This window comes from Flavobacterium sp. LHD-80 (assembly GCF_030929605.1).
Lineage (GTDB): Bacteria > Bacteroidota > Bacteroidia > Flavobacteriales > Flavobacteriaceae > Flavobacterium.
In genome coordinates, this window is sequence record NZ_JAVFVS010000005.1 from 115,343 (window position 1) to 173,013 (window position 57,671).

General features: G+C 34.3%; 60 protein-coding genes (2 of these 60 running past the window's edge). 51 read left to right on the top strand and 9 right to left on the bottom strand.

Going from position 1 to position 57,671, the window contains the following annotated elements; genetic code table 11:
• From RB619_RS08510 to RB619_RS08560, 11 genes are all read left to right on the top strand, one after another.
• Positions 1-1,004, top strand: the 3' portion of a protein-coding gene (locus RB619_RS08510) for an arylsulfatase (RefSeq protein ID WP_308096369.1). Its footprint begins 928 nt before the window's first position; only the last 1,004 of its 1,932 coding nucleotides appear in the window; the start codon falls outside the window, past its left edge; it ends in the stop codon at positions 1,002-1,004.
• Between the two features lie 345 nt (positions 1,005-1,349).
• Positions 1,350-2,408: a sterol desaturase family protein gene (locus tag RB619_RS08515; RefSeq protein WP_308096371.1), complete on the top strand. Its 1,059-nt coding sequence runs from the start codon at positions 1,350-1,352 to the stop codon at positions 2,406-2,408.
• Positions 2,409-2,423: 15 nt separating this feature from the next.
• On the top strand, positions 2,424-4,376 hold the full coding sequence (locus tag RB619_RS08520) for an alkyl sulfatase dimerization domain-containing protein (protein ID WP_308096373.1): 1,953 nt from the start codon (positions 2,424-2,426) through the stop codon (positions 4,374-4,376).
• 10 nt (positions 4,377-4,386) lie between these two features.
• Positions 4,387-5,103 (top strand): thioredoxin domain-containing protein, encoded by a 717-nt coding sequence (locus tag RB619_RS08525; protein ID WP_308096375.1) that lies wholly within the window; start codon positions 4,387-4,389, stop codon positions 5,101-5,103.
• Positions 5,104-5,296: 193 nt separating this feature from the next.
• Positions 5,297-6,916 (top strand): sulfatase-like hydrolase/transferase, encoded by a 1,620-nt coding sequence (locus tag RB619_RS08530; protein WP_308096377.1) that lies wholly within the window; start codon positions 5,297-5,299, stop codon positions 6,914-6,916.
• 110 nt (positions 6,917-7,026) lie between these two features.
• Positions 7,027-8,289: a putative sulfate exporter family transporter gene (locus RB619_RS08535; protein ID WP_308096379.1), complete on the top strand. Its 1,263-nt coding sequence runs from the start codon at positions 7,027-7,029 to the stop codon at positions 8,287-8,289.
• A 688-nt stretch (positions 8,290-8,977) separates the two neighbouring features.
• Complete coding sequence (locus RB619_RS08540; RefSeq protein ID WP_308096381.1) at positions 8,978-10,633, top strand: arylsulfatase; 1,656 nt, start codon at positions 8,978-8,980, stop codon at positions 10,631-10,633.
• A gap of 30 nt (positions 10,634-10,663) precedes the next feature.
• On the top strand, positions 10,664-11,485 hold the full coding sequence (gene epsC / locus RB619_RS08545) for a serine O-acetyltransferase EpsC (RefSeq protein ID WP_308096383.1): 822 nt from the start codon (positions 10,664-10,666) through the stop codon (positions 11,483-11,485).
• Positions 11,486-11,499: 14 nt separating this feature from the next.
• Positions 11,500-12,411 (top strand): cysteine synthase A, encoded by a 912-nt coding sequence (gene cysK, locus RB619_RS08550; protein WP_308096385.1) that lies wholly within the window; start codon positions 11,500-11,502, stop codon positions 12,409-12,411.
• 61 nt (positions 12,412-12,472) lie between these two features.
• Positions 12,473-13,393, top strand: coding sequence for a family 2A encapsulin nanocompartment shell protein (locus RB619_RS08555; RefSeq protein WP_142450899.1), 921 nt, complete (start codon positions 12,473-12,475; stop codon positions 13,391-13,393).
• On the top strand, positions 13,377-15,308 hold the full coding sequence (locus tag RB619_RS08560) for a family 2A encapsulin nanocompartment cargo protein cysteine desulfurase (RefSeq protein WP_308096389.1): 1,932 nt from the start codon (positions 13,377-13,379) through the stop codon (positions 15,306-15,308). The genes RB619_RS08555 and RB619_RS08560 overlap by 17 nt, the downstream gene beginning before the upstream one ends.
• 399 nt (positions 15,309-15,707) lie before the next feature.
• On the opposite strand, the gene RB619_RS08565 is transcribed toward RB619_RS08560, so the two are convergent.
• The gene (locus RB619_RS08565; RefSeq protein ID WP_308096391.1) at positions 15,708-16,163 is read right to left on the bottom strand and encodes a DUF1810 domain-containing protein; all 456 of its coding nucleotides are present in this window, start codon (positions 16,161-16,163) and stop codon (positions 15,708-15,710) included.
• Between the two features lie 184 nt (positions 16,164-16,347).
• Positions 16,348-17,601 (bottom strand): ornithine--oxo-acid transaminase, encoded by a 1,254-nt coding sequence (gene rocD / locus RB619_RS08570; RefSeq protein WP_308096393.1) that lies wholly within the window; start codon positions 17,599-17,601, stop codon positions 16,348-16,350.
• A gap of 401 nt (positions 17,602-18,002) precedes the next feature.
• Between rocD and RB619_RS08575 the strand changes: the two genes are divergently transcribed.
• The 6 genes from RB619_RS08575 to RB619_RS08600 all read left to right on the top strand — a co-directional run bounded on the left by RB619_RS08575 (position 18,003) and on the right by RB619_RS08600 (position 23,975).
• Positions 18,003-18,455 (top strand): Lrp/AsnC family transcriptional regulator, encoded by a 453-nt coding sequence (locus tag RB619_RS08575; RefSeq protein ID WP_308096396.1) that lies wholly within the window; start codon positions 18,003-18,005, stop codon positions 18,453-18,455.
• A gap of 87 nt (positions 18,456-18,542) precedes the next feature.
• Positions 18,543-18,713 carry a hypothetical protein gene (locus RB619_RS08580; RefSeq protein WP_308096397.1) on the top strand — a complete coding sequence of 57 codons (171 nt, stop codon included), beginning with the start codon at positions 18,543-18,545 and terminating at the stop codon, positions 18,711-18,713.
• Positions 18,714-18,715: 2 nt separating this feature from the next.
• Positions 18,716-20,914: a penicillin acylase family protein gene (locus tag RB619_RS08585; RefSeq protein ID WP_308096398.1), complete on the top strand. Its 2,199-nt coding sequence runs from the start codon at positions 18,716-18,718 to the stop codon at positions 20,912-20,914.
• A 101-nt stretch (positions 20,915-21,015) separates the two neighbouring features.
• Positions 21,016-21,789 carry a dienelactone hydrolase family protein gene (locus tag RB619_RS08590; protein WP_308096400.1) on the top strand — a complete coding sequence of 258 codons (774 nt, stop codon included), beginning with the start codon at positions 21,016-21,018 and terminating at the stop codon, positions 21,787-21,789.
• Positions 21,790-21,952: 163 nt separating this feature from the next.
• A complete protein-coding gene (locus RB619_RS08595; RefSeq protein ID WP_308096402.1) occupies positions 21,953-22,951 on the top strand; it encodes a DUF3667 domain-containing protein in 999 nt (332 codons plus the stop codon).
• A 7-nt stretch (positions 22,952-22,958) separates the two neighbouring features.
• Complete coding sequence (locus RB619_RS08600) at positions 22,959-23,975, top strand: M28 family peptidase (protein WP_308096404.1); 1,017 nt, start codon at positions 22,959-22,961, stop codon at positions 23,973-23,975.
• A gap of 163 nt (positions 23,976-24,138) precedes the next feature.
• On the opposite strand, the gene rho is transcribed toward RB619_RS08600, so the two are convergent.
• Entirely contained in the window at positions 24,139-25,944 is a 1,806-nt protein-coding gene (gene rho / locus RB619_RS08605; protein WP_308096406.1) for a transcription termination factor Rho, read from the bottom strand.
• A gap of 183 nt (positions 25,945-26,127) precedes the next feature.
• Between rho and RB619_RS08610 the strand changes: the two genes are divergently transcribed.
• The 3 genes from RB619_RS08610 (at position 26,128) to RB619_RS08620 (ending at position 28,311) form a co-directional block, all read left to right on the top strand.
• Entirely contained in the window at positions 26,128-26,544 is a 417-nt protein-coding gene (locus tag RB619_RS08610; RefSeq protein WP_308096408.1) for a DUF4293 domain-containing protein, read from the top strand.
• A 146-nt stretch (positions 26,545-26,690) separates the two neighbouring features.
• Entirely contained in the window at positions 26,691-27,359 is a 669-nt protein-coding gene (locus tag RB619_RS08615; RefSeq protein ID WP_308096410.1) for a response regulator transcription factor, read from the top strand.
• Positions 27,360-27,636: 277 nt separating this feature from the next.
• Positions 27,637-28,311 (top strand): ATP-binding protein, encoded by a 675-nt coding sequence (locus RB619_RS08620; RefSeq protein WP_308096412.1) that lies wholly within the window; start codon positions 27,637-27,639, stop codon positions 28,309-28,311.
• A gap of 5 nt (positions 28,312-28,316) precedes the next feature.
• Here the strand turns inward: RB619_RS08620 and RB619_RS08625 are convergent, their stop codons facing one another.
• Complete coding sequence (locus RB619_RS08625; RefSeq protein ID WP_308096414.1) at positions 28,317-28,811, bottom strand: metallophosphoesterase family protein; 495 nt, start codon at positions 28,809-28,811, stop codon at positions 28,317-28,319.
• 169 nt (positions 28,812-28,980) lie between these two features.
• Positions 28,981-30,885: an SPFH domain-containing protein gene (locus RB619_RS08630; RefSeq protein ID WP_308096416.1), complete on the bottom strand. Its 1,905-nt coding sequence runs from the start codon at positions 30,883-30,885 to the stop codon at positions 28,981-28,983.
• 447 nt (positions 30,886-31,332) lie between these two features.
• Between RB619_RS08630 and truA the strand changes: the two genes are divergently transcribed.
• The 13 genes from truA to RB619_RS08695 all read left to right on the top strand — a co-directional run bounded on the left by truA (position 31,333) and on the right by RB619_RS08695 (position 41,475).
• On the top strand, positions 31,333-32,067 hold the full coding sequence (truA, locus tag RB619_RS08635; RefSeq protein WP_308096418.1) for a tRNA pseudouridine(38-40) synthase TruA: 735 nt from the start codon (positions 31,333-31,335) through the stop codon (positions 32,065-32,067).
• A gap of 84 nt (positions 32,068-32,151) precedes the next feature.
• Positions 32,152-33,906, top strand: coding sequence for an ABC transporter ATP-binding protein (locus RB619_RS08640; protein WP_308096420.1), 1,755 nt, complete (start codon positions 32,152-32,154; stop codon positions 33,904-33,906).
• A gap of 144 nt (positions 33,907-34,050) precedes the next feature.
• Entirely contained in the window at positions 34,051-34,635 is a 585-nt protein-coding gene (locus tag RB619_RS08645; protein WP_155101820.1) for an NUMOD4 domain-containing protein, read from the top strand.
• Between the two features lie 347 nt (positions 34,636-34,982).
• Positions 34,983-36,371 carry a dihydrolipoyl dehydrogenase gene (gene lpdA, locus RB619_RS08650; protein WP_308096423.1) on the top strand — a complete coding sequence of 463 codons (1,389 nt, stop codon included), beginning with the start codon at positions 34,983-34,985 and terminating at the stop codon, positions 36,369-36,371.
• A gap of 105 nt (positions 36,372-36,476) precedes the next feature.
• On the top strand, positions 36,477-37,382 hold the full coding sequence (locus RB619_RS08655) for an arginase family protein (protein WP_308096425.1): 906 nt from the start codon (positions 36,477-36,479) through the stop codon (positions 37,380-37,382).
• A 127-nt stretch (positions 37,383-37,509) separates the two neighbouring features.
• Positions 37,510-37,884, top strand: a complete 375-nt coding sequence (locus RB619_RS08660) for a hypothetical protein (protein WP_308096427.1) — start codon at positions 37,510-37,512, stop codon at positions 37,882-37,884.
• A gap of 60 nt (positions 37,885-37,944) precedes the next feature.
• Positions 37,945-38,628, top strand: a complete 684-nt coding sequence (locus RB619_RS08665; RefSeq protein ID WP_308096429.1) for a DUF4919 domain-containing protein — start codon at positions 37,945-37,947, stop codon at positions 38,626-38,628.
• A gap of 21 nt (positions 38,629-38,649) precedes the next feature.
• Positions 38,650-39,081: a GNAT family N-acetyltransferase gene (locus tag RB619_RS08670; protein ID WP_308096431.1), complete on the top strand. Its 432-nt coding sequence runs from the start codon at positions 38,650-38,652 to the stop codon at positions 39,079-39,081.
• 15 nt (positions 39,082-39,096) lie between these two features.
• A complete protein-coding gene (locus RB619_RS08675; RefSeq protein ID WP_308096433.1) occupies positions 39,097-39,663 on the top strand; it encodes a DUF3592 domain-containing protein in 567 nt (188 codons plus the stop codon).
• 39 nt (positions 39,664-39,702) lie between these two features.
• Positions 39,703-40,092, top strand: coding sequence for a DUF1801 domain-containing protein (locus tag RB619_RS08680; RefSeq protein WP_308096435.1), 390 nt, complete (start codon positions 39,703-39,705; stop codon positions 40,090-40,092).
• A gap of 85 nt (positions 40,093-40,177) precedes the next feature.
• Positions 40,178-40,621 carry a hypothetical protein gene (locus tag RB619_RS08685; protein WP_308096437.1) on the top strand — a complete coding sequence of 148 codons (444 nt, stop codon included), beginning with the start codon at positions 40,178-40,180 and terminating at the stop codon, positions 40,619-40,621.
• Between the two features lie 23 nt (positions 40,622-40,644).
• The gene (locus RB619_RS08690) at positions 40,645-41,067 is read left to right on the top strand and encodes a hypothetical protein (protein ID WP_308096439.1); all 423 of its coding nucleotides are present in this window, start codon (positions 40,645-40,647) and stop codon (positions 41,065-41,067) included.
• Positions 41,068-41,475, top strand: coding sequence for a hypothetical protein (locus tag RB619_RS08695; RefSeq protein ID WP_308096441.1), 408 nt, complete (start codon positions 41,068-41,070; stop codon positions 41,473-41,475).
• Between the two features lie 70 nt (positions 41,476-41,545).
• On the opposite strand, the gene RB619_RS08700 is transcribed toward RB619_RS08695, so the two are convergent.
• Positions 41,546-41,770: a hypothetical protein gene (locus RB619_RS08700; protein ID WP_308096443.1), complete on the bottom strand. Its 225-nt coding sequence runs from the start codon at positions 41,768-41,770 to the stop codon at positions 41,546-41,548.
• A 103-nt stretch (positions 41,771-41,873) separates the two neighbouring features.
• On the opposite strand from RB619_RS08700, the gene RB619_RS08705 reads away from it, so the two are divergent.
• From RB619_RS08705 to RB619_RS08790, 18 genes are all read left to right on the top strand, one after another.
• Positions 41,874-42,470: an NAD(P)H-dependent oxidoreductase gene (locus RB619_RS08705; protein WP_308096445.1), complete on the top strand. Its 597-nt coding sequence runs from the start codon at positions 41,874-41,876 to the stop codon at positions 42,468-42,470.
• Positions 42,471-42,554: 84 nt separating this feature from the next.
• Entirely contained in the window at positions 42,555-42,992 is a 438-nt protein-coding gene (locus RB619_RS08710) for a hypothetical protein (protein WP_308096447.1), read from the top strand.
• A 104-nt stretch (positions 42,993-43,096) separates the two neighbouring features.
• Complete coding sequence (locus RB619_RS08715; RefSeq protein ID WP_308096449.1) at positions 43,097-43,582, top strand: SRPBCC domain-containing protein; 486 nt, start codon at positions 43,097-43,099, stop codon at positions 43,580-43,582.
• Between the two features lie 118 nt (positions 43,583-43,700).
• Positions 43,701-44,597: an NmrA family NAD(P)-binding protein gene (locus RB619_RS08720; protein ID WP_308096451.1), complete on the top strand. Its 897-nt coding sequence runs from the start codon at positions 43,701-43,703 to the stop codon at positions 44,595-44,597.
• 12 nt (positions 44,598-44,609) lie between these two features.
• On the top strand, positions 44,610-45,524 hold the full coding sequence (locus RB619_RS08725; RefSeq protein WP_308096453.1) for a helix-turn-helix transcriptional regulator: 915 nt from the start codon (positions 44,610-44,612) through the stop codon (positions 45,522-45,524).
• 62 nt (positions 45,525-45,586) lie between these two features.
• Positions 45,587-46,012, top strand: a complete 426-nt coding sequence (locus RB619_RS08730; protein ID WP_308096455.1) for a hypothetical protein — start codon at positions 45,587-45,589, stop codon at positions 46,010-46,012.
• A gap of 1 nt (position 46,013) precedes the next feature.
• Entirely contained in the window at positions 46,014-46,229 is a 216-nt protein-coding gene (locus RB619_RS08735) for an ArsR family transcriptional regulator (protein WP_308096458.1), read from the top strand.
• Between the two features lie 72 nt (positions 46,230-46,301).
• On the top strand, positions 46,302-46,670 hold the full coding sequence (locus RB619_RS08740) for a nuclear transport factor 2 family protein (protein ID WP_308096460.1): 369 nt from the start codon (positions 46,302-46,304) through the stop codon (positions 46,668-46,670).
• A 107-nt stretch (positions 46,671-46,777) separates the two neighbouring features.
• A complete protein-coding gene (locus RB619_RS08745) occupies positions 46,778-47,818 on the top strand; it encodes a serine hydrolase domain-containing protein (protein WP_308096462.1) in 1,041 nt (346 codons plus the stop codon).
• A gap of 12 nt (positions 47,819-47,830) precedes the next feature.
• Positions 47,831-48,253, top strand: a complete 423-nt coding sequence (locus RB619_RS08750) for a DUF1801 domain-containing protein (protein WP_308096464.1) — start codon at positions 47,831-47,833, stop codon at positions 48,251-48,253.
• A 6-nt stretch (positions 48,254-48,259) separates the two neighbouring features.
• Positions 48,260-49,357, top strand: coding sequence for an MBL fold metallo-hydrolase (locus RB619_RS08755; protein ID WP_308096466.1), 1,098 nt, complete (start codon positions 48,260-48,262; stop codon positions 49,355-49,357).
• 177 nt (positions 49,358-49,534) lie between these two features.
• Positions 49,535-50,059 (top strand): GNAT family N-acetyltransferase, encoded by a 525-nt coding sequence (locus RB619_RS08760; RefSeq protein ID WP_308096469.1) that lies wholly within the window; start codon positions 49,535-49,537, stop codon positions 50,057-50,059.
• Between the two features lie 152 nt (positions 50,060-50,211).
• On the top strand, positions 50,212-51,336 hold the full coding sequence (locus RB619_RS08765; protein ID WP_308096471.1) for a lactonase family protein: 1,125 nt from the start codon (positions 50,212-50,214) through the stop codon (positions 51,334-51,336).
• Between the two features lie 188 nt (positions 51,337-51,524).
• Positions 51,525-52,049 (top strand): GNAT family N-acetyltransferase, encoded by a 525-nt coding sequence (locus tag RB619_RS08770; RefSeq protein ID WP_308096473.1) that lies wholly within the window; start codon positions 51,525-51,527, stop codon positions 52,047-52,049.
• Between the two features lie 14 nt (positions 52,050-52,063).
• On the top strand, positions 52,064-52,645 hold the full coding sequence (locus tag RB619_RS08775; protein WP_308096476.1) for a TIGR00730 family Rossman fold protein: 582 nt from the start codon (positions 52,064-52,066) through the stop codon (positions 52,643-52,645).
• 104 nt (positions 52,646-52,749) lie between these two features.
• Positions 52,750-53,217 carry an SRPBCC family protein gene (locus RB619_RS08780; protein ID WP_308096478.1) on the top strand — a complete coding sequence of 156 codons (468 nt, stop codon included), beginning with the start codon at positions 52,750-52,752 and terminating at the stop codon, positions 53,215-53,217.
• A 168-nt stretch (positions 53,218-53,385) separates the two neighbouring features.
• Positions 53,386-53,754, top strand: coding sequence for a DUF1801 domain-containing protein (locus RB619_RS08785; protein ID WP_308096481.1), 369 nt, complete (start codon positions 53,386-53,388; stop codon positions 53,752-53,754).
• A 6-nt stretch (positions 53,755-53,760) separates the two neighbouring features.
• The gene (locus tag RB619_RS08790) at positions 53,761-54,444 is read left to right on the top strand and encodes a mutarotase (protein WP_308096482.1); all 684 of its coding nucleotides are present in this window, start codon (positions 53,761-53,763) and stop codon (positions 54,442-54,444) included.
• A gap of 97 nt (positions 54,445-54,541) precedes the next feature.
• Here the strand turns inward: RB619_RS08790 and RB619_RS08795 are convergent, their stop codons facing one another.
• The 3 genes in view from RB619_RS08795 to RB619_RS08805 are tightly spaced (at most 27 nt apart) and all read right to left on the bottom strand, a layout consistent with a single transcriptional unit that may run on beyond the window.
• Positions 54,542-54,904, bottom strand: a complete 363-nt coding sequence (locus tag RB619_RS08795) for a VOC family protein (RefSeq protein WP_308096484.1) — start codon at positions 54,902-54,904, stop codon at positions 54,542-54,544.
• Between the two features lie 20 nt (positions 54,905-54,924).
• Complete coding sequence (locus tag RB619_RS08800; RefSeq protein ID WP_308096486.1) at positions 54,925-55,671, bottom strand: DUF2625 domain-containing protein; 747 nt, start codon at positions 55,669-55,671, stop codon at positions 54,925-54,927.
• A 27-nt stretch (positions 55,672-55,698) separates the two neighbouring features.
• Positions 55,699-57,671, bottom strand: partial view of a cation:proton antiporter gene (locus RB619_RS08805; RefSeq protein WP_308096488.1) — the 3' portion only. It continues 175 nt past the right edge of the window; 1,973 of the gene's 2,148 nt are visible here — the last part of the coding sequence; its start codon lies off the right edge, out of view; the stop codon is at positions 55,699-55,701.

Below are 57,671 nucleotides of genomic sequence, written 5' to 3' on the forward strand. Positions count from 1 at the left end.
TTACAGATTGGAAAAAATTATCTCCAGATCAGAAAAAAGTATATGCTAGATTCATGGAAGTTTATGCAGGATTCTTGACTTATACTGATTATGAAGTGGGAAGAGTTGTAAATTATTTGAAAGAAAGCGGACAGCTTGACAACACTGTAATTTTCGTAGCAATTGGCGATAACGGAGCAAGTAAAGAAGGAACTACAGAAGGAACAATCAACCAAAGTTTATTTGCTCAAGGCGTAACTGACGAACAAAATTTAAAGACCAACTTAGCGAATATCGACGAAATTGGAACTGCAAAAGGTCTAAATACAAACTACCCTTTAGGATGGGCTCAGGCAACAAACGTTCCTTTCAAAAACTGGAAACAAGATGCGCAGTCTGAAGGAGGAACTCATAATCCGCTGATTGTTTTTTATCCTAACGGAATTAAAGACAAAGGTGGCATCAGAAATCAATACAGTCACGTAACCGATTTGCTTCCAACAACTTTAGATATTGTAGGTGTTAAAGCGCCGGAATATATCAAAGGTATCAAACAAGATATTATTCAGGGTTCGTCTTTATATGCTTCTTTAGATAACGCAAAAGCCGAATCATTACACAAAGTTCAGTACTACTACATCTTTGGAAACAGAGCGATTTACAAAGATGGATGGAAAGCTGGCGCGGCGCATGCGAATCCGTTTACTGCAGCAAAAACTGTCGGTACTCAGGCGCCTGCACCAAGTAATTTTGATACTGATGTTTGGGAATTATACAACTTGAACGAAGATTTTAACGAGCGAAACAATCTAGCAGCAAAGTATCCTGAAAAATTAGCCGAGCTTAAAAAACTGTTCGACGAGCAAGCGAAAGAAAACAACGTTTATCCGTTGATTGACTGGCAAGATGTAATCACAAGAAAAATACATAATACTGGTCCAGACAAAGGCAAAAGTCTTCAGGATTTAATTAAACAAGTTACTAAACCAGGAGAAGGTACAACTACTGCTGGAGGTAGCCATTAAGATATTAATTTTCAAAACCTGCAAGGTTTCTAAAACCTTGTAGGTTTCATTATAAGAAATAGAAATACATTTTGATTTAGAATTCACTAAAATCACAATAAATAACAAAAAAAGAACATTTTAAACACTACTAATTCTATAGAATTAAAAGTTTTTAATTTAAATTTACACTTTATAACTTTTTGATTTTCAACAACACGCAATATAAAATAAGAAATCATGAAACGAGTAGACTATGAAATTATAGGAAAAAAAATCATCGTGGGCGCGATTGTTTTTTTAGTTCCGCTAGTCATATTGGCGGGAGGTTTAGCACTAATTAATCAATTTTTAAAATAAGAAATCATGGCAATAGTACAAAGAGAAAAACTGACAAGAGACTTACTAATAAGCCTTTTTATATATTCTTTGCCTGTAGTGGCAATTTTCCTTTACTTCAAATTAAGCAATAATTTGGTAAGTGAATCACACATTTCATTACCTGCTTTTTTAGAATTTTCAAAACCCGCATTTGAACATATTAGAACTTGGGGATTAACCGTTTTCATGCTGGTTTTAGGCGTAATCGAATTTACCGCAGGTTTATATGATGACGAATGGACAGGACAAGAACGTAAAGTTGATATCATTTGTTTCTTAGCTCCAAAATTGCTTTTGCCACCCGTAATTGCTTTTTTCAGCTTGACAGCGTTGCCTTATTTAATTCCGGATTTAGCTAACACACTTTCTTGGGTTCCTTTTTGGGGAGGATTTTTCTTAATCGCAATTGCTGATGATTTGACGCAATATTGGTACCATAGATTGCACCACCAAGTTCCATTTTTATGGCGTTTTCATAGAACACACCACTCGGCTCCATATATGGGAATGGCGATGGCTTCTAGACAAAATTTTATTTACACAGTTTTCTTTTCTCAAATTTATTTGACTGCAACGCTAACATATTTAGGTTTAGGATTACCAGCTTTATTCGTTTTGGTAATTAAAAGTTTTATTACTCTTGGCGCGCACTCAAGCATTGCGTGGGACAAACCATTTTACAAATACAGAGTTTTACATCCAATTGCGTGGGTTTTAGAAAGATTGATTTCAACTCCTGCAACGCATCACGCGCATCACGCAGATACAAGCGGAGACGGCGTAGGGCACTTTAAAGGGAACTTCGGAAACATGTTTTTTATTTGGGATGTAATCTTCGGAACTGGATTAATCACACGCAAATTCCCAGAATCATACGGAACAAAATCATACAAACAAGAAGAATGGTACGCACAGTTTTTATGGCCAATTTTCAAATCTAAAAAAGAAGGAAGTCCACTTGCTGATGGCGTTTTATCACTTCCTTTAAAAGCAAAACCGGTAATAGAAACTACTGAACAAACTCCAGTTTTAGAGCAGGCGTAATCTTTTAAATTAATTATGAAGAAAAATAAAATAAGTGCTTTACTAATTGGATTTACATTTGTTGCAAACGCACAAGCTCCAAAACAGGCAACCACTTTTACCCAAAAATCAAATGAGGCAGTATATTCAAAATTAAATTTTGACGATACTGCCGATTTTACTGATGCAAAAAAAGGTTTTATCGCCACTTTACCTGACGGAAAAATTCTGTCAAAAAACGGAAATGTAGCCGTAAATCTAACCGATTTTGATTTCATAAAAGGAAAAGCGCCGGCAACGGTAAATCCGGCTTTATGGCGTCAGGCGCAATTGAACAACATCAACGGATTATTCAAAATTACCGATGGCGTTTATCAGGTTCGTTCTTTCGACGCCGCCAATATTTCTTTCATAGAAACCAAAAATGGCTACGTTGTAATTGATGCTTTAACGATTGAAGAAGCTTCCGCGAAAGCGTATGAATTTGTCAAAAAACACGTTGCTGACAAACCTATTTTGGCCGTAATTGTGACGCACAGTCACGGCGATCATTATGGCGGATTGCAAGGTTTGGTTTCGGCCGAAGACATAAAATCCGGAAAAGTAAAATTCATTACGCCAAAAGGTTTTTATGAAGAAGCCGTAAGTGAAAATGTGCTTCTCGGAAATGTTATGCGAAGAAGAGCCGGATATCAATTCGGATTAAATTTAGAAAGAAATGCCACTGGACAAATTGATGTTGGTTTAGGAAAACCATTTCTTGGTGGAGGAAGTTCATCGCTTTTGCCTCCAAATTTCGAAATTGAAAAAACCGGACAAACCGTTACTATTGATGGTTTGGATTTAGTTTTTCAGCTTACGCCGAATTCTGAAGCACCAGCCGAATTAACGGTCTTTGCTCCTTCTAAAAAAGTTTTTTTCTCTGCCGAAATAGCAAGTCATACCTATCATAATGTTTTAACACCGCGTGGCGCAAAAACCAGAGATGCAAAAGCTTGGGCAGGATATCTGGACGAAGCGATCGATTTATTTGGAGCCAAAACGGAAATTATTGTTCCGTCGCACACTTGGCCGGTTTACGGACATGATAAAGGAATTACTTTCCTGGAAAAACAGAGAGATTTATACAAATATGTTCACGATCAAACGGTTCATTTGGCCAATAAAGGTTTGAACAAAGATGAAATCGCCGAAGAAATAAAACTTCCAACTGAACTAGCAAAAGAATGGTACAACCGAGATTTTTACGGAACAGTAAAATATAATGCAAAAGCAACGTACCAATTTTATCTTGGCTGGTGGGACGGAAATCCTGCCGATTACGATAAACTGCCTCAAGTGGAGTCGGCTAAAAAATATGTGGAGTGGTTTGGTGGTGAAGAAACAGCTTTGAAAAAAGCCAATGAAAGCTTCCAAAAAGGTGAATACCGTTGGGTCGCTGAAGTTCTAAAACATGTGATTTTTGCCAATCCTGATAATGTTCAAGCAAAGAATTTACAAGCCGATGCTTTTGAGCAAATTGCGTATCAAAGCGAATCAGGAATTTGGAGAGATTTATATTTATCTGGCGCCAAAGAACTTCGCGAAGGCACAACTGTTCCAAAAAATCCTGTCAATCGCGCTGCCGGATTTTTAGCCAATTTAACTCCAGAAGCAATTTTCGATTATTTATCGGTTACAGTTGACGGAAATAAAGCAGCCGGAAAAGAAATTTCTTTGCGTTTCGTTTTTCCTGAACTAAACAAAAACATTCTGGTTTATCTTAAAAATGGCGTTTTGCATCAAAGCCAAACCCGTGTAGATGATAAAGCTCAGTTTACTTTAGCAATTTCAAAAGCCAAATTTGTAGAATTATTGACCAATCCAGAAAGTGCCAGAACAATTCTAACTTCTGAAGGTGTAATTTTCGAAGGCGATCCGTTTAAATTTAGAGAATTGGCGAGTGTTTTTGAACCTGCAAATCCATATTGGAATATTGTAACTCCTTAAACTTAAAATCATGAAAAATAAAATAGTTAAAAATAGCATTTCAGCATTTGTATTGCTTTTTACCATCGTTGGATTTTCACAAACTAAAAGCTCGAATACTGTTTCTTTAGATGTTTATTACAGTAAAATTCAGGCAGAGAAAAATCCACAGATAATTGATGCCAGAGGTCCTGAAGAATTTGCTTTAAACCATCTTTTAGGTGCAGTAAATTTTAATTTAGAATCTAAAGATTACGCTCAAAAAATAGCAAAATTAGATAAATCAAAACCCGTTTTTACTTATTCGATTGGAGCTGGAAGAAGTGTTTGGCTGGCAGACGATTTACTAAAAAAAGGTTTCAAAGAAGCCTACAGTCTGGAAGGCGGCATCGCGAACTGGATTGGAAGCGGAAAACCGTTTTTTGCCAATTCAAAAAGCAAATTAACTTTAGCAGAATACAACAAAATTATTTCTGACAATAAAACCGTTTTAGTTGATATTGGATCTGTTTATTGTGGTGCCTGCAAAAAAGTTAAACCAGTTCTGGAAACGATAAAAGCACAATACGGAAGTAATCTAAAAATAGTTGAAATCGATCTGGAAGACAACACACAAGTCATCGCTGATTTGAAAACAATAAAAGTCTTCCCAACTTTAATTCTTTATCAAAATGGAAAAATCATTCTTAAAAAAGAAGGTTTTGAAAATTTGAAAAATGAGGTTGATGTGGCTTTGGCTTCGAAATAGCTTTTTGATTTTTATTAGACTTAGACAACCACAAAATTGTCATTTCGACGGAGGAGAAATCTTCGCAAGAAGCTCTACAAAGATTGGATATTCGTTGCGGACTTACTCGTGAAGATTTCTCCTCCGTCGAAATGACAAACTTTACGCTCAATACTGAGCCAAAAACCATAAACTACAAACCAAAAACCAAAATATGGCAACCTATAAAAAAATAACCAAGATTGTTATACCCATTTTAATCATACTCTTTTTATTAGCAGTATTCCTTTTCTGGCCTATAAACACAGACGGAACTTTAATAAAACCAGATGAAAAACTACTCGAAGGAAAAACAGCATTTCTTTCACAAAAAGATACTGCGAAAACATCTCAAAAGAAACCAAACATCATCATTCTCCTTGCTGATGATTTAGGAAAATATGATATTTCATTATACGGAGGAAAGGCTGCACCAACTCCTCAAATTGATTCTTTGGCAGCTTCCGGAGTTACTTTTACCGATGGTTATGTATCGGCTTCGATTTGTTCGCCGTCGCGTGCTGGATTGCTTACAGGACGTTATCAAGAACGCTTTGGGCATGAATATCAGCCGGGCGATCGTTATCCAAAAAATAACTTGGAATATTACGCTTTCAAATATTTAATCAACACTAATAGCTGGAGGCTCAATGACAAAATAAATTATCCAAATGAAGCCTCTATAGCCACGCAAGGTTTGCCACAATCTGAAATTACTTTTGCTGATTTGGCTAAAAAACAAGGTTACAGCACGGCAATTATCGGGAAATGGCATTTGGGTCACAACAAAGGATTTTTTCCTTTAGACCGAGGTTTCGATTATCATTACGGATTTTATCAGGCATTTTCACTTTATACTCCCGAAGATGATAATCCGGATATTATCAATCATCATCACAAAGATTTTACCGATAAAATGATTTGGGGAAATGGCCGTGTCGGAATTGGACAAATTCGCCGCGACACTACCATTATTCATGATAAAGCCTATTTAACCGAAACATTTGCTGATGAAGCTGAAGCTTTTATCGATAAAAATAAAAACAAACCGTTTTTGCTTTATGTTCCGTTTAATGCGCCGCACACGCCGTTTCAAGTTCGTAAAAAATATTACGACCGTTTCCCGAATGTAAAAGACGAAAACAAACGTGTGTATTATGCGATGATCAGCGCACTTGATGATGCAATTGGAAGAATTCGAGCTAAAGTCAAAAAAGAAGGTTTAGAGGAAAATACCTTAATCATTTTTGCCAGCGACAACGGTGGTGCCGATTATACTTTTGCAACCACAAATGCACCTTTAAAAGGCGGTAAATTTTCGCATTTTGAAGGTGGCATAAATGTTCCGTTTGCACTTTCTTGGAAGGGAAAAATAAAACCGCATACTGTTTATAAAACTCCTGTAAGTTCTCTTGATATTTTTAGCACAATTGCTTCTGTTACGGGTTCTGGTTTGCCAAAAGACCGCGTGTATGATGGCGTTGATTTGATCGATGTGGTAAACAATAATAAAGATGCGCATAAAGATTTGTATTGGCGTTCTGGCGATGCAAAAGCAATAAGAAGCGGTAACTGGAAATTAATTGTAAGTGGAAAAACACACGAAACCTGGCTTTATGATTTGGCAAAAGACAAATCGGAAACAACAGATTTAGCCTCAAAAAATCCAGAAAAAGTAAAAGAACTGCAAACTGCTTTACAAAATTGGGAAAAAGGTTTAATCAAACCGCTTTGGCCTAATTTGACTTATTATGAGTTCGATTTTGGAAAGCAAAAATACTTTGTGGATTTGTAATCTTGATCGAAGTCCTGCAAGGTTTTCAAAACCTTGTAGGTCTCGTTTCTACCTTTTTAAATATTAATACCTACAAGGTTTTGAAAACCTTGCAGGAAATCAAAAAACAAATGTCAACTCAAACTAAACAATTTAATATTCACGAAGATTGGACGGTAGTAATTTTAGGGTTCATAATCATCGGAATTTCCCTTTTTATATTTCTTCCCGAAGTTCCAATTTTCAGTTGGTCAAACAGCACCAATTTAAAAACGAAAGTATTTGATTTTGCAAACTTAAAAATACTTCTCATCCAATTTTTATATCTGATTTTAATCGGAACTTTAGGCGCTTTTTTAATTGGAAAATCGGTTAAATATTTTTTGCTGACTTTCCCTATATTGTATATTTTAACTTTGATTGCTTTACTTCTGGCGGGAAATTCGGCTATAAAATCTATCAATTTAGAAGCGGTAATTTTCAGTTTGATAATTGGTTTAGCAATTGGGAATTTCTTCAAACTTCCTGAATGGTTTCATTCAGCACTTTCAACAGAAGTTTTCGTCAAAATCGGATTGGTTTTATTGGGAACCAGCGTGATTTTCTCTGATATTTTAAAGGCGGGTTCATTAGGCTTAATTCAGGCTTTGGTTGTTGTTTTGTCTGTCTGGTATTTTGCCTTTTGGCTTTGCCGAAAATTAAAAGTTGACGATGAATTAACGATGATGATTTCGAGTGCCGTATCTATCTGTGGTGTTTCTGCTGCGATTGCAACTTCGGGCGCTATAAAAGGCGATTCAAAAAAACTGTCTTATGTAATCTCCATCGTTTTGGTCACTGCCATTCCAATGATGATTTTCATGCCGATAATTGCCAAATATTTCAACTTTCCCGAAGAAGTCACTGGCGCATGGTTAGGCGGTAGTATTGACACTTCGGGAGCAGTTGTGGCTTCAGGAAGTTTGGTTGGTGAAACAGCTTTGAAAATCAGTACAATCGTAAAGTTTTCGCAAAATGTTTTATTAGGATTAGCTGCTTTTGCCATTTCTGTGTATTGGACTTACACGCACAACAAATCGGCGGAAGCTGTAGAATCAAAACCGACTTTAAGTGTGATTTGGGAACGTTTTCCAAAGTTTGTAATTGGCTTTATTCTGGCTTCTCTCCTATTTTCTTTTTTCATTACTTCAGAAGTTCGAGATTCGGTAAAAGACAGTTTGAAAAATTTGCAAGGGATTTGGTTTGCTTTGGCTTTTACAAGTATTGGTTTAGAAACTAATTTTAAAGATTTGCTTGCTAATAATAGTCGTAAACCTTTGTATGCTTTTTTAATTGCACAATTATTCAATGTGATTGTTACGTTGATTATTGCTTTTTTGTTGTTTGGAAGATGATTTAACCGCTAAGTTCGCAAGGTTTTACGCTAAGTTCGCTAAGTTTTTTTATAGATAAGCACCAATAATTCATCCAGTTTGTCATTTCGACGAAGGAGAAATCTCCACAAGTAGCTCCGTAACGAGAATCCAATCTTTGTCGAGCTACTTGCGGAGATTTCTCGTGCCTCGAAATGACAAAACTATAAATATTTTCTTTTTCATAAACAAAAAATTCAAAAAGCTAAAAATCAACTAATTACAACTTTAAATTATTCCTAATACCTTCTACTTCACTTCTTTTTTCAAAAAAAAATCAAGATTAATTTGGTTTTTACAATATTAAATATAACTTTGTCTATAGAATTAGTAGAGTTTAATATTTAAAACTTACATTTTGAAAACAATAGCACACAGAACGTCTTTCATTCTTCCTAAAAATTATGCCTATAACACTTTTTGTTATATGTGTAGCTGTTGTTAATTCTCAAATTTGTTTGTCATGATTTTGCTTCATTTAAAATCGGAACAAACCCCACTTTTTTACCCCAATTTCATTTACAATATAATATGCAATTCGCCTCAAACGAAGATGCACAACAATGTTATATAATCAAGAATAAAGGAATTTCTGCGGCAACGGAAACCATCAATTAAAGAACATTTATCACTTACAAAACAAAAAACAACAAACAAAAAGCATTTTAAAATGAACAATAAAATTACCTCAATATTATTTTCTGCCTTAATAACCGGAGCTTTCAGTTTTACAAAAGCAACTGCTCAGAATACATCAAAACCAAACATCATTCTGATTATGGTCGATGATATGGGTTACTCTGATTTAGGAAATTATGGTTCGGAAATTAAAACACCAAATCTTGATAAATTGGCGAGTGAAGGTTTACGTTTGCGCGAATTTTACAATAACTCGATTTGTGCGCCAACTCGCGCTTCACTCCTAACTGGTCAATATCAGCATAAAGCGGGCGTTGGTTTTTTTGATGTGAATTTAGGACTGCCAGCTTATCAAGGATATTTGAACAAAGAATCTCTGACTTTGGGAGAAGTTTTCCGTTCTGGAGGATATAGCACGATTTTATCCGGAAAATGGCACGTAGGTTCTGAAGATCAGGCGCAATGGCCAAACCAAAGAGGTTTTGATAAATTTTATGGCATCTTAAAAGGCGCATCCAATTATTTTGATACCAAACCTTTGCCTTTCGGAAAAACTCCATATCCGGTAAAACTGATTCGTAATAATGAAGAACTACATCCAAAAAATGATTCGTATTATTTTACAGATGAAATTGGAAATAATGCCGTGACTTTCTTAGACGAACAAAACAAAGAAAACAAGCCTTTTTTTCTGTATTTAGCTTTTACCGCACCACATTGGCCTTTGCAGGCAAAACCAGTTGACATTGCCAAATACAGAGGAAAATTTGATGAAGGCTGGGATGTTTTGAGAGAAAAAAGAATCGAAAAATTAAAAGCAAACGGCATTTTACCAGCCAATCAGACTATTTCGCCAAGAGATCCAGAAGTTCCGGAATGGAGCAAATTATCTTACGACGAAAAACAATTCTGGAAAGCTAAAATGGAAGTTTACGCCGCAATGGTCGACAACATGGATCAGAATGTCGGGAAAGTTTTGGATAAACTAAAAGCGCTTAAAAAAGATAAAAACACATTGATTATCTTTATTTCAGATAATGGCGCTCAAGGCGGATTCAATACTTATAATCCGTTAGGACGAGGCTTGGTTCGAAATGACGGTCCCGTTGGAACTTCAGGATCATTTGATTATCAGGAACAAAACTGGGCATATTTATCGAATACGCCGCTTCAGCAATATAAAAATAATATGCATGAAGGTGGTTTCAGTTCGCCGTTTATTGCTTGGTTTCCATCAAAAATAAAAGCCGGAAGAATTGATAAAGGAACCGGACATATTATCGACCTCGCTCCAACTTTCTACGAATTGGCAGGAATTGAATATCCTAAAAATTATAATAATGTAAATACGAATCCGCTTCCGGGGAAAAGTTTGCTTCCCGTTTTATTTGATAATGTTTCAGAAGTGAACCGAGGCGAACCCCTTTTCTGGGAAAGAGCAGGAAACAGAGCGGTGCGTGACGGAAAATGGAAATTGGTTTCGATTTATCCTTCTTACGAATGGGAACTTTACAACCTTGAAACCGACAGAGGTGAAACCACAAATGTGGCACAACAAAATCCGGGAATTGTAAACAAACTTTCGGCATCTTATTTTGAATGGGCAGACCGCACTGGCGTTGTAGAATACAGCAAATTCAAACTAAAACCAGAAGTAATGCCGGGTGGTGCCTCTCTAAAGAAATAAAAATCTTTTTCTAACCATAAAATAATCATTATGAGTTCATTTTATCAAGAAATAGCAAAACAGCATCATGACTTAGTGATTCTGCCGGAGAAAAAATTAATCCATCAGTTTATAGATGATTTGTTTGTCATTTTATTTTCGAATACCTCAAAATCATTAGAGTCTGAGGCGACAATCAAATACAAATTCAATCAGCTGGAAAAGCAATTTGATGAATTGGTTCTGGATTTTTCACCAAAAAGTGACCAAAAACAGCAGACCAAAAACTTTTTTGAAGCGATTCCGAAACTGCACAAAAAAGCACTAAACGACGCTGTAACAATATTTACAAAAGATCCTGCGGCCAAATCTCTGGAAGAAGTATTATACTCGTATCCTGGTTTTTTCGCTATTGCCGTTTACCGATTTTCTCATCAGCTTTGGGAGCAGGATTTAAAATTATTAGCCAGAACAATTTCAGAATATGCTCATATTAAAACGAGTATTGAAATTCATCCCGGCGCACAAATTGGAAAAGATTTCGCTATCGATCACGGAACAGGAATCGTGATTGGAGAAACAACAATTATTGGCAATAATGTGCAAATTTACCAAGGCGTTACACTTGGCGCTTTGAGTGTAAAAAAAGACGAAGCATTTGTAAAAAGACACCCAACCATTGAAGATAATGTCATTATATATGCTAACAGCACTATTCTTGGCGGTCAAACTACAGTTGGAAAAGATTCTATAATTGGCGGAAACGTCTGGCTGACATATACAATTCCTTCCAATTCTGTGGTTTATCATAAAAACGAAATTAAAATCAGGGACAATAACCCTTTCCCTGCACCCATTTTTTATTCTATTTAAAAATATCAAAACCAATGAAATATCAAAACATTTTAGAAACCATAGGAAACACTCCTCACATTCGATTAAACAAACTTTTTAAATCACATGAAGTGTGGATTAAATTGGAAAAATCAAATCCAGGATCCAGTATTAAAGACCGAATCGCTCTCGCAATGATTGAAGATGCCGAACAAAAAGGACTTATAAATCAGGATACCGTAATTATTGAACCAACTTCAGGAAATACTGGAATTGGACTTTCACTTGTCGCCGCAGTAAAAGGTTATAAAGTTATTGTGGTAATGCCAGAATCGATGAGTGTTGAACGCAGGAGAATTTTGAATGCCTATGGTGCCGAATATGTTTTGACACCGAGAGAAAAAGGAACTTCGGGAGCAGTTGAAAGAGCGAAGGAACTGGCTTCGACAATTAAAAACTCTTTTCTTCCTTCACAGTTTACCAACAAAGCAAATGTTGAAATTCACGAAAAAACAACGGCTCTAGAAATTGTAGCCGATTTTCCAGATGGAATTGATTATCTGATTACTGGAGTTGGAACTGGAGGTCATATTACTGGAGTTTCAAAAATTTTGAAACAACATTTCCCAAATCTTCAAACTTATGCAGTTGAGCCGGCTTTGTCGCCAGTTTTGAGCGGTGGATTGCCTTCTCCACATCCGTTTCAGGGAATTGGAGCAGGTTTTATTCCAGAAGTTTTTAATCGCGAATATGTCGATCAGATTTTAACGGTTGATAAAAACGAATCGTACAATTTCACTAAAAAAATAGCAAAAGAAGAAGGAATATTTGCCGGAATATCGACTGGAGCAGCACTTGCGGCACTTTCCAGAAAACTCAAAGATATTCCTGAAGATGCTGTAATCCTGACGTTTAATTATGACACTGGAGAAAGATATTTATCTGTAGATGAGTTATTTGATTAAAATTATGAATAACTTTAAGCAAGCAAAAAATAATTTACAAACCTATTAAAATACCAGAAAAATGGCAGAATCAAAACAACAACAGACCGCATTAGGCGATGTTGCAGCAAGACAGCTCGCAATTGCAACACGTACCGTACCCCAAATTGGAACAACTTCTCCACGCTGGCTGACACATCTTTTGCATTGGACACCAGTAGAATCGGGAGTATTTCGTTTGAACAAAGTTAAAAATGCAAACCACATCGAAGTCGATTGTTCTGCACGCGACGAAAGGGTTTTACCAAACACTTTTGTTGATTATGTTGAAAACCCGAGAGAATATAATCTTGCTGCCGTTCAGACCATTGTAGAAGTTCATACACGTGTTTCTGACTTATATAGCAAGCCGTACAATCAAATTTCGGAACAGCTTCGTTTGGCAATAGAAACGATTAAAGAACGTCAAGAAAGCGAATTAATCAATAATAAAGATTACGGATTATTAAGCAATGTGGCACCTTCGCAAATTATAAAAACTCGTACAGGAGCACCAACTCCAGATGATTTAGACGAATTACTGACTAAAGTTTGGAAAGAGCCAGGTTTCTTTTTGTTGCATCCGCTGGCAATTGCCGCTTTTGGACGCGAATGTACACGCCGTGGTGTTCCGCCTCCGACAATATCTCTATTTGGGTCTCAATTTTTAACTTGGAGAGGCATTCCGCTTATTCCATCTGATAAATTGCCGATCGTAAAAGGAAAATCAAAAATCATTTTATTGCGTACTGGTGAAAGTCGTCAAGGTGTTATTGGATTGATTCAGCCTGGATTACAAGGCGAGCAATCTCCTGGATTATCAGTTCGTTTTATGGGAATTAATGAAAAAGCGATTGCTTCATACTTGGTTTCGCTTTATTGTTCTTTAGCTATTTTGGTTGATGATGCCATCGCTGTTTTAGAAGATGTCGAAATAGGAAAGTATCATGAGTACAAATACTAACCCAGACGGATTACCAAACATTGACGATTTGCAGTTTCTGGCAAACGAGCTGTTCAGTGCACTACCCAATGAATTTCCGAAAGAAATTTCACTGAGTCCAGACAAAGCTGAACATCCTCGTGCGACAAAAATTGCAGAAACACTTTTGCATGCTGGCGGTGCCAATATTTTAACGCCGTTTCCAACGCAAAGTCCGTTAAATGTTAATCTGGCACCACCTTCGTTCAGCGGTTTTGGAGGTTCTCCAGCAAGTGCTTCTCAAAGTTCGAGTGCCTCGGCTTTGTATCCAAATGCTGGTGCAGGTTTTGATCCTAAATATGGCATCCCTTCTTCTGGAATTCCTGAAGATAACGGACTAAATATTAATAATCCGCAGACTGGTTTTTATGATATCAATTTAAAAAACAGCGGTTCGCCACAGCTTAATGAAGAATCACTTTTTTCATCGCTGTTTTTAAATGATCAATATTTGCCTTTTCAAAGCGAAAATTCTTCGTTTGAAAATGAACTAAAAATAGCTTTAGAAACAGTTGATACTTTTTTTAGAAAGCGAAATGATTTTCCGTCAAGCGGAAGTGATCTTCAAAACTCGTATTATTTTTTAGATCAGAATCCGTTTGCTTTTGATCCAAAAAGTACAAATGCGATTGTTGGAAGTTCTTTCGGAACAAATCCATTAAGCGGCAGTACAAATTCACATTTTAATGCCGAATTGATCAAAAAAGATTTTCCCATTTTGAGTGAAACCGTAAACGGAAAGCCTTTGATATGGTTTGATAATGCTGCAACGACTCAAAAACCAAAATCGGTTATTGATCGAATTGCGTATTTCTACGAGCATGAAAATTCGAACATTCACCGTGCAGCACATGAATTGGCTGCACGTGCATCTGACGCTTATGAAGCTGCACGGGAAAAAGTAAAAACGTTCTTAAATGCTTCTTCAGTAAACGAAATTGTATTTGTCCGTGGTGCTACCGAAGGAATCAATTTAGTGGCTTCAACTTGGGGCGATCAAAATTTAAATTCGGGAGATGAGATTATTGTCAGCAATTTGGAGCATCATGCGAATATAGTTCCGTGGAAAAGATTGGCCGATAAAAAAGGTTTGAAATTAAGAGTAATTCCTGTTGATGATGACGGTCAAATTCTGCTTGATGAATATGCAAAATTGCTGAATTCAAAAACTCGTTTAGTGGCTTTTACACAAGTTTCAAATGCATTGGGAACCGTAACACCAGCCAAAAAAATAACCGAAATGGCACACGCAGCAGGTGCAAAAGTCTTAATTGACGGCGCACAATCTGTTTCGCACATGAAAGTTGATGTTCAGGATTTAAATCCGGATTGGTTGGTTTTTTCTGGACATAAATTATTTGGTCCAACAGGAATTGGAGCTTTATACGGAAAAGAAGATTTGCTGAACGAAATGCAACCGTATCAATCTGGCGGAAACATGATTCAGGATGTGACTTTTGAGGAAATAAAATACCACAAAGCACCCAATCGTTTCGAAGCCGGAACAGGAAACATTGCCGATGCGATTGGCCTTGGCGCTGCAATTGATTATGTTACGAAACTCGGAATTGAGCAAATTGGACAATATGAGCATTATTTATTAGAATATGCAACAAGGCTTTTAAAAGAAATTCCGGGCGTACGTTTAATAGGAACAGCGAAGGACAAAGCAAGTGTATTATCTTTTAATTTACAAGGATATACAAACGATCAAGTTGGTCAGGCATTAAATAAAGAAGGTGTTGCGGTAAGAACGGGACATCATTGTGCACAACCTATTTTGAGGAGAATGGGAGTCGAAACTACGGTTCGCCCATCCTTGGCATTTTACAATACAACTCAAGATGTTGATACTTTTATCAAAACTTTGTGGGAACTGAAAAAAGCCAAATTTTAAAAATATTGAGATTAAATTCTCTAAATGAATAATTACTTTTTTTGATATTTTGAGTAATTATACCCAAAAGCGATTGTTTTCCTGAACAGTCGCTTTTTTTTGTTTCAATCTTAAAAAATCTAAGTTTTTTCTACAAAAATCAAAAAGTAACTACTAAAAAACCTTCAATTGATATTAGCCAAAATGGCAACGGCTCTTATATTCTTCAATACGATTCAAACAGATTGGTCTTCCCTATTCCATTAATGGACATCAAAAAAAAATCACACAAATCCTGGATACGGAAGTTAAATGGAAACCTGTATAAAAACAAAAACCATTCGTTTTAAGCGAATGGTTTTTTGTCCCAAAAAAAATATATAAATAAAATACAAAGATAAATTCAGTTTTAAAATCACATTATGCTTCGGCTGGTACTTTTTTCTTTAATTCTTGCGCAAGAGTCAGCGTAATTGGATCTAAATGACCCGAGTAAAAAGTATCTAATAATTCCTGAAATATTGGATTTGCATTTACAACCTGAACAAAAAGACTCAAAGAAGAACGCAATTTACGAGCGTCTAATTCACCCAGAATCGCTTCAATAGATTTGGTTTTATAGTTTAACAAAAGTCGCGCAATTTCAACTAAATGCTTGGCTAAAACGGGATGATTTAAATACGCTTCCGCTTCTTCCAGATCGGCAATGGCATAATAATTTGCTATATTGCTTTTTCCTAAACCTTTTATCTGCGGAAAAATAAACCACATCCAGTGCGTTTCTTTTTTCCCTTTTTTCAATTCCGAATAAGCCGTTAAATACAGCTTGTTTTGTGCATCTAGAAAACGTGTCAAATCATTAGAATTATAAGCCATAGGAAATAAAATTTAGTAAAGATTCTGCAAATAGCTGCTGTTATAAATTATACTCCAAAACTACTCATGAAGTCATTTTTTAAGTTATATAATTTTTTATACTACGTTATATAATTCCAATTTCTGCAAAAAAAAACAGCTGTAAAAATTTACAGCTGTTTTTTAATATAACGTCTATTTATGCTTATAACTTAAATTCATTAAGTGACTTTTCAATAATTTCAAGACATTCCTGAATTTGAGCTTCTGTCATTACTAATGGCGGTGCCAATCTAATTTTGTTGCCGTGAGTTGGTTTTGCCAATAATCCGTTGTCTCTGAATTTTAGGCAAATTTCCCAAGCTAAATCAGAATCTTCATTTGTATTAATTACGATCGCATTCAAAAGCCCTTTTCCGCGAACAAGCGTAATCAAATTATTCTTTTCAGCGATTTTGTTTAATCCTTCTCTTAAAATAATTCCCAAACGTTCTGCATTTTCGGCCAGTTTTTCATCTTTAATTACTTCTAATGCTGCAATCGCAACCGCTGCTGCAACAGGATTTCCACCAAAAGTAGAACCGTGCTGCCCTGGTTTGATGACATTCATAATCTCATTATTTGCCAAAACCGCAGAAACTGGATAAACTCCACCAGAAATTGCTTTTCCTAAAATTAAAATGTCTGGCTGTACATTTTCATGATGAACAGCTAATAATTTTCCTGTACGCGCAATTCCTGTCTGAACTTCATCGGCAATAAATAAAACATTATGTTTCTCGCACAACGCTTTTGCTTTTGCCAAATATCCTTCGGACGGAACATAAACTCCAGCTTCTCCCTGAATTGGTTCAACCAAAAATCCAGCAATATTTTTTGAAGAATCTAACGCTTTTTCAAGTGCTTCCAGATTATCATACTCAATTTTTATAAATCCGTCTGTAAACGGACCAAAGTTTTTGCGAGCCGTTTCATCATTAGAAAATGAAATAATGGTAGTCGTTCTTCCATGAAAATTATTCTCACACACAATCACTTGCGCTTGATTTTCTGGAATTCCTTTTACCTCATATGCCCATTTTCTGCATATTTTTAGTGCTGTTTCAACTGCTTCAGCACCTGTGTTCATTGGCAATACTTTATCAAAACCAAAATAATTGGTTATATATTCTTCGTAATTACCCAATTTATCATTGTAAAAAGCACGCGAAGTCAAAGTCAGTTTTTGCGCCTGATCCACCATTGCTTGTACAATTTTTGGATGACAATGCCCTTGATTTACTGCTGAATAAGCGGATAAAAAATCATAATATTTTTTTCCATCTACATCCCAAACATATACTCCTTCTCCTTTTTCTAAAACCACAGGAAGCGGATGATAATTATGAGCTCCGTATTTATTCTCTTTTTCAATCAAAATTTCAGATTTCGATGAAAGTATATTTTCTGTATGTATCATAATATATTATTTTTCAAACACAAAAGTATCAAAAAACACAAAATAGACAATAAAAAAACATAAATTAAATAAATTAATCACTAAAAAAAGTCAAATTTAATTTTAAAAGCAAATAAAAAACAAATATCATCAGAGCATGTACATGATTTTATTCCCTTTTGTTGAAAAAAATAATTACTTTTATAAATCAAAAAACAATAACGATTGTGCAGTCTCTACGAGACAAATTGTTTTTTGCTTTTTTTTTATGCTACCAATATTTGATCTCTCCGAGATATTATTATTGTAAATAAAAAATGAATACTCCGTACGAGTTAAATATTGGTAGAAATAATAAAAATGTATTCGATAAGATGTCCCATAGGGACTATATTTACAACAAAAAAGCAACATTTAAAAGAATGGATATACTAGACGAATTCGATATTAATATACTGAAGGAATTAGAAAAAGACGGAAGAATGGCATTTTCTGCCATAGCGACCAACTTAAAAATTTCAAACACTATGGTACATCAACGTGTTAACAGAATGATCGAACAAGGTGTTATAGGAGGCATAAAACCTATTATACAGGAAAAAAATATTGGTTATGACTGGGCTTCTTTTACCGGAATCACACTGAACAAAGATTCTGATTCTGATCGAATTATCGAAGAAATGAAAAAAATTCCTGAGATTACAGAATGTTATTATGTTACTGGTTCTTTCACACTTTACATTAAAATTATTGCAAAAAACCATGAACACATGCGTAAAATTCTTTACGATAAAATAGACAGCATTCCTGGTATCGCAAAAACAGATTCGATCATTGAATTAGGTTGTGCTTTTAAAAGAAATATTTCACTATAATCTCTTAAATTAAGAAGCGAGCTATTTTTCGTCGCTAATTCTTCGCTTTAAATTTTTAGAAAATCAGCATATTTAACGACCAAAACTATGAAAAACCAGTTTCTTTCTAAATTTTCATTTCAAAAACTGATTCTGACTTTATTGCTATTGACTGGCTGTTTGCTTAAAGCACAAAAATCAAATAAAAACAATCTCATTACAATTGAAAATTTGCAAATGAGTATTTATACAGCCGGTCAAAAATTTAATATTAAATAGTCATGCATTCTTATTCTAAAATCCTAAAATCGTTATTTTTCATTTGTCTGAGTCTTCAAATTTCGGCACAAAAAATCAGCATAAATGAAATTGAACGTTTAGAAAAATCAGCCAAACAAGTCACTATCATTCGTGATAATTGGGGAATCCCGCACGTTTATGGAAAAACAGATGCCGATGCCGTTTTTGGATTATTATATGCACAATGCGAGGATGATTTTAAAAGAATCGAAATGAATTATATTGAAAAACTGGGCCGTCTTTCTGAAATAAAAGGACAATCTGTTTTATATAATGATCTAGAAATTAAACTTTTAATTGATACTAACGAAGCAAAAGCAGATTACGCAAAAGCGCCAGAATGGCTAAAGAAACTACTAAACAGTTATGCCGATGCTATCAACTTTTATTTATACAAACACCCAGAAGTAAAACCAGCTTTGTTAACACATTTCGAACCGTGGTTTCCTTTGCTTTGGACTGATGGAAGTATTGGCGCAATCAGTACCGCAGATCTCTCAATAGCCGAATTAAAAGCGTTTTACTCCGGAAACAATGATAAAGTGGCGTATGTTGAAAGAGAAAAATATGTTCAGACTGGCTCAAACGGTTTTGCATTTGCTCCTTCAAAAACCGCTGATGGAAATGCTATTTTATACATTAATCCGCATACAACTTTTTACTTCAGACCCGAAGTTCAAATTACGAGTGAAGAAGGCTTGAATGTTTACGGCGCTGTAACTTGGGGACAATTTTTTATTTATCAAGGTTTTAACGAAAACTGTGGCTGGATGCATACCTCATCAAACGTAGATGTTGCTGATATGTATGCCGAGAAAATCACTAATAAAAACGGAAAATTATTCTACGAATTCGACAACAAGCTTTTGCCTGTAATTGAAAAAGAAATTACGATCAATTATACCGAAAATGGAAAATTGATTCCAAAGAAATTCAAAACCTATTTTACTAATAACGGGCCAATTATGGCTAAACGAGACGGAAAATGGATTAGTTTAAAATCAAATAATCGTTCAATGACCAGTTTGATTCAGAGCTGGATTAGAACAAAATCTAAAAACTTTGACGATTATAAAAAAGCAATGGATTTAAAAGCTAATACGTCAAACAATACCGTTTATGCTGATAGCAAAGGAAATATAGCATATTGGCACGGAAATTTTATTCCTATTCGAGATAAAAGTTTGAATTGGTCAAAAGTAGTTGACGGCTCAATTTCTTCAACACAATGGAAAGGTTTACATGAAGTTGACGAAACGGTTCATGTTTACAATCCAATAAATGGCTGGCTTCAAAACTGCAACTCTACCCCTTTCTCGGTTGCGGGAGAAAACAGTCCAAAAAAGGAAAATTACATTCCGTATATGGCGCCAGATGGTGAAAATTTTAGAGGAATTAATGCCGTTCGAATTTTCAGCAAAGGCAACAAATACACTTTAGACAAAGTGATCGCCGATGGTTATGATTCTAAATTGTCTATTTTCGAAATATTAATTCCGAGTTTAGTAAATGTTTTCGAAAAAAACATAGACGTGCAATCACCAGAATATGCGACATTAAAAGAGCCAATTTCAATTCTGAAATATTGGGATTATTATGCAAAAGAAAATTCGGTGGCAACGACACTAGCTGTAGAGTGGGCTTATAAATTAGACCCAATTATTCTAAAAGCATATGTTGGCGAAGGCGAACTAGACCAAGTTGAAAACACAAAGAAATTTGCAAAAAATGCTACAGTCGCACAAATGATACCGCAATTGCAGGCAGTATTGCAAGATTTAGTGTCAAAATTTGGAAGATGGCAAGTAGCTTGGGGCGAAATTAATCGTTTTCAACGTGCAAGCGGAGCGATTGATTTAAAATACGACGATTCAAAACCTAGCTTGCCAATTGGTTATGGTCCAGGTTCTTGGGGAAGTCTTCCTTCTTTTAAAAGCAGTTACCAAAATGGCTCCAAAAAACGTTACGGCTATAACGGGAATAGTTTTATTTGTGCAGTAGAATTTGGTCCAAAAATAAAAGCAAAATCATTATTAGCCGGTGGAAACAGCGGTGATGAAAACTCAAAACATTTTACAGATCAAGCCGAAATGTATCGAAAAGGCCAATTTAAAGACGTTTTATTCTATAAAGAAGATGTCCTAAAAAATGCCGAAAAAACCTATCATCCCGGCGAATAATTTTGATCAGAAAAACCATTACAAACAAACCTTGGAAGAACTTTCTTTCGAGGTTTTTTTATAAGATAATATTTCTGATATTTGTTTAAAATTGTAAATCGATGAAAAATTCAGCCCTTCTTATTTTTGCTACCATATTGTTTTCTAACACTATAAGTGCACAATTAACACCCGTAAAATATGCCGACGGAAATCAGGCATTAAATGGCTTATCTATAAAACCAGCTAAAAAAAGCAGTCAGAATCCTGGTATTTTATTACTTCCGGCATGGCTTGGAATTGATAATGCCTCAAAAGGAATTGCACAAGATTTGTCAAAATTAGGTTATCATGTTTTTATTGCTGATATATATGGAGAAGGAAATTATCCTAAAAACACTTCGGAAGCAGGAAAACAAGCGGGTTTCTATAAAACCAATTATGAAGCTTACCAAAAAAGAATCAACCTTGCATTGCAGGAATTAATCAAATCTGGAGCAAATGCTGACAATATAGTCGTTATTGGTTATTGCTTTGGTGGAACCGGAGTTCTTGAAGCCGCGCGCGGGCATTTGAACGTAAAAGGAGTTGCTTCTTTTCATGGCGGTTTAGGAAAAGATGCTTCAAGACCTGCAACTCCGATTACTGCTAAAGTTTTGATTTGCCACGGAGCCGATGATCCTTTTGTGTCTAAAGATGAAGTTGCAGCTTTCCAACAAGAAATGCGTGATTCTAAAGCCGATTGGCAAATGATTTATTATGCTGATTCAGTTCACTCTTTTACAAATCCAGATGCAGGAAGCGACAATTCTAAAGGCGCGGCTTACAATCCGGTTGCTGCAAAAAGAGCTTTTGAGCATTTGAAATTGTTTCTTAACGAAGTTCTAAAAAAATAATCTCGCGGATGGCACGCGGATGATACTGATTTAAAAGGGTTTACACAGATTTCCTTCTCAAAAAATCAATTTAAAAGAAACCAGTGCAAACCCTTTTAAATTCGTAACATCCGTGGCTCAAAAAAAATTAACTAAAACCAAATCAAACCCAACAAATTAACCAATGTCACATAGTCCTATTAGAAAAGATAAAACCTGTTTGAACTGCAGGCATGTTGTAGAACAGAAATTTTGTCCAAACTGCGGTCAAGAAAATACAGATACCCGAAAAACGTTTCATCATTTGTTTATTCACTTTTTTGAAGATTTAACCCATTATGAAAATGCTTTTTGGAAAACTATAAAAAACTTGCTTTTAAAGCCAGCGACTTTAACTAAAGAATATCTTTCAGGAAAAAGATTGTCTTATCTAGCACCTGTTCGTCTTTACATTTTTATAAGTTTTGTTACTTTTCTTATGATTGCATTGTTTCCAAATCATGTTAGCGAAAATTTGACTAAGGGTGAAAAGGAAATCACGTCCAATTTCGAAAATGCAAATAAAAAAGAAAAAGACTGGAAAGAAAAGTCATATTTAAAGTCGAAAACATTAGATAAATCCTATTTTCAGTTGCGAACAATGAAAGAAACCGACTCTATCCAAAAATATGGAAAAGAAAGCGAAAAACTTTCTGATTTTCAATATTGGATTTATGAAAAAGCGGTACATGTAACTGAAAAAAATACAAAGAAAGAAATTATAGAAAAATTCATTGAATCTTTTATTCATAACATTCCGAAAATTCTATTTATCATAATGCCGTTTTTTGCTTTTTTCTTATGGCTTTTTCATGGCAAAAAAAGATGGTATTATTTTGATCACGGGATTTTTACATTGCATTATTTCTCCTTTCTGCTTCTGATTTTTCTCGTCTTATTTATTATTAATAAAATAGGCGGATTATTTGAAGGAAACGGTATTGCAAGTTTAATTGTAATTATAGCAAACTTTGCAGGAATCACCTGGATGTGTTATTATTTTTATCCGGCGCATCACCGTTTTTATGGAGAAACGAGATTCGTTTCATTTGTTAAAAGTGTAGCATTATTTTTTATAAACTTCTTTTTTATCCTATTTTTACTGACATTCTATATGTTATACATATTCATTAATTTACACTAACACAAAAATGAAAAAAATTGTACTTCTTTTATTAATTGCTTCGGCGTTTTCATGTAAAAACACGCAGTCTGTTGCTTCAAAAGATAATTCAGACCCAACCAAATACATGAATTCAATCACGGCAAAAGACTTGAAAAAAATGCTTTATGTTGTTGCTTCCGATGAAATGGAAGGCCGTGAAACTGGTTCGAAAGGACAGAAAAAAGCCGGACTTTACATGATCGAGCAATACAAAAAAAATAAAATTTCGTTCCCTAAAGGCGCAACTGATTATTATCAGCATATCCCAGCGTCATTTTTAAATGCAAGACGTAATGAAAATTTACAAGATTCAGAAAATATCTGGGCATATATCGAAGGTTCTGAAAAACCAGATGAAGTTTTGGTAATTTCTGCGCATTACGATCACGTTGGAATTAAAAACGGCGAAGTTTACAATGGAGCCGATGATGATGGATCAGGAACTGTAGCAGTTATGGAAATCGCTAAAGCATTTGCAAAAGCTAAAAAAGAAGGACACGGACCAAAACGTTCAATTTTATTCCTTCATGTTACTGGTGAAGAGCATGGTTTGCACGGATCTCGTTTCTACTCTGAAAATCCATTATTCCCAATTGCAAATACAATTACTGATATCAATATTGATATGATTGGCCGTCGTGATGTTGAGCATACAAACACAAATAATTATGTATATGTAATTGGAGCTGACAGATTATCTAGTGAATTACACAATGCAGTTGTAGCTCAAAATGATAAATACATCAAAATGGACTTGGATTTTAAATTTAATGACCCAAAAGATCCGAATCATTTCTACGAACGTTCTGACCACTATAACTTTGCTAAACACGGTATTCCGTCAATCTTTTTCTTCAATGGAGTTCACGCAGACTACCACGGAAAAGACGATACCCCTGAAAAAATAGAATACGACGCTTTAACAAAAAGAGCACAGCTTGCTTTTGTACTTGCGTGGGATTTAGCTAACAGAGAAAACAGACCGGTAGTTGATAAGAAATAATCTAAGATACTAAGGTTCTAAGATGCTAAGATTCTAAGTTTTTTTTAGATTCTAAGATAAAATAAAAGGGATGAGTTTTAAAAAACTCATCCCTTTTTTATATTGTAAACTAAAGTCAAAGAAAAACTTAGAATCTTAGCATCTTAGAACCTCAGCAACTTTTTTAGTCATTCATCGAAATCAAAAACTCTTCGTTGTTTCTTGTTTTCTTGAAACGGTCGTTTACAAAATCCATAGATTCTACAGGATTCATATCTGACAGATATTTACGCATAATCCACATTCTTTGTAATGTTTTTTCGTCTAATAACAAATCGTCACGACGTGTACTTGACGAAGTAAGATCGATTGCAGGGAAAATACGTTTGTTGGCAATTTTACGATCCAATTGAAGTTCCATGTTTCCGGTTCCTTTAAATTCTTCAAAGATAACCTCATCCATTTTAGAACCAGTCTCAGTCAATGCAGTTGCAATGATACTTAACGAACCACCGTTCTCTACATTTCTTGCCGCTCCAAAAAAACGTTTAGGTTTCTGCAATGCATTTGCATCAACACCTCCACTTAAAACTTTTCCAGAAGCCGGTTGAACTGTATTGTAAGCTCTCGCTAAACGTGTAATCGAATCTAATAAGATTACAACATCGTGTCCGCACTCTACTAAACGTTTTGCTTTTTCAAGAACTATATTGGCAATTTTTACGTGCTCTTGTGGTTCTCTGTCAAAAGTTGACGCGATAACTTCACCACGAACACTTCTTTGCATATCTGTAACCTCTTCAGGACGCTCATCAATCAAAAGAACGATTAAATAAACCTCAGGGTGATTTGCCGCAATTGCATTTGCAATATCTTTAAGAAGCATTGTTTTACCCGTTTTAGGCTGTGCAACGATCATACCACGCTGTCCTTTTCCTATTGGAGAAAACAAATCGATAATACGAGTAGATATAGAACTGCCTTTTTCGGCTAATTTGAATTTTTCAGAAGGAAAAACTGGTGTCAAGTGCTCAAAGGAAACTCTGTCGCGAACAACTTGTGGATCGTGACCATTAATTTTAAGTACACGAACTAAAGGGAAAAATTTTTCTCCTTCTTTAGGAGGACGAACCACTCCTTTTACAGTATCTCCGGTTTTAAGACCGAATAATCTGATTTGTGAAGTTGACAAATAAATATCATCTGGAGAAGCTAAATAATTATAATCAGACGAACGTAAGAATCCGTAACCGTCTGGCATCATCTCAAGAACACCTTCACTTTCAATAATTCCGTCAAATTCAAAATCTGAATCTCTGAAATTATTATTCTTTTTATTTTTATGATTCGGATTTTGATTTCCGTTATTCCCATTTCCATTACCGTTTTGATTTCCATTTTGGTTTGGATTCTGATTCGGATTTTGGTTTGGGTTTTGATTTTTATTTTGATTCGGATTTATCTTTTTTGCCTGAGGAACTGTTTCTGTTTTTTCAGCAACTGGAGCTTGATTTTCAGCACCTTCTTCAGCTGTCACTTCTTTTACTGCTTCTTTTTCCTTTTGTAAAGCAACTTTTTTCTCGTAAGCCGATTTATTAAACTTAACAATTTTTGGCTCTTTTTTGTCTGCCACAGGACTTTCTGTATTTTCCTCCGCTTTTGGTACAGCCTGAATTTTTGGCTTTGCTGCAGGACTTTCCTTTTTTTCTGGAACTACTTCCTCGGCCTTATCAAATTCTAAAACTGGAGCGTTTTTTGAAGCAGCCGTTTTTTTAACTGGAACAATCCTCGCTCTTTTTGGTTTATCATCTGTTATTTCCTTTTCAGCCACAGCAGGAGCCGGCGGCGTTGCAGTCGCTTCTTGGTGCGCTAAAATCTGACCAATTAAAGCCTCTTTTTTAACACCATTAAACTTTATTGTTTTAGCTAATTTAGCTATTTCTTGAAGCTCAGAAAGCTTCATTTCTTTTAATGCAGAAATATCAAACATGAATGTTCTATGAATTTAATTATTTTAAAGGAAATACAGTAAAAAGAATAGGTAGATAAATATTTTCAATTGACCGCAGTATGAAGTGCTTACGGTATTATGATGCAATAATACGAATAAAATTTAATCATACAATAGTATTTATAAAAAAGAAAATATATTTTTGTAAAACAATTTCAAGTTATGTTACAACGAATTCAAACCGTATATTTAATTCTTACCTTTGTAATAACAGGGGTTTTACTATTTTTTATACCGCTGTGGTCATTAAATAATGGTAAAGCTTTTTACTTTATGCAAGACCAGGTTTATACTGTATTATTAGGATTAAGTACAATGCTAACGATTATCAGTATTATTTCATACAAAAAAAGACAAAATCAGTTTGTGATGAACAGACTGAACATAATATTAAATTTAATTTTATTAGGATTATTTGTATATCGCTCTCTAAATTTATCTGGAGAGACAGTTAACGCTGTTTCAGAGAAAGGTATTGGGATGTTTCTTCCTATTGTTGCTATCGTGTTATTAGTTTTAGCTAATAAGGCCATCAAAAAGGACGAAGATCTTGTAAAATCTGTAGATCGTTTGAGATAAACCTATAAACTTAATTTTTTTGTGCGAAGAGAACCCGAATATTTTATTCGGGTTTTTTTGTGCCTTTAAATGACACAAAAGAGTCTTTAATTGGTCATTTAACTAGCGCATTACCATCTAATTTTGTCTTCTTATTTCCAAAAATAATGACAACGACAAATAAAATAAGGATTCATCTCGCAGATGACCATCAAGTACTTATTGATGGTCTTACCAATTTATTACAAACCGTTCCAAATTTTGAAGTTGTAGGCAATTCACTCAACGGAAGCAGTGTTCTTAATCAGGTTACACAAAACAACGCCGATGTTTTAGTTTTAGATATAAGCATGCCTGAAAAAGACGGCATCAAAGTTTTACAAGAATTTAATGAAACAGAAAGCGATTGCAAAATCATAATTTTATCAAGCTACGATGATTTAAAGATCATTAAGGAAGTAATGAAATTAAATGCAAAAGGCTATTTAACAAAAAAATGTGCCGGCGAAAATATCATTGAAGCCATAAAAACGGTTTATAGTGGCCAAGAATATTTTTCGGTGGCTGTTAGAGAAAAGATACTTGAAAGTTTTACGCACAATACCTCAAAATCACATGAAACGCATTATTTTGAAAATTCTATTTTAACCCCACGTGAACTTGAAATTGTTAAACTAATTTCACTCGAATACAGCGGAAAGGAAATAAGCGAACAGCTTTTTATCAGTACAAATACTGTCGAAACCCACCGTAAAAACATTATGAAAAAACTGCATACAAAAAACACCATCGGCTTGGTCAAATATGCCTTAAAAAACAATTTGATTAATCCATAATTTCTCAAAACGAAATTGCGTTTAACCACTTATATTTATGCGTATAGTTAGAATTTTAGGCTTATTTTTTCTCTTCCTTTCTTTTTATGGAAATGCTGCGTTTTGTCAGCAAAAAGAAATTTCAAAAGAAAATATACAGCAAGTGTCTGCTAAAAAAACGCCAATTTCTGAAGCAAGCAAACTTCTACAACTCAGAAATAAAAAAATAATCAGTCTGACTATCGTTCTTGTTGCACTCCTATTTTTTCTCTTCTATTATTTTTATCAGAATAATAAATTGAAACAAAAAATAAAACGAAAAGACGTCAAGCAAAAAATCCTTCTCAATATTATTAATTCCGGAATTGACACTCAGGAAACCGAACGAAAGAAAATCGCTTCGTTTCTGCACGACAACATCAATTCCTTGTTGTCGTCAGCTGGACTTCACTTGAATACTTTTACAGCACAAAATAATATAGAATCAGAAGAAATCAGGAAAACAAAAGCAATTTTAAATCAAGCCCATGATCTTTTGCGTGATATGTCACATGATCTTGTCCCTAGTCTTTTGGTTCGGTTTGGTTTAATTTATGCTTTGGAAGATTTGTGTGAACGAAATTCAAATCGTTCTATAAATTTTGAATTTTCAAGCACTATTTCGACTGATAAAAGATATGTCGAAAAATTTGAAATGAAGATTTATTTTATTGTTTCGGAACTCTTTAGCAATATCATTAAACACAGTAATGCAAAAATTGCCAAAATACATTTAAAAGAAAATCGAAATACTTTTATCATTAAAATTGATGATGACGGTATGGGGTTTGACACAAAAAAAACAAGCGCAACAGAAGGTTTTGGCCTAAACCGAATAAGAGCTCGAGTTAAAAAATTTAAAGGTACATTTGAAATTATCTCAAAAGTAAATTATGGAACAACGATAAAAATAAAAATTCCGTTGCCACATTAAAAAAATTATTTTTTTCCGATTTCGATAATCTCCAGATCTTTTATTTTATCATCTTCAATAACAAAGCGAAGCATCGTTCGCATTTGATGAAAGCCACTTTTTCCTGCTGCACCAGGATTCATGTGCAGTAAATTATTCTTTTTATCGAACATCACTTTTAAAATGTGTGAATGCCCACAAATAAATAATTTAGGCGGATTCAACGTCATTTCTTCTCTGATACTTGGATTGTATTTTCCTGGATAACCACCAATGTGCGTAATCCATACGGAAACATTTTCGCACATAAAACGATTATGTAACGGAAATTCTAATCGTGCCTGTGCATCATCAATATTTCCATAAACACAACGGAGCGGTTTAAGTTTCTTAATGGTATCGGTAACATTCAAATCACCAATATCTCCAGCGTGCCAAACTTCATCTGCTTGATTAACGTATTTCAAAATAGTATCATCGATATGGCTGTGAGTATCGGAAAGAAGGAGGATTTTGGTCATTTATAAGGTTCTGAGATTCTAAGACGCTAAGGTACTAAGTTTTTTTTAAGACACTAAGATTCTAAGTTGCTAAGGGTTTAAGTTTTTAATAAAAAATCCGATTTGCTTTCACAAATCGGATTTATATCCTCACAGCTCTTGGAGACCTGTTAGGATATTTACATTGTTACTATTTCTTAGTATTTTTAGAATCTTTTGTATCCATCATTTCCATAAGTTTCATTCCTAATAATCCGCTTATAGAACCATCAGATCCAGCATTTCCTGAAATTAAAACATCTGGAATCACTTTGATATTTCCTTTTCCAATTTCTTCAGTCACTTTATAACGAGTAAAGTTGTCTCCACCCATTGCCGTAACTTGAAGTTGATAAGCCTCTGCAGTCGATTTACCAATTGCCATAATTTTCTCAGCTTCAGCTAAACCGGTTTTTGAAATTCTTTCCGCTTCTGCACTTGCATTTAGTTTTGTTGCTTCTGCCTGCGCTCCTGCTCTTGCTTTTGTAGCTTCGGCTTCAGCATTTGCACGCATTTTTGTTGCTTCAGCTTCAGCGTTAACATTTAGCTTCAAACTGGTTGCGTCTCCTTCTGCTTTTTTAACTGTTGCATCGGCAGTACGTTGTGCAATTTCAACACTTTGCGAAGCGCGAACAATTTCTTTCTGCATATCTGCAATTGCAGTTTCTTTCTCCATTCCCTGACGCTGTTCTTGCGCCATTCTTTGCGTTTGATATGTTTTTTGCTCTTCTTCAGCAAGCTTTCTGTCAGTCAAAGTTTTCATTAACGAATCTGGCGGTACAATATCTCCTATCAAAGTATCTACTGCATTTACATTGTATTCGTCAAGCACTAATTTGATATGATTTTTAGCAGATTCCTGACGTTCTTTTCTTGTTGTCAAAAACGAAATCACATCGCTGTCCTGAGCTGAGTTTCTAAAATAGTTACCAATTGTAGGCTCTAAAACCTGAGAAACCAAATTATTCATACTTCCAAAACGTGCAATTACTTTTGGCGCTTCAGCTGCCGGAACGTGAATGATTTGCGCAACGTCTAGATTAAATGGGAAACCATCTTTTGAACGAACTGTAATCGTTGACAAGTTTTTATCTAAATCGTGCGATTCGCTTCGAGCATTTGCCCAATTCAAAACCAAGTTTGTTGTTGGAACTGCCTCTAATTTTGTTGTATATTTATTAAGCGCATATTTCCCTGGTCCAAGCGGCTCCATCCAAACACCACGCTGTCCTTTTGAAACAATATTTCCGTGTTTAAAAGTATCTCCGGTAACATCCTGACCGTCTTCTCCAATATAAGAAATCACAACTCCAACGTAACCAATTGGCACATCTGTCATAGGGTTTTGTTCAATCAAAATCCCCCAAGTATTAATATAATAAGAACCTGCCAACATAACCTGAGGTTGTAAACCACGGTTTCCGCCATGCTCTAAGAATTTGTCAAAGTCTTGAAAGTTATTGTGATCTTCAACAAATTTACCAGCAATTTGACCTTGAGGAATTGGCTCACCATCCAAAGCGGTTACGATACCAATCATGTTTTCATAAATCTTGATTTGCTCTGCAACTACAATTTCAAATAAAAACGTATTAATACGATAAGATCCTGTTGTAATAAAGGCCGTTTGACGTCCTTTTTGACCGCCATTATTCAAGAACGAAGTAGCATCCTGAAAATTATCGCTTTCTACTCTTCTGGCCAAGATTCGTCCGGTTGGAATTTCCTTTCCGTCTTTACTTAAAACCAACCCAATTTTTCCTTCCGGAATAATCGTAAATCCAGTCATATCGATTGAATATTGCCAGATCCACATTCCCCAGTATAAACCTGGAGCAAGTGTTTGCGCTTGATAACCCGCTTCACCTTTGGTCGCAATAATACGGCCGTCTGGCAAAGATTTATCGGTACCAAACAAAACGAATTTTTTGGTCACTAAACCAATTTTATCCTCAGGAACGATAACCATTCCGAAGAAAACGCGTAAAATAAATTTGTAAAAAAGAATGGCGAATACAATTAAAAGTACCCACCAATAAGAAGTAATTTCATTCATAGTTTTTGATATTTAGTACTACAAACATAGGAGAAATATTTCCTGTTAAAATGAAAAAAATTAAAAATTAACATATGCCAATTTTGGACAAAAAATGTTAAAAATAGGCTCAAATTAAAACGTTGGAATTGTAAATTTCTGACACGATTTTTCATAGTGTCAACTATGATTTGCATTTTGGAGTTTAATGGTTTTTAACACAGGTTCTGAGATTCTGAGAGACTATCCCGATGCTTCGGGACTAAGATTTCTATAGCGGATTTTATTTAAATCTTTTTTTTTGTAAAGCATATTTTTCCAATTAGACGTTAGACGCACTGCTGAGGGCCTCTACGATAACGTCATGCAAAAAACCTTTGCATCTTAGCATCTTAGAACCTTAGCAACTTTTAAAAAAAACCTTTGTACCTTTGTCACTCTGAACCTTTGAACCTTTGAACCTTTACCTTGAGATATTTTATTCAATTTGCTTATAACGGAACACATTATCATGGCTGGCAATTTCAGCCAAATGCATCTTCTGTTCAGGAAACTTTAAACAAAGCGCTTTCGGTTTTACTAAATTCGCCTATAAATGTTATGGGAGCCGGACGCACTGACACAGGCGTTCATGCTTCGGAAATGTTTGGGCATTTTGATTTTGAAACCCCAATTGATGTTCCAAATTTAGTTCATAAACTGAATTCATATTTACCAAAAGACATTGCCATTTTTGACATTATATTAGTTCACGATGACGCGCATTGCCGATTTGACGCGACAAAACGAACGTACGAATATCACATCAACACTGTTAAAAATCCATTTTTACAGGAACTGAGCTGGTATTTTAATCAAAAATTAGATGTAGCTTTGATGAATGAAGCAGCAAAAATCTTATTGAATCATACCGATTTTCAGTGTTTTTCTAAAGTAAATACAGATGTAAACACATTTGATTGCACGGTTTTTGAGGCGTATTGGAAACAAGAAAAAGGTAAATTGGTTTTTACTATTTCAGCAAACCGATTTTTACGAAACATGGTTCGTTCTATTGTGGGAACTTTAGTTAATATAGGACTGCACAAAATTACACTGGCTGATTTTGAAAATATCATTGCCAGTAAAAGCAGAGAAAAAGCTGGTTTTTCAGTTCCTGCGCATGGTTTATATTTAACCGAAATAAAATACGATTATTTATAGCTGTGGGCTATAAGCTATAGGCAATAAGCTTTAAAGTTTTTGCCTAAAGCCTAAAGCCTAAAGCTTATAGCATTAAAAAAATAAATGAAAGCAAAAGCATTCGATACCGGATTATTCAAACGAATTTTAAAATATACCAAACCTTATAAATGGCGCTATTATGGCGTTATTGTTTTTGCTGTTTCATTGTCGATTTTTGCGGCGCTTCGTCCTTATTTATTAAAGCAAACGGTCGACGGCTATATCAAGACTCATGATAAGCATGGCTTGTTGATGTACATTATATTAATGGGCGTTGTACTTTTATGCGAAGTTTTTTCTCAATTCTATTTTGTGTATTGGGCCAACTGGCTTGGGCAGGATATTGTAAAAGATATTCGTAATAAGCTTTTTAAACACATTTTGAGTTTTAGAATGAAGTATTTTGATTTGGTTCCGGTTGGACAACTGGTAACGAGATCAGTTTCGGATATTGAATCGATTGCCCGTATTTTCAGCCAAGGTCTTTTCATGATTATTAGTGATTTGATGAAAATGCTGGTGGTTTTGATTTTTATGTTTTACATGAACTGGAAACTGACATGGATTGTTGTCGTAGCCATGCCAATTCTTGTTTACATTACCCGAATTTTTCAGCGTAAAATGCAAGTTGCCTTTGAAGAAGTGCGAACGCAGATTGCTAATATGAATTCGTTTGTTCAAGAACGTGTGACGGGAATGAAAATCGTACAACTTTTTAATAGAGAAAAAATCGAAGCCGAAAATTTTAGAGTAATAAACGATAAACATAGAGTTGCCTGGATTAAAACGATTCTCTATAACTCCATTTTCTTTCCAATTGCCGATATTATTTCGTCCATCACTTTAGGATTAGTGGTTGTTTTTGGCGGATTCAAAATTTTGAATGGCGATCATTTTACGACTTTTGGAGATTTGTTCTCTTATACAATGTTTATCGGAATGCTTTTTAATCCGCTTCGCCAAATTGCTGATAAATTCAATGAAATGCAATTAGGAATGATTGCAGCCAATCGTGTTTTCGATATTATTGATACACAGGATCACATTCAAGATACCGGAACGATTGAAGCTCCAGTTTTTGATGGAAGTATTGAATTCAAAGACGTTCGTTTTAGTTATATTCCGGAAGAAGAAGTAATAAAAGGTATTGATTTATCAGTCGCATCTGGACAGACAATCGCAATTGTCGGTTCAACTGGTGCAGGAAAATCGACTATAATCAACTTGCTGAACCGTTTTTATGAAATTAACAGCGGTACTATTTTTATTGACGGACATAATATTGAGAATTATACTTTGGCTTCGTTAAGAAAACAAATTGCTGTGGTTTTGCAAGATGTGTTTTTATTTGCCGATACCATATATAATAATATTACTTTACACAATCCAGAGATTACTCGCGAACAGGTTTTAAATGCTGCTAAAAAAATTGGTGTTCATGATTTTATTATGAGCCTGCCTGATAATTATGATTTTGATGTAAAAGAACGCGGTGTAATGCTTTCTTCTGGTCAACGTCAATTAATTGCTTTTTTACGTTCGTATGTGAGTAATCCGAGTATTTTGATTTTGGATGAAGCAACCTCATCAATTGATACTTATTCTGAAGAATTGATTCAGCGTGCAACGGAGACGATTACCAAAGGAAGAACTTCAATTATTATTGCACATCGATTGGCTACAATTGTAAATGCTGATAAAATTGTAGTAATGGATAAAGGTTTGATTGTTGAGCAAGGAACACATCAAGAATTGCTTAACAAAACTGATGGTTACTACAAAAACTTGTACGATTCGCAATTTTCGGTAGCAAACTAGGGCTCAAAATGCTAAAAAAACATTTATAAACGTTAAATCAGCGTTATAGAAATCATAAAACTGCTAGTCAGGGATGGTGCTTTAACATTTCATCTTTGGTTTATTATTTATCTTTGAGATAATAGAAATCAAATGTAAAAGAAAATGCCACAAAACAGATTTTATCCAGACGAACAGTTCAAAGAAATAGAAATAAATGCCTCATTACAACTTAAATACGCCATCTCAAACAGAGGTCGATTAATAAGTTTTACAGACGAAATTGAAAACGGCCGAATCCTAAAAGGCGGTTTGAGTGACGGTTATCCAACTTTCAGATTTAAGGTTAAAAAAGATGACAAAATTGTCAATAAATATCTTTTTCTATACAAATTAGTTGCCCAATATTTTATTCCGAAAACTTCTGAAGAGCAAACTTACGTTCTTCATATGGATTACAATAGAAGCAACGATGACATCAGTAATTTGCGATGGGCAACAAAAGCCGAAATGATGGCACACAGCCGAAAAAGTCCTCGTGTGATTCAGGCTAAAAAGAATCTGATTGAACACAATTTAAAAGCTGATGGCCGAAAATTAACGACCACAAAAGTGATGTTGATCAAGAAAATTCTAGCACGACCAGATCAAAAAACACGTTTAAAAATGATCGCCAAACAATTTGGCGTAAGCGAAATGCAGATTAGACGAATTGCCAGCGGTGAAAACTGGGGGCACGTTAAAGTATAATTATGAATTATGAATTATAAATTGTGAATTATTAATGTCACTCTGAACGAAGTCGAAGAGCTTTTCATCACGAAAGGCCTTCGACTTCGTTTATTTTGTCTGGTGATTTAATTTCATATTAAAACTTCCAAATCTAAAATTTCATTTCATAATTCATAATTTACAATTAACAATTTGACCATTCTCTGTGAAAAGATCAAAATCAGTGTTTGTAAAAATAAAATTTGAGGTGTTCATTTAAAATAAATCCTTAAATTCGCAATCACAAATAACAAAAGAATAAATCGGAAAATGAGTTTCGGAATTAAACCTCATTATTTCGGTATTAAATACTAAAAACCAAAAAAATGAAATACGACGTTATTGTTTTAGGAAGTGGTCCTGGAGGCTATGTAACAGCGATTAGAGCTTCACAATTGGGCTTTAAAGTAGCTGTAGTTGAAAAAGAAAACCTTGGTGGTGTATGTTTAAACTGGGGATGTATCCCAACAAAAGCATTATTAAAATCGGCTCAGGTTTTTGATTATTTAAAACATGCTTCTGATTATGGATTGAAAGTTTCTGAATTCGATAAAGATTTCCCAGCAGTTGTACAACGTAGCCGTGGTGTTGCTGAAGGAATGAGCAAAGGAGTTCAATTCTTGATGAAAAAAAACAAAATTGACGTTATTGAAGGTTTTGGAAAACTAAAACCAGGAAAAAAACTTGACGTTACAGATAAAGATAATAAAGTTACGGAATACAGCGCTGACCACATCATCATCGCAACTGGAGCTCGTTCTCGCGAATTGCCAAACTTGCCTCAAGATGGTGTAAAAGTAATTGGTTATCGTCAGGCAATGACTTTGCCTACACAACCAAAATCTATGATCATTGTTGGTTCTGGAGCAATTGGAGTTGAGTTCGCTCATTTCTATAACTCAATGGGAACTGATGTTACTATTGTAGAATTCATGCCAAACGTTGTTCCTGTAGAAGACGAAGATATCTCAAAGCAATTTGAGCGTTCTTTGAAAAAAGCTGGAATTAAAGTAATGACTAACTCTTCTGTTGAAAAAATTGATACAACAGGTGCTGGAGTAAAAGCATTCGTTAAAACTGCAAAAGGTGAAGAAGTTCTTGAAGCTGATATCGTACTTTCGGCAGTTGGAATCAAAACAAATATTGAAAACATTGGTTTAGAAGAAGTTGGAATCGCTGTTGACAGAGATAAAATCTTAGTAAACGCTTACAACGCAACTAATATTCCTGGATACTATGCAATTGGAGATGTTACTCCAGGTCAGGCTTTAGCGCACGTAGCTTCTGCTGAAGGTATCAACTGTGTGGAGAAAATCGCTGGTTTACACGTAGACCCAATCGATTACGGAAACGTTCCTGGTTGTACATACGCAACTCCAGAAATTGCTTCTGTTGGTTTAACTGAAAAACAAGCTAAAGAAAAAGGATACGAATTAAAAATTGGTAAATTCCCATTCTCAGCTTCAGGAAAAGCTAAAGCTGCCGGAACTCCAGACGGATTCGTAAAAGTAATTTTTGATGCTAAATACGGCGAATGGTTAGGATGCCACATGATTGGTGCAGGTGTTACAGATATGATTGCTGAAGCAGTTGTTGCTCGTAAACTAGAAACTACTGGTCACGAAATCTTAAAATCTATCCACCCTCACCCAACAATGAGCGAGGCTGTTATGGAAGCTGTTGCTGATGCTTACGGCGAAGTAATTCACTTGTAAAAATATACCGTTTTACGGTTACATATAATTTTCAATTTAAAATCCGATTTGTGAAAGCAAGTCGGATTTTTTATTTTCATAACTTTACCCTAAACATAGTAAGTTATGAAAGAGATTTGTATTGTTGAATTCCCATCAAATTTGGGTTTGAAAGAACCTCAACCGGGAAAAGAACCCGGAGTGAAAAATTTGCCAAAATGGTTTTGGAAACACAATTTGCATAAAGAAATCAATCCGAAAGATGTTTTAACGCTTGATGCTCCAAAATACAACAATACTAAAGATCCAGAAACGCAGATTCTAAATGCAAACACACTCGTAGAATATGCCAGAGAGCAAGCCTATTTGATCAATAATTTACTTTCACAAAATAAGTTTCCTTTCATAATTGGCGGTGACTGCAGTATTCTTTTAGGAACAGCAATTGCTTTAAAGCAAAAAGGAAATTATGGTTTGTTTTATCTTGACGGACATACCGATTTTATGGATGTTTCCTTGTCTGAAACTGGAGGAGTTGGCGGAATGGCAGCTTCAATTGTAACTGGAAACGGTCATCAAAAACTAAGCAACATTTTAAACTTATCGCCTTACATTAAAGAAGAAAATCTTTGGTGTGTGGGCAATCGTGAATATGATGATGCGTATGAAAATGAAATTCGAAATTCGTCTGCTACCTATTTAAGTTTAAAAGAGCTTAGAAAACAAGGAATTCTGAATTCTGCAACAGCATTTCTTTCTGAAATAAAAAACAAAAATCTTGACGGTTTCTTTCTTCATATTGATGTTGATGCTCTAAACGACGAAATTATGCCATGCGTTGACAGCAGAACACCAGACGGACTTTCGTATACTGAATTTAACGAACTTACTTCACACCTATTTCAAAGCGAAAAATTAATCGGACTTGAACTAACAATTCTAGATCCTGATTTAGATCCAACTGGAGAATACACGAAAGATTTTGTAACCAATATCAGCGTTACTTTTAATACATCCCGAAATAAATTCTAATACATAAAACAAGTTACTATAAAAAAAACGACTGCACTTATATTCAATATTTTATACTATTTTTACTACTGACAACCTGTTGTCACAATGCCATTTTACTTTTACTGAAATAATTAAAATGAGTTTTATGGAAACAAAAGACGGAAAACTGGCAATATACGCACCAACAAGAGCCGACTGGAGAAAATGGCTTTCAGAGAATGGTGCAAATGAAAAATCGGTTTGGTTGATTTTATTTCACAAAAAAAGCAAAACCGAGAGCGTCAATTTAATCGAAGCTACAGAAGAAGCACTTTGCTTTGGCTGGATTGACAGTTTGTGCAAAAAACGCGACGGCGAAAGTTATTACTTGACTTTTTCTCACCGAAATCCAAAAACCAGTAAATGGAGTAAAACAAACATTGAAAGAGCGGAAAGACTCATTAAAGAAAATTTAATGACCGAACAAGGCCAAAATTTAATTGATCTTGCTAAAGCGCAAGGAAAATGGATTATAGAATAATAGTACCGCATTAAGCTTAGCTAAATTCATAATTGCACTTTTAACCAAAACCATAAAACCATGATTAAAAAAATTGCATTATTCGTTTCTTTATTGATTGGAATCAGCTCTTTTGCACAGGAAAATGATTTCAAAATTCCAGATTACAAACAAATTGAAAAAGAGATTCAGGATAAAAAATCACCATTTTATTATCCTAATTTAATGGATCGTTTGGTTAAAAATGACACGTTAATGACGCATGATGAATTTCGTCATTTGTATTTTGGATATGTCTTTCAGCCTAAATACAATGCTTTCTGGCGATCTCCTGATGAAAAAAAACTAAATGAAATTTTTGAGAAGGAAAAAATGGAAACCAAAGATTATGATGAAGCTATCAAATTGATCAATCATACTTTGATTGAATTTCCTTTTGATCTTAGACAGCTAAATCTGCTGGCTTATACACATCATTTAAAAGGCGACGAAGTAAGCGCAAAAACAGCTTCGTTCAAATTTCACAGCATCTTGAATGCAATTTTATCTTCTGGCGACGGAAAAAAATGCGAGAGCGGTTTTCATGTGATTTTGGTCGAACACGAATATGTTCTTTTAAATGTTTTTGAACTCGAAAGCAAAGCACAGTCGCTTGTTGACAAATGTGATTATTTGAGTTTTGAAAAAGGCAAATACAATGTTGACGGCATTTATTTTAATATTGAAAAAATGCTCGAAAACGAAACGAAATCACTAATGAAATAAACTGATTCCTACAACCTTAAAATGATAATTACCGAAATTAGAAATAAAGATTATGAGCTATTAAGAAACTTATTCTTAATAGAAAGACAAAGAACTTTTTCATGGCTTGATCCATCTGAATTTCAATTAGATGATTTTGAAAAGCATATTCAGGGAGAAACCGTTTTGGTTGCTTTAATAAATGACATTCCGGTTGGGTTTATTTCGATTTGGATGCCAAATAATTTTATTCATCATTTGTACATTGATCAGAAATATCAAGGCAAAAATATTGGAACTGAATTATTGAAAGCCAGCATCAAAAAAACAACTTTTCCTGTTACTTTAAAGTGCTTAGAAAAAAATACCAAAGCTGTAGATTTTTATAAACGAAAAGGCTTTATCGAAAAAGAAAGAGGAAACTCAGAACACGGTACTTATATTTTATTCGAATTATCAGAAAACATAAACTAAACTTTAAACCACAAAATGAATTTAAATAATTGGACTTTTGACACATTGCCAACCGTGTTTATTGTCATATTTTTTCCGCTTTTTATTTATGTTACCTATTGGTTCTTTATTACGGGATTAATTGGATTGTATCGAATGATTCAAAGTAAAAACTGGCCATCAACTGTTGGAGAAATCACGCATGCAGAAATAAAATTTAAAGATTTCTCTTCAAATGGAGACACCTCTTTTAAATTTATTATTGAAAAAGAATACTCTTATACCGTAAAGGAAAATCAATATACATCAAAACAGACTTTACCATCTGATTCTTTGTATGCAAAAGAATTCAAACCACTTAGTAAATTTCCTGAAAGATATGGCAGTTATACAAACAGTATAAATTATGTTCATGCCGAGAAAGAATTACAAGCTACAATTGGCCGTTCAGTAAAAGTTTTTTATGATGGCAAAAAACCTCAAATCGCCTGTTTAATAACTGGTATCAATAACGAAATTTTTCTGCCTATCTTTATGGGGCTCATTTTTGGATGCGGTATAACGTATCTAACTTATCTTTTTTTGAATCCTCTTTTTGAATAATATTTTCAGATTAAATATCGAATCAAAAAAACTAAAATCATGAAAACAGAAATTCAAGATTACAACAATTCTCAAACTCCAGACGACAAAAAAATATGTGATTTGTTGGGATCTGAGATACATGCATTTCTACACGAAGCAGAAAGCAAAATCTGGCACAGACATCCGGTTTGGTTTTTAGATGGAAATCCGGTTGCTGGTTATAGCAAATTGAAAGATTCTGTGCGACTACTTTTTTGGAGTGGTCAAACTTTTGAAGAATCGGGGCTTCAAAATGAAGGAAGTTTTAAAGCTGCAGAAAAACGATATACGAATGTCGACCAAATTAATACCGATGATTTAAAAAGATGGCTCGAAAAAGCTAGAACGATTCAGTGGGATTATAAAAATATTGTGAAGCGAAAAGGCGTTTTAATCAGATTAAAATAAATTTATTTTAACTATATGATAAATTATAACGCAACCATTTAACAAAAACATCATCTTTATATCAAACCAATATAAATTTGAACCAATGAAAAAATATTACTTACTATTACTTATTATAGTTCTAAGTTCCTGTAGCAACAACGATAGCGAACCAAATGACACTAAAGCCCAAGAGTCATTAAAGGGACGTTGGAATTGGGTAAAATCTACCAGAGAACTGTCTGATATTGTTCTTACGCCTACATCGCAAAATAGAACAATTGTTTTAGAATTTTCAGGTAATTCTTATAAAACCTATGAAAATGGCAAGCTGTTATACAATAGAAAATTTTCTGTTGTAAAAAAGCCATCAGTTTATGGCGGTGAAAAAAATATGTTTGTAATCGAAGGTCTTTATTCTCTTACCAGCAAACCTTCTCAATTTGCCCCAACATATATAAATTCATTCGAAATTATTGGCGATAAACTATATATACGAGAAGAAGCGCCCCATAATGGTATAATAGAAGAATATGACCGTGTAAAATAATATTAAAAGCTAAATCAACCCTTATGAAAAAATATGTTTTACTTTTTGTCTTAATTATTCTGAGTGCTTGTAACAGCGACGATAAAAGTAAAGTTGAGAACAAAAATATAGATGAAATTGATTTGCAAGGCCGTTGGCTTTGGGTTTCCTCAACTGGCGGTTTTCAAGGCGTTACTCCTGACGCTTTAAAACAAAAATCAGAGCTTGAGTTCTCTGACAATTATGTAAGCACATACACAGATGGCCAACTGATCAAAAAACTAAAGTTTCATATTGCCATAAAAAAATCAATTTTTGGAGGAAATAAAAAAATGATTGTAATTGATAAAGAAGACCTAACTCAAGTATATTATGCGGATCGATCTTTTATTATTACTGGCAATAAACTGACTTTAAGCGAAGAATGCAGTGACTGTTTTATTTCAAAATATGAAAAAGTAAACTAAATGATGATGAAAAAAATTCTACCTATTATTTTCATGCTTTTGGCTTTTACAAGCTGTTCAAATGATGATGGAAATACTACTGCCAAAAAAAACTTGCAAGGTCATTGGCTCTGGGTCTCATCAAGTGGCGGTTATTCAGGATCGACATTGACACCTGCCACCACAAATCAGAAAAAAGAACTTGAGTTTTCTCGCGATTATATGATTTTATACATTGATGATAAATTAGTTCTAAAAGAGAAATTTGCAATAGTAACCAAAAAATCACTGCTTTATAATAAAAATAGGAAAACGATTATTTTGGAGAAAGGTTATATTCAACAATCATTTGAAATTATAGATGATGCATTGATTTTAAGTGAAGAATGCAGTGACTGTTACACGACTATATACAAGCGCATAGAATAACCCGTTTATTGATGTTTAAAAAATCGAAAAAATCTCGCTAGCCCCGATGGGAGTGGCATCCTTTAATTTTCTAAACCAAAAGCCATTGTATATGTTTTGTCCAGCTTGTTTTCGATAATCGCACCCGGAATTGTACCTGAACTTCTCTTCTCTCTGAACCTTCGAAATCTAAAAAGCACTTTTTTAGCTCGATTTCTTTTTCTTCTTTTTTTGATTTTTCTTTGTCTTCTTTACTTGCGAACATCCTTAAAGCATAACCTTCGCGATCCTGAAATAGTGAAATAGCAATGCTCATTGCGAAATGGTTTGCAATTGGTTAAAAATAAGAATTAACTTTAGATAATTAAAAAACGGCTCCAATTTTAATTGATTTATTAATTTCAAATAAATTAACCAAAATGAATATTCTAATTGTTTACTGCCATCCGAGCAAAAAATCATATACTTTTCAGGTTTTAGAAAGACTTAAAAATGTTATTTCAAAACAGGACTGGTATCTCGAAATCTCTGATTTGTACGCCTCTAATTTTCAAAGTGATTTATCTGAAACGGAATATGAAAGAGAAGGATTTGCCAAACTCGATCTTCCAATTTCTGAAGATGTTTTAGCCGAACAGAAAAAACTAGAAAATGCCGATTGTGTTATTTTTCTTTATCCGGTTTGGTGGAGCGATTGTCCGGCGAAATTAAAAGGTTGGTTTGACCGCGTTTACTCGGTTGGCTATGCGTATGGCCAAACGGAAACTTTTCCGAAAATGAAAACGGTTCCTTTTGGATTAGTGATATGCACAGCGGGCCATCCGAATGATTTTTTAAATGAAATTAAAATGGCACAAAGCATGGAAACGATTATGCTAGAAGACCGACTCGGAAAACGTTTTGAAAATAAAGAAATGGTAATTTTGGGTGGAACTTTGGAACTGGAAAAAGTGATGGAAGGGCATTTTATATTGATTGAAGAAATTCCAGCAAAAATTAAAAGTTTTCGATTTTGAAAATTAACAAATTAAATATGATCTCAAATCAAACCAAATCATTTTAATTTGTTAATTTTCAAAGGAAAATAAACACAAAAAAAAATGAACGAAACAATCGAAAAATCAGTTTTTGAAGAAATACCAACAGAAAAAATTTACTCACAAAATACTATATTAAGAGGAACTTTTTTTGCAGGGCCTTTAGTTGCTGGATATTGTATTGCAGAAAACTTCAAAACCTTCAATGATTATGAAAAAGCTAGAAACACATGGATTATCACAATTCTTTTCACTATAGGAATTATTGCTCTTGTATTTGTGCTTCCCGAGAATTTTCCAAATATAATTTTCCCCCTAATTTATAGTGGCTTAAGCGCCTATTTTATTAAAACGTTCCAAGAAAAAAATATTCAAAATCATAATGAAAGAGGTGGTGAAATTTTTAATGGCTGGAGAGTCGCTTTAATTGGTCTAATTAGCATTGCTATATTCATGGGAATTATTTTTTCTCTCGCAGTATTTCTTAATAAAGGTTTATAAAATAAAATTTGTCTGATTCCACCCTCAAAATTGTCTCTTAAACGCCCTAACTAATTGATTTTTAAAGAATAAATTTGATATACAACTTTTAAAAATCAAATAAGATGAGCACAACAAGTTTTACAACAACCATACAAGTCGATCAATCTCCTGAAAAAGTTTTTAATGCCGTTACCAATGTACGTGGCTGGTGGTCTGAAGAAATTGAAGGAAATACGGCAAAACTGCATGATGAATTTGATTATCATTTTGAAGATATTCACCGATGCAAAGTAAAATTAATTGAAGTAATTCCGAATCAAAAAATCGTTTGGTTGGTTGAAGAAAATTATTTCAAATTTACCGAAGACAAAACAGAATGGACCGGAACAAAACCAACTTTTGAGATTTCAGAAAAAGACGGCAAAACGGAACTACGTTTTACACACTTTGGTCTAACCTCCGAATATGAATGCTTTGAAATTTGCAGAGGCGCTTGGACCAATTATATTCAAAACAGTCTTAAAAAGCTGATTGAAACTGGAAAAGGCGAACCAAATGCAACGGGAAAACCACAAACAGAAAACGAAAAAAGGCTATCTGAAAACTAAAAGCAAAAACCTCAGAATCTTAGTGTCTTAGCATCTTTTTCGACTACAACAAAAGTAGATTTGGCTACAGTCCTTTTTTAGATGTTGCGCAACTTTGTAACATCTAAAATTAGAACAAATGAAAATTATACTTACAGGTTCTTTAGGGAACATCAGCAAACCTTTGGCCAATAATTTGGCACAAAAAGGACATGATATTTCGATCATTAGCAGTAAAGTTAAAAATCAATCTGAAATTGAAAAACTAGACGCAAAAGCATTAATTGGATCGGTTGAAGATTTAGATTTTTTGACCGAAAGTTTTACGGGCGCAGATGCTGTTTATTGCATGATTCCACGTGCGAATTATTTTGATCCAAATTTAGATTTAGATGCTTTTACGCGTAAAATTGGAAATAATTATGCCGAAGCAATTGCTAAATCAGGCGTAAAACGTGTGGTTTTCTTGAGTAGTATTGGAGCGCATTTAGAGAAAAATTCAGGAATTATTCAGCGCTATAATGAGATTGAAAGTGTATTGAATAAACTTTCAGATGTTTCAATCACTTTTATGCGTCCAACTTCTTTCTATTACAATTTGCTGGCTTATATTCCGATAATCAAAAATCAAGGTATCATCGCTGCCAATTATGGCGCTGATTCTATTATTCCGTGGGTTTCTCCAAATGATATTGCAGACGCAATTGCTGAAGAACTTACAACTCCGCTTGACGGAAAAAAAGTTCGTTATGTTGCCAGTGAAGAACTTTCTGGTCATGAAACCGCGCGTATTTTAGGCGAAGCGATTGGAAAACCAGATTTAAAATGGATTTTAACCACCGATCAGGAAACTTTGAATGGTTTGATTGCTGTGGGAATGCAACCAAAAATTGCTGAAGGTTTAGTCGAAATGTACGCCGCACTTTACAATGGTTTATTAGGCGAAGATTATTACCAAAATCGACCTGCAGAAATGGGGAAAACAAAACTTGCAACATATGCAAAAGAATTTGCTTCGATTTACAATCAGAAATAAGTAACTTAGACTATGGCAAATCTTCAACCACACCGAATAAAAACCATCAGCGAATTTCATGAATTTAGAGATTTGCCAAAACCGCAGCATCCGTTAATCAGCGTTTATAATTTTGAAGATCTTAAATATCTCAACGAAGCCGAACCAAAAAGCTTAATGTTGGATTTTTATTCGATTGCGCTCAAAAGAAATTCGAATGCAAAAATGCGCTACGGTCAACAAGAATATGATTTTAAAGAAGGTGTTTTAATGTTTATTTCGCCAGGCCAAGTTTTTTCAATCGAAGGAAATTCAGAACTGCAACATACAGGATGGTCATTATTGATCCATCCTGATTTTTTATGGAATACACCTTTGGCACAAAAAATCAAACAATATGACTATTTTGGTTATGCGGTTCACGAAGCACTGCATCTTTCTGATAAAGAAGAAAATATGCTTATCAGTATTATAAAAAATATTCAGCAGGAATATCAATCCAATATTGATAAATTTAGCCAAGATGTTATTATTGCTCAAATTGAATTATTTCTAACTTATTCTGAGCGTTTTTACAACCGACAATTTATTACCCGAAAAATAAGCAATCATCAAATATTAGCTCGGTTGGAAAAATTACTTGAAGAGTATTTCAACGATCTTTCTTTATCAAAAAAAGGTTTGCCAACAGTTCAGTTTATTGCCGAAAACTTAAATGTTTCGCCCAATTATTTAAGTGGTTTATTAAAGTTGCTCACGGGTCAAAGCACACAACAACATATTCACAATAAATTAATCGAAAAGGCTAAAGAAAAACTTTCGACAACCAGTTTGTCAATCAGTGAAATTGCATTTGAATTAGGTTTTGAACATCAACAATCCTTCAGCAAATTATTCAAAACTAAAACAAATGTCTCGCCTTTAGAATTCAGACAATCATTCAATTAAAAATTATTTCGATACATGTAATTCATAATTTTTATAAATTAGTGCTTCTAAAACCCTAATTTATGAACCCTATTTTAAGAAATACTTTGGCCGTTATCATTGGTCTTTTTGTTGGAAGCATTGTAAACATGAGTATAATTTTAATAAGCGGTTCGATTATTCCGCCTCCAAATGGCGCTGATAATACTACGATGGAAGGACTTAAAGCAACTATGCATTTGTTTGAGCCTAAACATTTTCTATTTCCATTTTTAGCACACGCTATCGGGACATTTGCGGGAGCTGCAACAACTGCAATAATTGCATTTAATCATAAAAAGAAATTGGCACTGGTTATTGGCGCTTTCTTTTTATTAGGCGGTATTATAAGTGTTTGTTCGCTTCCATCGCCAATGTGGTTTACAGTTGTCGATTTAGTTTTTGCTTATATTCCAATGGCATATCTGGCTTTAAAATTAACCTGTAGAAGAAAACCTCAACTCCACTAAAATGAACAGCAAGCCTATAAATGTTAAACCAGCCAAAATGTGCTACGAACATATTGGCGGAAAACTAGGCCAACTACTTGCCATAACTTTTGCTGAAAAAGGATGGATTGCCAAAAAAAATCCAGCTGATAAACATTTTTATATTACCGAAATTGGCCTAACAGAATTCGGAAAACTCGGCATTGATCTTTCTGAAATAAAACTCGAAGATTTCTAAAAAACAACGATCAATTACTTAATACTGTAGCTTCAAATTTCTTAACTTAGTTCGCTTTTATATTTAAAGATCATGACTAGGAAAGAAATTGCCCGAGACTTCTTAAAACTTGCTGCCAAAGGGCATTCGCACGAAGCGTTCCGACTTCACGTTGGCAAAAAATTCAAACATCATAATGCCTATTTTAAAGGTGATGCCGATACTTTGATGCTAGCAATGGAAGAATCGGCAAGAACAAATCCGAACAAGATTTTCAAAATTCATCATATTTTAGAAGATGATAATCTGGTTGCAGTCCATTCGCATTTAAAACAAAGTCCGACAGACTTGGGATTTGCCGTTGTTCATATTATGAAATTTAAAGCCGATAAAATTGTAGAACTTTGGGATTTAGGACAGCAAATTCGCCCGGAGACTATTAACGAAAACGGAATGTTTTAAATTAATTATTAATGGTGAATTGTTAATTGTAAATTAAAAAAAATAACAATTATAAACATTAGCCTCAACATTTTACAATTATCAATTTATAATTCACAATTAAAAAGATGACCTTTTTATCCAAAACACTTTCTCTATTTTCTTTAATTTTTCTTTTTTCAAATTGTAATTCTTTTGCCCAGAAAAAAGATGATTATGTGGCCAAAATCGACAGTCTTGTCCAAAATACTTCGCCTATTTTTAATGGTGTTATTCTGATTTCAAAAAATGGGAAAACATTGTATTCTAAAGTAAAAGGCGTTACTGATTTCGATACCAAAAAACCTTTAAAATTAGACAGTCAATTTGAAATCATGTCCAACAGCAAATTGATAACGGCTGTTTTGATTTTATTAGAAGTTGAAAAAGGAAAAGTAGAACTGAATGCGCCAATAAAAAAATATTTGCCAGAATTGACGCAAACTTGGGCCGATTCGGTTACGGTTCACCAGCTTTTAAATCACACGCACGGAATTGTTGATTTGAAAAAACCTTTGGCTTTTAAGCCAGGAACGCGTTTTGAATACGGAAATCTGAGCAATACGCTTCTTACGAAAATTATTGAAAATGTGTCTCAAAAAAGCTATTCAGAAATAGCAAACGCTCTTTTCAAAAAACTAAAAATGAAAAATACCTATTGTTATTCAAAAGATAAAAATCAAAATTTAGTTACTGGATATATTAATTCTGGCGGAACTTTTGAAAAAGTAACCAAAACTCAGATTACACCACAAAGTTTAGGCGCTGACGGGGTCGTTTCAACAGTAAATGATCTGGCAATTTGGAACAACAATCTTCATAAAGGAAAAATTCTAAAACCAGAAACTTATAAGTCGATGCTTAATTATAACATAACTTCTGAACATGATTTCTTCGGAAAAGAATATGAAGGTTATGGCTACGGAATTAGAATTGTTGAAAAAGAAGCAGTAAAATACATTGGTCATACTGGTTTAGGTGACGGATTTTCATCTGTAAATTTATATTTCCCAGAAAGTAACATTAGTTTGATTATTATGGAAAATCAGATGAATAAAAATGCTGATTTGTTTTATATATCCGAATTTAAAATCAAAAATATTCTTTTGAGAAGCGATTTACTAAAATAAAAACGAATTCAAATGGCTAAAAATAAAACCAACGAAACTGAAAGCAGTGTTACCGATTTTATCAATACTGCCGAGAATGAAGCAAAAAGAAATGACGCTTTTGAGCTTTTAAAAATCATGGAACAAACAAGTGGTTTTGAACCTAAAATGTGGGGACCAAGCATTATTGGTTTCGGAAGCTACCATTACAAATATGCGAGCGGACATGAAGGCGACGCACCTTTGGCTGGTTTTTCGCCAAGAACAGCAGCGATTTCCCTGTATCTTTATTTGCCCCCAGAAGAAAGAGAAGAACTTCTTTCAAAATTAGGAAAGCATAAAGCAGCAAAAGGCTGTATTTATGTCAAAAAACTAGCTGATATTGATATTGAAATTCTTAAAAAAATGATTTTGATTTCAATAAAAGAGTTGCAAAAACAATATCCTTCTAACTAAAAAATTATGAGCCTTACTATATTTATTCTTTTAGCAGCCGTCGCACTCTATTTTGCATATCATCCTAGATTCGGGAAAAGGCCTGCTGGCGATCGACTGGCTTTAATACAAAAATCACCTCAGTATAAAAACGGTAAATTCGAAAACGAAAGCTTCACACCTGAACTTGCGGAAGGTTACGGTTATTTTGATGTTTTAAAAGAATTTTTCTTCAAGAAAGTAGACCGTAAAATTCCAACTGATGTGATTCCCTCAGTAAAAACTAATTTACATGAAATTCCGTTAGATCAGGACATTCTGGTTTGGTTTGGACATTCGTCTTATTACATTCAGCTTGAAGGAAAGCGTTTTTTAATTGATCCTGTTTTTAGTGGTAACGCCTCACCTATCTACGGCACTACAAAAGCATTTAAAGGCACCGAAATTTATACTGCCAATGATATTCCCGAAATTGATTATTTACTGATGACACACGATCATTATGATCATTTAGATTATGCGACAATTATGGCTTTGAAGCCAAAAATTAAAAAGGTAATTACGGCACTTGGCGTTGGCTCTCATTTTGAATTTTGGAAATTCCCTTCGGAAATTATAATCGAAAAAGATTGGCACGAAAAAATAGAATTAGATCAAAATTTAACGCTTTATACCACTCCGTCAAGACATTTTTCGGGCAGAAGCATTAAACGTTGCAACACGCTTTGGACTTCTTTTGTTTTGGAAACCAAAGATTTTAAAATGTATTTGGGAGGAGACAGCGGTTACGATTCCCATTATGCCGCAATTGGACAAAAATTTGGCCCTTTTGATATTGTGCTGATTGACAATGGCCAATATAATCCAGCTTGGAAATACATTCATAATTTACCGGAAGATGTGATAAAAGCGATAAAAGATTTGAAAGCCAAAAGAGTCTTTCCTGTTCATTCGTCTAAATTTGCATTGGCACTTCATCCTTGGGACGAACCTTTGAAAAAAATAACCGAATTGAACGCGAATTCAGAAAATTCAATTCCGTTAATTACCCCTAAAATAGGCCAAATAGTAGAATTAAAAAATGAAAATCAGGAATTTGAACAGTGGTGGAAAGGGGTTAATTAATGATTAATTGTTAATTGTTAATTGCAAACTTGAAACTTGAAACTTGAAACAAAATCGCTGTCACCCTGAGCGAAGTCGAAGGACGCTCCAATTGGAACGTGGGCTTCTCCCGAAGTCTCGGGACGCTCAGCCTGACAAACATACGCAAAACTTGAAACCTGAAACTTGAAACAAAAAATGAACAATTATACCATTCGAAACGCAAATCCTTCAGAATTTGAAGAAATTGGAAAGCTTTTAATTAGCGTTTATTCAAAATTAGAAGGTTTTCCGAAAGAAGATGAACAGCCCAATTATTATAAAATGCTAGCCAATATTGGCGATTTTACAAAACACCCGGAAACTGAACTTTTAGTTGCCATTGATGAAAATAATTCAATTCTTGGTGCCGTTGTTTATTTTAACGATATGCAATTTTACGGTTCTGGCGGAATAGCAACACAAGAAAAAGATTCGGCTGGATTTCGTCTTTTGGGTGTAGATTCTCAAGCGCGTGGCAAAGGAATTGGCAAACTTTTGACTTTAGAATGCATTAAAAAAGCAACAGAAAATAACCGTAAACAAGTTATTATCCATTCTACTTTAGCGATGAAAACAGCTTGGGGAATGTATGAAAATATTGGTTTTAAAAGATCTGAGGATTTAGATTTTATGCAGGGAGAACTTCCTGTATTTGGATTTAGATACCAATTAATTTCGTGAAATACTTGAAATACTTCTTTTGTGACCCTGAGCGTCCCGAGACTTCGGGAGAAGGACGCTCCAATTGGAACGTGGGCTTCTCCCGAAGTCTCGGGACGCTCAGCCTGACAAAACGAGCAAAATTTGAAACATTAAACCTGAAACTAAAAAACTTGAAACAAAAAATAACCTTTATAGCAATTGCCTTTCTCGCAACTTTAAATATTTCTGCTCAAAATACTTATGTCTTTTTGGGCTCTTATAATCGTGATAAAAATGCTGAAGCCATTCAAGTTTATCAATTGGACACTGTAAATGGGAAATTAACCAAAACAGCATCGGCAAAAAACATTATTAATCCGTCTTATTTGAATGTTTCACCAAATGGAAAATATGTTTACGCTTGCACCGATACCAAAACGCCAAATGCAGGAAGCGTCAGCAGTTTTGAATTTAATCCCGAAAACAAAAGCCTGACTTTTTTAAACAGCCAAAGAAGCGGTGGAGAAAATCCGGTTTATGTTACGGTTCACAAAAGCGGAAAATGGATAGCGAATGCCAATTATACCGAAGGAAGTGTTTCTATTTTTCCGATTTTAGAAAACGGAAAAATCGACTCAATTGCGCAGAATTTCCAATATATGGACGGAAGTACGCACAAAGAAAGACAAACTCGATCGCACGTTCATTCGGCCATATTTTCGCCTCAATTTGATTATTTATTTTTACCCGATTTAGGTGCTGATAAAATACGTTGCTATGCATTCGACGAAAATCAGAAGAAACCTTTAATCGAAACTAAAACTCCATTCGCAAAAACAGATTTAGAAGCCGGACCAAGACATTTTACTTTCCATCCGAATCAAAAATTTGGGTATTGTATTGAAGAAATGGCGGGCCAAATAAGTGTTTATAAATACGATAATGGTGTTTTAAATAAAATCCAGCGCATTGCTACTCATCCAGATAAAATAAAAGACGGTTTTGAAAGTTCAGACATTCATATTTCACCTGACGGAAAATTTCTTTACGCGACCAATAGAGGAAAAGAAAACAATATTGCCATTTTTACAATTGATGAAAATGGGCTTTTAAAAAATATTGGATATCAATCTACTTTGGGAAAACATCCGCGTGTTTTTGCCATTGACGAAAGCGGAAAATTTTTAATTGCTTCGAATGTAAATACTGGAAATGTGGTCGTTTTTAAAAGAAATTCAAAAACTGGACTGCTTAAAAAAGTAGGAAAAGAAGTAAAAATGGAAAACGTATCATGTGTTCAAGTAAAACGGATTTGATTTTTATTGCCCACAGATTAAACTGATTTAAACTGATTAGCACAGTTTTTTTGTCATTCCGAGGAACGAGGAATCTCCGTAAGTAGCTCTACAAAGATTTGACTCTCGTTTCGGAGTTTTTTGTGGAGATTGCTCGTTCCTCGAAATGACAAACTTTGTCTTATTAACCACCAAAAAACAAAAAAATTATGTCAGCAAATAATTTCAATTTACAACCAGAAATCTTAGAAAACGAAATCTCAAAATTAATTCCGCTTCAAGAAAAACATTTTGAAGCCTTATTTGAAGCTGCTTCAGATCCTTTGATTTGGGAACAGAATCCTGTAAAAGACCGATATCAAAGAGAAGGTTTTAAAACTTTTTTTGATCTCATAATTACAAAAAGTCCGTTCTTAATTCTTGATAAACAAACCAATGAAATAATGGGAACAACCAGTTTTTACGATTACAATCCCGAAAAATCAAGCGTTGGAATTGGCTATACTTTTATTACCAGAAAATATTGGGGCGGTCCTTATAATAAGTCAAACAAAAAATTATTGATCGATTATGCTTTTCAGCATGTTGATTCGGTGCTTTTTCATGTTGGAGCAGAAAATTTCCGTTCTCAAAAAGCCGTTTTAAAACTCGGAGCAGAAAAAATCAATGATATCATGTTTAACATTAATGGAATTGATGTTCCGTATTTTGAATATGAATTGAAGAAAAAGTAAAAGCGAAATTAAAAATGAAAAGAATAACAGTTTTCTGCGGATCAAGCTTTGGTACCGAAGAAATTTATAAAGAACAAGCCACATTGCTTGGAAAAACTTTAGCAAAAGAAAACATAGAATTAGTTTATGGAGGTGCTAACGTAGGCTTGATGGGCGCTGTCGCAGATGGAGCACTAAACGAAAACGGAACCGTAATTGGTGTTCTTCCAAATTTCCTACGATCGAAAGAAATCGCGCATCTCGGCTTGACCGAATTAATTTTGGTTGAAAGCATGCACGAAAGAAAAACCAAAATGAATGATTTATGCGATGGCGTTATCGCTCTTCCAGGCGGTTTTGGCACTTTAGAAGAACTTTTCGAAATGCTGACTTGGGCACAATTAGGACTGCATAAAAAACCAATTGCAGTTTTAAACATCAATGGATTCTATGATTCGCTTGTTCAATTGACAGAAACAATGGTTGAAAAAGGCTTGTTGAAAGATGTAAATCAGAAAATGCTTTTAGTAAGTGATACTATTGAGGATTTATTGGAAAAAATGAAAAATTACGAACCTCCAACAGTTGGAAAATGGATTGACGAGGAAAAGTTATGAGTTATGAATTATGAGTTATGAATTTTATCTCATCCGTAAAAAGCATTATCTTTATATTTCATTCCCACTATAACTCATAACTCACAATTTATAACTTCAAAAAAATGAAAACAGAAAACAACAAATTTGCAAAAGCAGAAATGCTGATTAGAAAACCTGTTTCTGAAGTTTTTCAGGCTTTTGCAGATCCCGAAATCACGAGTAAATTCTGGTTTACGAAAGGTTCAGGAAAATTAGAAGAAAACCGGAAAACGGAATGGACTTGGGAAATGTATGGTTTTTCACTTTCGGTTACGACATTGGTTTTACAGGAAAATAAAAAGATTGTGATTGAATGGGGAAATCCTGATGAAGTCACTTTAGTCGAATGGATTTTTACACCATTGAACGAAAATGAGACTTTTGTGAGTATTACAAATTCAGGCTTAAAAGGTGATGCAGATAAAATAATCGATCAAGTTCGTAATTCGACAGAAGGTTTTACACTTGTTTTAGCTGGTGCAAAAGCCTATTTAGAACATCAATTACAGCTTAATTTAGTTTTAGACAGATTTCCAAAAGGATTGGCATAAATGCGTTTCACGTTTTTTTTGTTTCAAGTTTCACGTTTTGCTTGAAACTTGAAACAAAAAAGCATCAGCTGTCACCCTGAGCGAAGTCGAAGGGCATTTCAATTGGGACGTGGGCTTCGACTCCGCTCAGCCTGACAAATGTGAGCAAAACCTGAAAATTGAAATAACATGGATACTAAAAAACCCGAAAATATAGATGAATACATTGGGGCATTCCCGAATGATGTTCAGGAAATTTTGGAGAAAGTGAGAATGACGATCCAAAAAGCGGCGCCAGAGGCTAAAGAAAAAATCAGTTATTCGATGCCGGCTTTTGAGCAAAACGGAATTGTAGTTTATTTTGCTGCTTTTAAAAACCATCTTGGACTTTATGCTTTACCTAGTGGTCATGAAGAATTTAAAGATCAACTATCACAATATAAATCTGGAAAAGGTTCTGTTCAGTTTCCTTTAAAAGATAAAATGCCGTATGATTTAATCACTAAAATTGTAAAATTTAGAGTGAAAGAAAATCTTGAAAAAGCAAAAAAGAAATAAAATTAAATGAATTTAACCGAACACTACAGCCAACTTTATAAGACATCTTCTGAAGCAATTTCAGCAGGAAAATATGCAATTGATACAGAAATTAAAAACGAATCGGATTCTCGATTTGGAATAACGTTATTAATTCGTCCCAGCGATGAAATAAAAGCAAACATTCAGCTTTTCATCAATGAATTAAAAAAAGCCGAACCAGAGCAATATTATTATCCTGATTCTGATATTCACATTACAGTTATGTCGATTATTTCCTGTTCGGAGGAATTTCACTTAAATCAAATTGCGCCAAATGATTATATTCAGTTGATCTGCAAAAGCATGGTGGATATTGATAAAATTAGAATTCATTACAAAGGCATTACCGCCTCACCTTCTGCCCTTATGATTCAAGGTTTTCCAACAGATGACACTTTAGATAATTTCAGAAATAAACTTCGAGAGAATTTCAAAAACTCTAATTTACAGCAAAGTATCGACAGCCGATATACAATTTCAACAGCACATTCTACGGTGATGCGTTTTCAAGAACCGCTTCATGATCCCAAAAAATTAATCGAAATTGCAGATAAATTTCGTGATTATGATTTTGGAGAATTTGATGTAAAAAGTTTAGAATTGGTTTACAATGACTGGTATCAACGTAAAAGTACTACCCGAGTTTTGGGGAATTTTGGTTTGAGGTAAAAGTTCTTTTGCCACTAATTTCACGAATTTCCACTAATTTCAAGCGCTTAACAAAATTATAATTCGTGGAAATTAGTGAAATTCGTGGCAAAAAAAATCACTTTTTAAACGTTCCAAAATGCCATAAAACTCCAGATGGATCGAGAAGAAAACATTCACTTCCCCAATCTAAGTGGCGTGCTGGAGTTAATTTTACATCATATTTTTCGGTTAAGTTAAGTGCTAAAAGTTCATTATAATATCTTTCTGCGTCGTCAACTTCGAGGAAAATCATCGTGTTTTCAATCCATTCCTTTGCGTAATAATCCTGAAGATAAAATGCAATTTCTCCAGTTTTAAAAACCGAAAAATTGGATTCTAAAACAATTTCTTCAAATCCTAAATCACGATAAAAACTTCTAGATAATTCAAAGTCTTTGGCTCCAATGAAGGGACGAATTGATTTTATTTTATGATTCATTTTACTCTAGTTTTAAAAAGTTATTTTTCGAAACCTAATTGTTTTCGCAAATCTAAATTCAAACTATACTGTTCCTGAATAGGAATTATTTTTCTTGTACTTTTGTTAATATCGTTTCCTTCTACAGACCAAAGAAAGGGGTAAAAATTAAAAACTTCATCACCTTTTAATTTCGAAACCTCTGTTCGCCACCCATTCCATCTGTTTCCTTCGTAAAACTTATCTAAATCGTTATTAAAACAAAATCCTAAAAATTCAGAATAAGTGATATCAAGTGGTTCATATTCAAGATTATCAGGAGAAAAATAATACACTTTCCCAATATCAGTTCCTAGTCCGCCACCGTTCAAAATATAAAAACCGCCAATAGCATCATCAGCAATTAATAAAAAAGGTGGTTTTTCACCAAATTCATTAAATGATTTTCCCTTGTTCCAATCTGAAATTGTACGAGTAAATTTTGAATTTCCAGAACCCAAAATTCGAATCCATCCATCATCAATTAAAAGCCCACCTGTATTAAAAATAACCGCTCCCATTGACGAACGCGTTGTAACCTGAGTTTTATACAATACATCTTTTGCCTTTACTTGATCAACAGGCAAAATCTCAACCTTATTTTTTGCTGTTTTAATCCAATCTTGCACTAGAGGCCAGCCCGGATCTTTTGTTTCAATTAATTCTTCAACTTTTTTCATTTTGTTTTGTGCCGTAACTGCAAAACTTAAAAATGTTACTATAATAATTAAAGGAAATTTTAGTGTCATTTATTCTAATGTAACGAATTATTTAATCTAGCTTTTCTTCAAAATACTTCCCAAACCTCTACCAATCTGCTCAATGGCTTCCAAACTTTTGGTTAAAGGTGATGCCGTAAAATCTTCATATGCATCCATCGCACTTTCTTTTCGGTCATCTTGCGGATAAACCAAAATGATATTATTTTCACTGAACGATTTCTCAAATTTCTGTGGCAATCTTTCAAAAATAGATTGATACGAAACTGAACCTTTTCGAGATAAATTGAAGACAATTAAATCGGTCGGTTTTATTTCATCTGAAATGGATTCAAAATTATCCCATTCGATAACACTCTTAAAACCAAATTTTGCATTTAGTTTTAGACTATTCGCAATTCCCTGAATGGTTTGATGTGTTTTATAATCGGCGTAAAGTACAATCGGAATGCTTAATTCCTGCGATAATCTGCAGATTTTCTGTAGCAGAAGATGAAAACCAATTCCTCTTTCAGAAAACGGCGGACAGATAAAAACTAGCCTTTTTTCTTCTACGAAATTGGTTGGAAATCGGCAGATAAACAAGCTTTTATCGACATTATTGATAATCGAATCTACGTTTTCTCCAAAAATTTTATCTAGAAAACCAGTCTTTTTCGGCCAGCCAATTATCACAATATCCGACATGATTTCTTTAGAAGTTCTCGCTATTCCACTTGCCGGATTATGATCAATTCTAGCAATGGTATTTATTTTTACTTCGGAAGCTGAACCTTGAATAACGAATTTATCAACGGCTTTTCGATACTTCAAAATATTTTTTTCGGCCTGATCATTATTCGGAACAATCGTTAATAAAGTAACTGGATTGGGCGATTTTTTATCTTTAATCAAAAGTGCAAAATCCAACAAACTTGCTGTTGCAGAAGTTTTTGCCAGCGGAATTAAAATATGCTCGTCTAAAATTTGATCATGGTTTGCATCTTCATGTGAAATTTCTTCTTCGCAGATTGCAATTTTTTTAGCTGCTTTTTCGGTTGCAAAAGAAGCCACAATGCACGTTATAAGAATCAGAATAATAGTTCCGTTTAAGATATTTTCATCTAAAATTTTAGCTTTATAACCCACTAAAATTACCGCCAAAGTTGCTGCGGCGTGCGCACTACTTAATCCGAAGATAAGCTGTCTTTCGGTTCTAGTATATTTAAAAACAATTTGAGTAAAAAAAGCAGCAGTCCATTTTCCAAAAATGGCCACAATACTAAGCGTTGCTGCCACAATCAATGCTGTTGGTCCACTTAAAATTACACTTACGTCAACCAGCATTCCAACAGAAATCAAGAAAAACGGAATAAACAATGAATTCCCGATAAATTCAATTCGATTCATCAAAGCAGACGAATGCGGAATTAAAGGATTTAATGCTAAACCAGCAACGAAAGCACCTATAATAGGCTCTACTCCTGCTACTTCGGCCAAAAACGCAGCAAAGAAAACCACTGAAAGTACAAAAATATAATGGGCGTGTTTTTCACTTTCTAATTTCTTAAAAAACCACTTGGCAATTCTCGGAATTACTAAAAACATAATCGCCGAAAATATAGCTAATGAAACCGTCAATTTTATCCAAAAAGCCTGATTTAAACTTCCTTGACTGCTTCCCATAATAACGGCCAAAATAATCAAAACCGCAGTATCTGTCAAAATTGTTCCTCCAACTGTAATGGCAACTGCTTGATTTTTAGCAATTCCTAATTTGCTCACAATTGGATAAGCCACCAACGTATGCGTTGCAAACATACTTGCTGTTAAAAAACTGGCGTTAAATTCATAATGAAGCAAATAATAACAAACCGGAAAACCTATTGAAAGCGGGATAATAAAAGTAAAAAAACCAAATAATAAACTCTTGTTTCGGTTGGCTTTGAATTCATTCATATCGAGTTCAAGCCCAGCAATAAACATGATATACAAAAGCCCGATTGTTGAAAATAAAGTAACTGCCGAATTTTTTTCTAAAAGATGAAGAC

What these genes read in the sequence shown, in the direction of transcription:
- RB619_RS08515 (WP_308096371.1), top strand. Translation starts at nt 1,350, where the DNA reads ATGGCAATAGTACAAAGAGAAAAACTGACAAGAGACTTACTAATAAGC.
- RB619_RS08520 (WP_308096373.1), top strand. Translation starts at nt 2,424, where the DNA reads ATGAAGAAAAATAAAATAAGTGCTTTACTAATTGGATTTACATTTGTT.
- RB619_RS08525 (WP_308096375.1), top strand. Translation starts at nt 4,387, where the DNA reads ATGAAAAATAAAATAGTTAAAAATAGCATTTCAGCATTTGTATTGCTT.
- RB619_RS08530 (WP_308096377.1), top strand. Translation starts at nt 5,297, where the DNA reads ATGGCAACCTATAAAAAAATAACCAAGATTGTTATACCCATTTTAATC.
- RB619_RS08535 (WP_308096379.1), top strand. Translation starts at nt 7,027, where the DNA reads ATGTCAACTCAAACTAAACAATTTAATATTCACGAAGATTGGACGGTA.
- RB619_RS08540 (WP_308096381.1), top strand. Translation starts at nt 8,978, where the DNA reads ATGAACAATAAAATTACCTCAATATTATTTTCTGCCTTAATAACCGGA.
- epsC (WP_308096383.1), top strand. Translation starts at nt 10,664, where the DNA reads ATGAGTTCATTTTATCAAGAAATAGCAAAACAGCATCATGACTTAGTG.
- cysK (WP_308096385.1), top strand. Translation starts at nt 11,500, where the DNA reads ATGAAATATCAAAACATTTTAGAAACCATAGGAAACACTCCTCACATT.
- RB619_RS08555 (WP_142450899.1), top strand. Translation starts at nt 12,473, where the DNA reads ATGGCAGAATCAAAACAACAACAGACCGCATTAGGCGATGTTGCAGCA.
- RB619_RS08560 (WP_308096389.1), top strand. Translation starts at nt 13,377, where the DNA reads ATGAGTACAAATACTAACCCAGACGGATTACCAAACATTGACGATTTG.
- RB619_RS08565 (WP_308096391.1), bottom strand. Translation starts at nt 16,163, where the DNA reads ATGGCTTATAATTCTAATGATTTGACACGTTTTCTAGATGCACAAAAC.
- rocD (WP_308096393.1), bottom strand. Translation starts at nt 17,601, where the DNA reads ATGATACATACAGAAAATATACTTTCATCGAAATCTGAAATTTTGATT.
- RB619_RS08575 (WP_308096396.1), top strand. Translation starts at nt 18,003, where the DNA reads ATGGATATACTAGACGAATTCGATATTAATATACTGAAGGAATTAGAA.
- RB619_RS08580 (WP_308096397.1), top strand. Translation starts at nt 18,543, where the DNA reads ATGAAAAACCAGTTTCTTTCTAAATTTTCATTTCAAAAACTGATTCTG.
- RB619_RS08585 (WP_308096398.1), top strand. Translation starts at nt 18,716, where the DNA reads ATGCATTCTTATTCTAAAATCCTAAAATCGTTATTTTTCATTTGTCTG.
- RB619_RS08590 (WP_308096400.1), top strand. Translation starts at nt 21,016, where the DNA reads ATGAAAAATTCAGCCCTTCTTATTTTTGCTACCATATTGTTTTCTAAC.
- RB619_RS08595 (WP_308096402.1), top strand. Translation starts at nt 21,953, where the DNA reads ATGTCACATAGTCCTATTAGAAAAGATAAAACCTGTTTGAACTGCAGG.
- RB619_RS08600 (WP_308096404.1), top strand. Translation starts at nt 22,959, where the DNA reads ATGAAAAAAATTGTACTTCTTTTATTAATTGCTTCGGCGTTTTCATGT.
- rho (WP_308096406.1), bottom strand. Translation starts at nt 25,944, where the DNA reads ATGTTTGATATTTCTGCATTAAAAGAAATGAAGCTTTCTGAGCTTCAA.
- RB619_RS08610 (WP_308096408.1), top strand. Translation starts at nt 26,128, where the DNA reads ATGTTACAACGAATTCAAACCGTATATTTAATTCTTACCTTTGTAATA.
- RB619_RS08615 (WP_308096410.1), top strand. Translation starts at nt 26,691, where the DNA reads ATGACAACGACAAATAAAATAAGGATTCATCTCGCAGATGACCATCAA.
- RB619_RS08625 (WP_308096414.1), bottom strand. Translation starts at nt 28,811, where the DNA reads ATGACCAAAATCCTCCTTCTTTCCGATACTCACAGCCATATCGATGAT.
- RB619_RS08630 (WP_308096416.1), bottom strand. Translation starts at nt 30,885, where the DNA reads ATGAATGAAATTACTTCTTATTGGTGGGTACTTTTAATTGTATTCGCC.
- RB619_RS08640 (WP_308096420.1), top strand. Translation starts at nt 32,152, where the DNA reads ATGAAAGCAAAAGCATTCGATACCGGATTATTCAAACGAATTTTAAAA.
- RB619_RS08645 (WP_155101820.1), top strand. Translation starts at nt 34,051, where the DNA reads ATGCCACAAAACAGATTTTATCCAGACGAACAGTTCAAAGAAATAGAA.
- lpdA (WP_308096423.1), top strand. Translation starts at nt 34,983, where the DNA reads ATGAAATACGACGTTATTGTTTTAGGAAGTGGTCCTGGAGGCTATGTA.
- RB619_RS08655 (WP_308096425.1), top strand. Translation starts at nt 36,477, where the DNA reads ATGAAAGAGATTTGTATTGTTGAATTCCCATCAAATTTGGGTTTGAAA.
- RB619_RS08660 (WP_308096427.1), top strand. Translation starts at nt 37,510, where the DNA reads ATGGAAACAAAAGACGGAAAACTGGCAATATACGCACCAACAAGAGCC.
- RB619_RS08665 (WP_308096429.1), top strand. Translation starts at nt 37,945, where the DNA reads ATGATTAAAAAAATTGCATTATTCGTTTCTTTATTGATTGGAATCAGC.
- RB619_RS08670 (WP_308096431.1), top strand. Translation starts at nt 38,650, where the DNA reads ATGATAATTACCGAAATTAGAAATAAAGATTATGAGCTATTAAGAAAC.
- RB619_RS08675 (WP_308096433.1), top strand. Translation starts at nt 39,097, where the DNA reads ATGAATTTAAATAATTGGACTTTTGACACATTGCCAACCGTGTTTATT.
- RB619_RS08680 (WP_308096435.1), top strand. Translation starts at nt 39,703, where the DNA reads ATGAAAACAGAAATTCAAGATTACAACAATTCTCAAACTCCAGACGAC.
- RB619_RS08685 (WP_308096437.1), top strand. Translation starts at nt 40,178, where the DNA reads ATGAAAAAATATTACTTACTATTACTTATTATAGTTCTAAGTTCCTGT.
- RB619_RS08690 (WP_308096439.1), top strand. Translation starts at nt 40,645, where the DNA reads ATGAAAAAATATGTTTTACTTTTTGTCTTAATTATTCTGAGTGCTTGT.
- RB619_RS08695 (WP_308096441.1), top strand. Translation starts at nt 41,068, where the DNA reads ATGATGATGAAAAAAATTCTACCTATTATTTTCATGCTTTTGGCTTTT.
- RB619_RS08700 (WP_308096443.1), bottom strand. Translation starts at nt 41,770, where the DNA reads ATGAGCATTGCTATTTCACTATTTCAGGATCGCGAAGGTTATGCTTTA.
- RB619_RS08705 (WP_308096445.1), top strand. Translation starts at nt 41,874, where the DNA reads ATGAATATTCTAATTGTTTACTGCCATCCGAGCAAAAAATCATATACT.
- RB619_RS08710 (WP_308096447.1), top strand. Translation starts at nt 42,555, where the DNA reads ATGAACGAAACAATCGAAAAATCAGTTTTTGAAGAAATACCAACAGAA.
- RB619_RS08715 (WP_308096449.1), top strand. Translation starts at nt 43,097, where the DNA reads ATGAGCACAACAAGTTTTACAACAACCATACAAGTCGATCAATCTCCT.
- RB619_RS08720 (WP_308096451.1), top strand. Translation starts at nt 43,701, where the DNA reads ATGAAAATTATACTTACAGGTTCTTTAGGGAACATCAGCAAACCTTTG.
- RB619_RS08725 (WP_308096453.1), top strand. Translation starts at nt 44,610, where the DNA reads ATGGCAAATCTTCAACCACACCGAATAAAAACCATCAGCGAATTTCAT.
- RB619_RS08730 (WP_308096455.1), top strand. Translation starts at nt 45,587, where the DNA reads ATGAACCCTATTTTAAGAAATACTTTGGCCGTTATCATTGGTCTTTTT.
- RB619_RS08735 (WP_308096458.1), top strand. Translation starts at nt 46,014, where the DNA reads ATGAACAGCAAGCCTATAAATGTTAAACCAGCCAAAATGTGCTACGAA.
- RB619_RS08740 (WP_308096460.1), top strand. Translation starts at nt 46,302, where the DNA reads ATGACTAGGAAAGAAATTGCCCGAGACTTCTTAAAACTTGCTGCCAAA.
- RB619_RS08745 (WP_308096462.1), top strand. Translation starts at nt 46,778, where the DNA reads ATGACCTTTTTATCCAAAACACTTTCTCTATTTTCTTTAATTTTTCTT.
- RB619_RS08750 (WP_308096464.1), top strand. Translation starts at nt 47,831, where the DNA reads ATGGCTAAAAATAAAACCAACGAAACTGAAAGCAGTGTTACCGATTTT.
- RB619_RS08755 (WP_308096466.1), top strand. Translation starts at nt 48,260, where the DNA reads ATGAGCCTTACTATATTTATTCTTTTAGCAGCCGTCGCACTCTATTTT.
- RB619_RS08760 (WP_308096469.1), top strand. Translation starts at nt 49,535, where the DNA reads ATGAACAATTATACCATTCGAAACGCAAATCCTTCAGAATTTGAAGAA.
- RB619_RS08770 (WP_308096473.1), top strand. Translation starts at nt 51,525, where the DNA reads ATGTCAGCAAATAATTTCAATTTACAACCAGAAATCTTAGAAAACGAA.
- RB619_RS08775 (WP_308096476.1), top strand. Translation starts at nt 52,064, where the DNA reads ATGAAAAGAATAACAGTTTTCTGCGGATCAAGCTTTGGTACCGAAGAA.
- RB619_RS08780 (WP_308096478.1), top strand. Translation starts at nt 52,750, where the DNA reads ATGAAAACAGAAAACAACAAATTTGCAAAAGCAGAAATGCTGATTAGA.
- RB619_RS08785 (WP_308096481.1), top strand. Translation starts at nt 53,386, where the DNA reads ATGGATACTAAAAAACCCGAAAATATAGATGAATACATTGGGGCATTC.
- RB619_RS08790 (WP_308096482.1), top strand. Translation starts at nt 53,761, where the DNA reads ATGAATTTAACCGAACACTACAGCCAACTTTATAAGACATCTTCTGAA.
- RB619_RS08795 (WP_308096484.1), bottom strand. Translation starts at nt 54,904, where the DNA reads ATGAATCATAAAATAAAATCAATTCGTCCCTTCATTGGAGCCAAAGAC.
- RB619_RS08800 (WP_308096486.1), bottom strand. Translation starts at nt 55,671, where the DNA reads ATGACACTAAAATTTCCTTTAATTATTATAGTAACATTTTTAAGTTTT.